We start from the raw sequence: 42,950 nt of genomic DNA, 5'->3' as shown, positions 1-42,950 counted from the left end.
TATCGGCTCACTCAGTTATATGCTTAATCCAAGTTACTCCACAACTTTTAGACTTGATCCAAAATAATTAAGGTCTTTCGTCGTCAATTTCGTGGGGTTCGGAATTTGGAATTCTTCCTGTATCGGCTAACCCAGGTATATACTTAATCCAATATACTCCATAACTTTATGAATTGGTCCTATTTCAGGTATAGGCGCGTAGCATGACCTTAGTAGCTTATTAGTAGTGCCTGATTCGCTACTGAAAGACAATCAGAAAATTTACGTGTACGTGAATACGTATTGCACAGATTATCGCCTTTACGGTAGCGTAGGATTGCGCCATTCTGCACTAACCGTTTCCAGCGGGGGCAAAAGAAATAGAGAAGTATTTGAATTGTTACGTTAAGGCTTAGAAGGGATAACAAATACCATTAGAATAAGTAGCGGTATAAAATCGCTGGTATAACTCACAGACTTGCTGCTTCAAATAGGCGGAATTAGTAGGGTGGTTCTGCTCAACATGGAAATTAGTAAACACCAGGGACTGTCTGCCCCGGTCCACTACCCAGGTCAGGATGAGTGATGAGGCCCCTATTGGTACGGGCATGTACAAGCCCAACGTTAACAAGCCCACTCCAGCTCCTTTTAGACTCTGTTGCCTGTAATTAGTTTTTGTTCGATAAAAGCCTTGTTGGTAGGAAATAATCAACTGATCAACGCCATTTACTTGCATCAGTGAATCCAGGCTCCTTGAAATGCGGCACGAATCTACGATTTGCTGTCGCCTAGGCTTCGACTTCGTACTATTCAGTTTGGTATTGATAGCAAAAATCTCCTGATATATCTTTCGATACGTAGCGGTATCAGTCGTAACTTCTTTGGCCGCAAGATGATGACTCAGGGCCTCTTGAGTCGACTCGAGTAATTTTTTCTTGGCTTTTTGGGAAGTCAGTGAGTCGAAAGTCACTTTATTAGCTTCTTTAATAACCCCGATATAGCAGTTAGGCGTGAGTATACCAATGGTTAAATTTCTACTCTTCACCCCTGGATCAGGGTATATATAGCGGTAGGATTTACAACTTGACAAGCAAATAAAAATAGCGGTAAACCAATAAATGGGTGAGAAAGGTGTTTTCATGAAGAAGCGTCTATTTCTGCTTATTATTGCAGCTAAACTACTGTAAAAACAGTCCTGGCAAAATTAGTGCATAGCACCCGGCCAGTCTACCTCAGGAGGCTACTAATGTAAATAGGTCAAACACCCGAGCGGAAAAGGTCTATGTGTTGACTACTATTTCTGGAACAAATGACTTTAAAAACAATTCCGTATCTAAACTATGAAACTGATTTGCCACAAGCTGGGCAGCCTGTTTTAGGTCAGCTTCGGGGGCAAAACATAATCGTATATCAGGCATTCAATCCACAGATTGTTGATTACGCTGTTGCTCATCAACGATTTGGAGGGCCAGCTTATTCGTTTTCTCGAATGTCATGGATTAAACCTAACTTCCTTTGGATGATGTATAGGGCAGGTTGGGCCAAGAAGGAGAATCAAGAGAAGGTTGTAGCGATTGAAATCAGCCTGGAGAATTTTGAAACCTTATTGAAGCAAGCTGTCTATTCTTCTTTTCAGCCAGCTATTTACTCTACCCGAGAGCATTGGGAAACTAGTTTGATCGAGTCTGAAGTTAGGTTGCAATGGGATCCAGATCACAATCCGGCAGGCAGGAAATTAGAAAGACGAGCCATTCAATTAGGTCTGAAAGGCGATACGCTAAAGCTATTCGCAACGGATTGGATTATGTCTATTGAGGATATTACCGAATTCGTCCTTGACCAAGGCCGCTTTGTTGAAGAGGGCGTAATGGAAAAATTAACCGTAATAAAAGAACAGGTGATTCCCATTTCAAACCCACATTTGACTGCCAAACTGAAGCTAACTAATTAATTAAATTTGCCGCTAAGAGCTACTCACGCGTACTATCAATCGGGCTAACGATCAGCTATAAACGCATGCAATGCAACTAATTTTCAGTTTTCGCGAGAATCATGGAGAGACCGTGCCTAGTAAAACATCTCCCGTTCTTTATATAGGCGCTGGCCACACAGCTGATTTGTGAGCGATTCGGTAGCTTCATAGGTTGCCTCCATCATCTATTCCTCGCAATCAAACTCCTGCCATTTCTGTCCGATTACGTTAACAAAGCCCTTCATAGTACAAAATGTCAGACAGAAATCTACCAGCTCATGAGTCGTATACATAGTACTGTCCCTTGGAAGTCATATAAGGTGGTTACTCCCCTGTCTGGGCCAGACACGATGTATACTATATAAACAATTCGGTCTTTATAGGTGGCTTGCTGAATAGACAATTTGTGATTCTTGCGGCTACCGCGTCTGCTACAGTTGTCTTTAACCAAGACAGTCTTCTAAGGGCTTGGTTACAGTACAGGAGGGAGGAATATCATCAACCATTGAGGATGGATTTCTGAGGTGGTCCCATTAGCTGGACACTTTACTTATGAGAGTTTATTAGAGATGGTTTGATAAAATCAGTTTTCAAAGTCAATCGGTGACCTATAGCCTAAAAACGACCGGGTGGTGTGTCCCAACCGGACACCGCAAGGGCACGGTCTGCCGTCGGGGCGGGAACAATGCAATCTTACTCAAGCGGACAATTCCGGTCAGAACTGTCCGAAATCGTACAGTCGTCAGTAGCTATAGTGCCTATAGAAAGCACCAGGATGCTTTTTCTGCCGTGGTACAATAGTTGAGCCACTTCAAATCATCTATTCTGGTCAAAGAAAATCCATCCTATTATGTTTTGGAATTTTTTCAAAACCGCCTACCGGAACCTATACCGGAATAAATTCTTCACGATAGTAAACGTCATTGGTTTGGCACTTGGCATGTCCATCAGTTTATTATTCGTGGCCCTGCTTACCTTCCTGTACCGCTATGACAATTTCCATCCTTATAGGGACCGGATTTATCGGGTAACCACCCAGGTATATGATCAGAAAGAGAATCCGCACTATGCTTCAGCGCCGGTTGGCCTTGCCCAACACCTAAAAAGAGAGTTTGCAGGCGTAGAAAAAGTAGTCCGTATTCATAGTTCACTTCAAGGCAATGCAATCTATAGGGAAAAGAAGATTCCACTGAGTGGTTATTTTGCCGACCCAGAGTTTTTGGAGGTGTTCAATTTTCCATTGCTGCAAGGCAATAAGGTGACAGCTCTTACTAAACCGAATACCCTGGTCATTACGAAATCGGAAGCCCTGAAAATTTTTGGCAGTACCGATGCCATGGGTAAATTAATCCGAATGGAGCCGTATGGCGATTTTGTTATTACCGGTATTTTAAAAGAGCTGCCACTGAACTCCCACATGCAGTTTGGCGCAATTGCTTCCTATCCTACCTTATTATCGTATAAAGGGGCTGCTTTCCTGGAGAATAAAGAAGATTGGCAATCGTTTGCCAACTCTTACATCTATATTCGTCTTTTCCAGGACTATCAACCCGCCCCTGTTGAACAGTACCTGAATGAACTAGCCAAACAGCGATACACCCAACGAGCAAGTAAAGCCACCTTTAGGCTACAGCCTTTACTTAAAATTGTACCGGGCCCTCAGCTCTATGATTCCTTAGGGACAACGTATGATTACCTGTTGCTTTTTCTGGTTGGCTCGATGTCGCTGATGATTCTGATACCTGCCTGTTCAAACTATGCCAATCTTTCGATTTCACAATCCCTGGAGCGCATGAAGGAAATAGGGATGAGAAAGGTAATGGGCGGACAAAAGAAGCAGATCTTTTCCCAGTTCATTGTTGAGTCAACCATTATTGTGCTACTGGCGCTTCTGCTGTCCTATGTGATCTTTGACGTGCTACGGCGGGATTATATCTATCAAATGGTTGAAACCGAGCCTGTAGATTTATCCCCTACATTGACCACGTTCATTAGCTTCATTTTATTCGCCCTGCTGGTTGGTTTTGCTGCGGGTATTGTGCCGGCACTTTATTTCTCAAAGCTTACGCCCATTAAGGCTCTGAAAGGGAAAGAAGTAAAGACGAGCAAGCGCTCGTTCTTCCGTAAGCTCGTTTTAACGGCTCAGTTTATTCTGTCTTTGGGCTTTATTATGGCCGTTGTTATTATGCTGCGGCAGTATCAGTATTCGCTAAACTATGATTTGGGGTTCGAACAGCAAAATGCCCTCGATGTTGACTTACAGAACATCGATGCCGAGCGGTTCAAAAACGAATTTGGAAAGTTATCCTCCGTGAAGCGTATGTCTATGTCCTCTCATATTCTGGGTATTGGATCGGCTCCAGAACAATATATCAAAACGTCCTCTCAGTCAGACTCGCTGGGGGCTTCCTCAATGTCAATCGATGAAGCTTTCCTATCAAATATGAACTTAACGTTGCTAGCCGGCAGGAACTTCAGTACAAATGCCGTTGAAAATTCGCGGCTTATTCTAGTCAATGAGGAGTTAGTAAAAAAGTTGAACCTGAAAAATCCGTTTGCTGCCATTGGGCAATCCATTGTCTTACCGGGTGGACGAGAGGTCCGCATTGCTGGTGTCCTGAAAAATTTTCATTATTCAGGCCTTAAAAACCCGATCAGGAGTTTCTTTTTTGAGCATGATCCTGAACGATTTACCTATGCTAATTTGAAACTTGAATCAACTAATCTTGTTGGTGAGCTCACGGCCATGGAAACGCTCTGGAAACAGATCGGCGGGGAAGACAAATTCACGGCCCAGTTTTTCTCCGATGAGCTTAAGGATGCCTATAGCTTTTATACGGTGATTATTAAGCTGTGGGGCTTTTTAGGTTTATTAGCCATTACCGTCTCCTGCCTGGGCTTGTTAGGTACGGTGTCATTCACCATTCAAAAACGGGTTAAAGAAATAAGTATCCGAAAGGTGATGGGTGCCTCTTCGGAAAGTCTTGTGCTGCTCTTATCCAAAGAATTCATCTGGCTGCTGGTCATTGCCAGCCTGATTACGATTCCGGTGATGTACTTACTGTTCAAGTACCTACTGGCTACCCTTCAGCATTATATTATAGACATCGGTTTTATAGAAATACTGGCTAGTTTACTGATTATGCTGTTTTTAGGCCTGACGACCATTCTGTCCCAAACCCTAAAAGCAGCCAATGCGAATCCAGTTGATAATTTGAGTGTGTCGTCCTAAGCCTTAACAACCCGTGCATAATCAAATCATTTATACCATGAACACAACTTCAACAGGTAGAGAACCCAAACAGAAGTGTGCTCTTCCTAAGACTGCCTTTACAATATGTGCTATCGCTGGCCTTCTTTGGGGGCCTATCATGGCTTTTTCGTATCCAAAACCAGAAACAACACCAGCAAAAGCGATTGGAGTAGGCCAGACGGGAATTATTCGCGCTGGAATGCCTGGAGGTATCACAAAGGACGATTACGATAAAGTAATGATCGTTGTTTCCTCTAAGAATCAGGAGGGCTTAAATCAGCTTGTTCAGGCCGGAAAAGCTATCTGGGTAGACAATAACACCAAAGTCAGGGTAATTGCTGTAGGGGTATTCAAAAAACGGGTCCGTTTGCTGTCTGGTAACCACAAAGGAGCCGCGGTATGGGTTCCCAATGACTATGTCGAATCAGAAAAATAATTCCCATTTAGCCGTTATGTAAGTCACAAAAAAAACTTGCAGAGATGTAGCCGGATAAAGCAAGATACTGCTGTAGACTATCTACCAACTTTACCCTATATTAAAGGCATAAAAGGAAAATTGTGCCTTGTTTTATAGGCAACCTATCCATGCTTCATTCTCATGTACTTAGTATAAGCTCGCTATTGAAACGTGTCGCCAGGGAAATCTTGCTCCTCTTTTTACTTGGCGTATGCCTTCAGGTCCAGGCACAAAAAATTGATTCATTACAAAAACAACTCGCACGAACACGTCTGGATACGCATCGTGTACACACCTTATATGAACTGAGCTATGCATACTGGCTTGGCGGTGATGATTCGCTAGCCATCTTCTACGGTATACAATCGGCTCGACTAGCTAAACGTCTTGGCTTTTTACAGGGCGAGGGAAAAGCCCGGTTACGTCTTGTCCGTATTGAGGCCGACCGATTAGTTGATGTGCAGGGAGCATTTGCCCAACTGGATACAATACGGCTGATTTCTATTAAACTGAAAGACAGACACATGGAGGCCGAGTCTTATATTCGAAAAGCACAGCTTCTGGAAGGCAACCTAACGAGGCAAAAAGAAATTATGCCCCTTTTAGACAAAGCCAATGCTATATTTATTGATCTGAATGATAAACCATGGCAGGGGACAGTCTTTAATGAAAAGGCTCAGATTTTTGCCCGTAGCGGACAATTCAGCAAGTCAGTTGAACTGTATTTAAAAGCCCGGCAGCTTCAGGAGGAAGCAAATGACTTGGCAGGACTACGTTCCACTCTTCCAAATCTTGGTGTAGTTTATTCTGCGTTGGGTTTGTATACCGAAGCATTAAAAATATTTGATGAGGCCGCTATTGTAGCCAAAAAACGTAACGATAAACTACTTGAGGCATTTTTGCTAAATCAGCGGGCGGATATTTTCGAAAAAGAGGGTAAGTACAGCGCTGCCTTAACGGCATTGTCCGAGGCCGAAACGATCAACAAAGCCATTCATGCAGTCTATAGCCTACCAAAGGTATACGCACGTATGGGTAAGGTATATATTAAGCGTAAAGACTACGAAAACGCGCTAAAATTCACCCAACTGGGTGATAAACTGTATCGGGATGCTGTCGATCTGGGTGATTTTGTGGACCACATGGTTCAGCTGAACTACGGAAAAATTTATCTGGCAAAAAAACAATACAATCGGGTGCTATCATACGCAGCAAAAGGATTGGCATTTGCGGAAGAATCAGATCCGCCCTTGCTGGCCGAAGCCGCAGAATATCATTGGTTACTAGCCCAATCGTATGAGGCTACTAACCGCACCGATAAGGCATTGTTCCATTATAAAAAATTCAAAATGGCTTCGGATTCACTACTTAATAAAGAATCCCTGCAAAAAGCCACAGCCTCCGCAATGAATTATGAATTCGATAAGCAACGGCAACAGACTAAATTAAGCCTACAAACGCTCAAGAACGATAAGCTTACTCAGGCGCGTAATTTTCTGGTTGGCTTATCGGCACTGGCCATTTTACTCGCGGGAATAATTTTCTGGTCCAATCGGAAGCTAACGGCAAAAAATCATGAACTGACTGTCAAAAATCGGGAAATTGAGGAGGCTCTTTTTAAAGGTCAGTCTATAGAACGAAAACGGGTTGCCTCAGAACTGCACGATAATCTGAATACCAAACTGGCGGCATTACGCTGGCGCATGGAAGCTTGGGATGTATCAGACTATAACGAGGAAGACCGTAAATTCTACGCCGGTTTAATTCAGATGCTCGAAGATGTGTATTCGGATGTTCGACAGATTTCCCATAACCTGCTACCCACAGAATTGCAAACACAGGGATTGGCTTCTGCTTTACAAACCTTAACGGATAAACTCAATTTTAACCCACACATGCAATTCAGTCTGGACAAAAGTGGCTTAAAAAAGCGCCCGGACTCTAAAATAGAATTTGAGTTATACCATGTAGTGTTGGAATTGATTAATAATAGTATCAAACATTCTCAGGCAGACCAGGTAGTGCTAAGTCTGACTCAAAATGCAAGAAAAATCCTTTTGTCGGTGAGTGATAATGGGGTAGGATTTACAATTGACCCGCAAGCCAACGGAATAGGCATGCGGAATATCCTTGCCCGAGTCGATACACTTGAGGGTACATGCAGGATCGAAAGTTCGCCCGGACATGGAACCCGGGTTGAGATTGAAGTCCCAGCCTAAATCCAGCGAATAAGCCTACTCCATCCTCCCCAGTGTAGGTAGTTTACGACGAGTCGACATGGACAGGATAAAGGCGAAACGCTAGTTCAATACACTACGTTAACCTACAAACTTCGGTTGTCCACTATCCAATTCAGGTTTTTCACAACATTTAGCACACCCACTTCCGGCAGCACTGTACCTTGCAGTGGAATTATCCAACCTACCTCTTTTTTAAAGGCAAAAGCCCCAACCAAATCAGGAAGGGGCTTTTTGCATAAGTTGGGTAAGTACTCTTACGCATTAAGATGGGAACACCATTTCTTAGATGAAAGAGCCTTACTAAGGTCGAAAAAAAACGCCGAGTCCATCAGAATCAGTGTTTTTATATTTCCATCCACTTAAGTTATCTACAGTATGAAGCGGTTAGCTGCTGCACAACTTCAACATAACTTTGATCCAGCTCAGGTTCTCTATTTAATTGGTGATGTCAATTACTCTATGGTTCACCTGGTTAGTGGTAAGGCTATTTTATCCAGCAGAACACTAAAGTGGTATAGTGATCGGTGGCCTCATTTTATTCGTATTCACAAAGCCCACCTTATCAATCCCGATCAGGTTCATAGCTGTGTGGTGATTTCTTCAACGATAGCGCACCTAATTATGAACGACGGCGCTCGTCTTCCAATTGGTCGACGTCGAATTAGAGAGGTTATTGATCAATTAAGCAGTGATCATCCAAAAAATTCCATAGTTGGCTACTACGCTGAATAAGCCTGACCAATTAGACAGATTCAGAGTAATAGGCAGGCCCTTTTAGCTGATCAATTTATTTAATGGGTAGCTGAATCATTGTTGACGTACCACTCCCAAGCTGAGTAGTAGGCAGTTGGCCGTTCCACTTCTTTATCCACTCCTGTTGAACCAGCAAAGGCGTTAACGTCTTTTGTTTCAGTTCATTGGCTCTGGCTTCCGCTTCTGCTTCAATAATTTTTGCGCGGGCAATCCCACTCGCTTTTGTCACGGCTATTTCGGCGCTTGCTTTTTCTGCTGCCACCTGGTTATTCAAACGCAGGGCATTTTGTACAGCCGTGTTCTTGGCATCAATCATAGCCTGTAATGATTCAGGCGGGGTCAGGTTTGAGGTAATGTTCTCGAATGAGAATCCATCGTCGGTCAATGATTTACGGAGTTTAGCCTCGACCTGTTCTTCAAAACCAACCCGGTTATTGACTAATGAATCGGGAGTAAATGTATTAGCTACATCACGGTAGGAGTTATATACAATTGTCCGCAGGATATTATTTTCAATGTCGGGAAGCTCCTTTCGATACTTTCGATATACGTTAGCACCTTGACCTTTAACCAGATGATAGTTTAATGTGGGGTCAATTTTGAACAGGGTACCTCCTTTGGCGCTAACAGTAAATGGGTCAAAATCTTTGGTCTGGGTAAACGTAGGATATTGTTCGATGAATGAAGTAAGCGGATTATAAAATATCCAGCCTGTTACATTTTCAATATCAGATGCCCCCCGGTCGGAGCCTATTTTGCTGACTTTAATACCTTCGTGACTGGCATCCACAGTGGTGCAACTTTTACTTAGTAAGAGTACTGCCAACAGGGCCACAACAGAATAGATTACAATCCGTAGTTTGCTCATTTTACGTTAAATGGATTTTTAGTGAATGCTCTTGTCTTTAGAGAGACTACGATTACCCCAACCAGGAAGAAAAGTCCGGCAATATTGAGGTACGTGTTTTTCTGGTTAAGTAATGTAAAGCCAGCATCAACAGCGAGCATGAACAGTACTGCCCAGGCCAGAATAAGGAAAACTCGTTGAATACTCATCGATTAAGTGAATTGATTTTCTGCTGGCTAAGGTAATTACGGCCGTAGTTGTCAGGTAATTATTTTGTTTAAATGGACAAAATGGGCGTTTTTACCACCTTTTGTCTGTATAGGCTAATTAGTGTGGCAGTAATGATCCTTGTTCGTACACATCTATTTATTGTCAAACAGGCTCTCAACAAGGGGATTTGACACGATATGGACAGGTCATTTCGTCAACCCATTCGATCCATCTACATCGGTGGATTTGTCTGCAATTTTTCTAACATTTTCCGGCGATACAATTTTGACCATACCACTACCGTCCAGCTTAACTTTAAGCCTACCGCTGGAGGTCCAGTGAATTACGGTGGCTATGTAAAGACCCCGAAAGAATCCTTTCACGGTCTTTTCGACACTAACGCGGTCACCTGGGGAAATGACAGAATTCATAGGTGGTGGAGTTTTTGAATAGATCGCTCAATCAGACTCCTCAGTAAACACTTTACGAATCTGGTATACGCAGGCCATAAAGAGCATGATATTGATAAACAGGCCGAAATAATGACTTTTCGGATCATCTCGATACGTGGTCACTACATAGCAAATTGCCATCATACAGCCTACCCAAAAAATCACCTGAGCCCACTTCCATAAAGTCATTGTAATGTATCGATTAGTTGTTGAACATCGGGTTCCCCTGCTTTCTACTAAAGGCAGTACACAGAACTGTTTAATTACTGGCTAGTTCAGCGGATATCGCCTATTCCAGGCACTTTTGCAGGTGTCCTGCTCATACATCAAGGCGCACAAACTATCAGCAGGGCATTTTTTCTCTAGTACTAGTAAGGCCAACAAAGTAGTATGTGCCTTCACTTTCTAAATTCTCCAAAGGAAACTATTATCATTTCCCTGTCGTGCATTGCAGGCAAAAAATAGCTGATTCATCAGAAAAAATTACACGCAGCTCTTTTAGCTATATCCTCATAATGAATACCTTACATTAATAATCTTGCAAATAAGACATAAAACTTTAATTTATCAGGGAGGTTCTGGGGTGGCTTTTGTTATGTTTGAAAAGATAATTTATTCATATCTAGTTACTCCCAGTCTATGACATTGCCATCTCTACCTAAGAGCCTCTCGGATAAGTTAGTGTATTTGGTAGACGATGACGAGGAAGATGCTTTCCTCTTTGAGATGGCTATCCACGAAGTTATACCCTATTGCCGATTACGTATTTTCTATAATGGCCTAATTATGCTGGAAGTTATGGCCGACCCAGCCGCTAAACCTAATCTCATTTTTCTGGATATACAAATGCCTTATCCTGATGGATTAGAAGTATTGATGAATCTAAAGATCAATCGACAATGGGCTGATATTCCAGTTATTATGCTAACCGGAATTGAAGATGATGATAAAATCTCATTAGCCTATCAGCTCGGAGCACAATCAGTTATTAATAAGCCCGAGACTCACAGTCAACTTCTGGATATTGTCATAAATATCCGGGAATATTGGTTTAAGACCGTGCGCCTTCCTGGTCAGGCATAAACGGAATTACATGTTGTTCTAAATGCTGAAGTGATTGTAAATAGTCCTTAAGATCTTGTTCTGTTGCGAAGAGCTTAGGTTCTTTGATCGGTAATGTCAGCTTCAATGGCATTTTAACCAAATCACTATAAATTCCTATTGGCTTTAGCTCATAAACAGTAGTGGCTACTTTTAATTCGTAAGTGTCCAATGGTTGATCAATCACGCTCATTTCCTCCAATCGACCATCAAAGAAGATACGTTCTATTTGAGCCTGAAAGTAAGGATAGGTAGGCCCTTTTTTATTTGCAAGGCGTTGGCCATGCTCTTGATTGACAAAAACAATATCCCCTACCTTGAATGGCAATTCAATAGGTGTAAACGTAATAGTCATAGTGGTAAGTTTTAGACAATAATACTGAGGAAATCCCTTGCTTACAACGCCCTGGCCTTAGTTTAACACAAGTGCTCTTTCAGGAAGGGAATCCTGCGTTTTACGCATCAACTCTGATAGCCCTACCTATTTTAATGCCACAAAGGGGATATGGACTGCGTAGTAGATAGTAGCGATTGCGGGCTCTGAATGGAGTCTACATTTGGTGTGGATAGAGTAGAAAGGCTGGCTCTACTAGAGTCAGCCTTTTTTTGTGTTACCTTCTGTAGCTTATACGTCCTATAGACTAAGCAAACGCTCTACCGATTAACCCGGTACTTGTTTGTGTTCGTGTAGTTCATTGAACCTGCCAGGCAGGCTCGTGAACCACATATATGGGTATATGGGAAACGCTGACTCTTCTGGAGTCAGCGTTTTTTTGTGGCTATGTAACTTTTGGTAAAATTCTGAGTCTCAAGGATACATTACCCGTACACCCATATATACATTTGTAGCCCCTTCGTAATTGAGGGGGCTACTTGTTTTCGGTCCTATATACATCCAGGGGAATCTTAATTAAATCAGCTCTATAAGCATATTTGCTAACGCATTCTACAAAGAGGTGAGTTAAAAGTCGGTTCCATCAGCAATACTATCTGATTGTCCACTGCCTGCAACGTTATCTGTTAGTACATTGTAAGCTGGCATGGGCAATGATCAATGACACACACAGACCCATAAGTATTATACTACACAGCCCACATTTCATCAATTCGTATAAGCAACAAAGCCCGATGGTGGTCGGGCTTTGTTGCTTAATTTAACCTTTCGGCTCTTACTGCATGGCAATCGTACGGCTGGTCTGTTGAACAGGCGTCGACAGATTTACTTGTTTCCGAATGCTGCCTTCACTCGATTTTACTTCCAGCTCATACTCTCCGTCGGCCAGTTGGTCAACTTTCATCTTCATAGCATACCTGGCTTCTTTCTTGCCAATAGTTTGCTGATACAGCACCTCATTGTTTTTGTCGCGAAGCAATACTACGACTGGCGTTTCGGTTGATTTTTGGACAGCCACCCGGATTTCATGGTTGATCGTCACATACGCACTGGCATCGAACGAAAGCGTTTTAGGGGTTGTAGGGTTAATCAGGGAAGAAGCACTCAATAAAATAGAGGCTGCTAGTTTGCTCATTGGTAGTAACATGGTAGTAATGCGTTAACTGTTTTAAGATGTTGTTTACTGAGTTGATTTAGTAAGTCCAAAGCTCGTGCCAATTCAGTCTATATACTGACAAACAGCAGGTTACCTCCTGTACTGATTTTTAGTAGTGTCCAGAACTGGACAAGCCTTGTTCACTTGCGGACAAAATTAGGGCAAGGCATTGCGAACAGAAATCCATATTTGGCCAGATGTTGAAATCAGACAATAAAGTGTATAAAAGGGGAGATAAATGGTAAAACCCGTGAAGCACCAGGCACAGGTTATTGCCGTCGGGAAACCAAACGATCAATGTGCTTATCCCCTATCAATGCCACCGAAGTGCATTGATGTTGTGGCCAATATTCGTACCTTCTGCCAGACCTACTTCATTATCATGCCGGGTATGAATACCGCCCATCAGCCGAGAATCAGCACATTCCAGCGCAGCCGCCCCAAATGAGGTGTAGTGCCGGGCTTCATAGGTTATTGAATACAATCTATAATTCGGAAAATACTGAGCATTATTCGCAGGACTTGGATTAGCAGGCAGCTCAACTTTTACATAGATTCCACAACGATTCGCGAGGGTATTATCCGTGAATTAAAAACCAGGGCTATATAACACTCGCTGTAGCAGCCGATTGAACCGCATGGCCTGAATAAAACGAATAAAGGCATCGGCTACGGCCATACCCACACGGGCGTAGGCTTCAGCCGCTTTTACTAAATTGACATGGCTATTGCGGATGGCAATCGTAGCCAGATTATAGGAGTGCCCAGGGGGCGAACAGGTTTCCGTTGAATCATCTCCCCATCACATGACAGTGGCCCGGTCGGTTTCAGTGAGGGTGTGTTTCCGGTCGAATACTTCTTTATACATACTAATTACTGGTTGTATCAGTCAAGTAGACCAAAGGTTTTGGCAATGGCAGTTGACTATTACGCGCTGAGAATGTTCGGTTCTTTCCCCAGGTTGGATGCATCGGAATTTTTGTGTTCGATTGCCCAATCAGAGGGGGTACCCATAAGCCAGTACCTACCGGCCGTACATAATCTATGGGGAAATTCCGCTTATATCCCTGATGTCCGCCATCGTTTTTCGACCATTCAAAAATTTTCGCAGCTATAGCTTTACCAAATTGCTCAGAGCGCTCCACAACCTCGGGGCTATTTCGAGCTGCATAATAGGTATGTATTGCTCCTGCCAGAGAATCAACAGGATGCGTTTTTTCGGTATAGGCATAGAGCGCTTTAAGCATATACGCCTGTCCGGCATTTAGAGCTAGTTCCCAGCAATACGTCTTCTTAAGGTCAGGTTTGGGTAACGAAAGGGTATCAGACAGCTTACAAATGACTGACCGATAGGTAGGAGAAGCAAACACAACGGTTTCGTACATGGTCAGCCCCAGATAGACAATGGCGCGGGAACCATAGGTAGGCGTATTCTTCGGGGCTTTTGTCATAACCCGAACGGTCATATCTGCCCAGCTAGTAGCAACTGGCTCAATGACTAAAGCAGAGGTACTAAACTGAGCATATGCTGAATTGCTACAAACACAGAACAAAAATACGTTAACTATACAAATTTCAGTTAAATAGTTCACTAAACTATGAGACCGTTTTAAATACAGGAATTACTTAACAAAAAGTTTGCCTGTTACTAGTAATAATCTACTACCAACAGGTACTCTGTAAAACCAAATGAATTTATTGACATTCCAAGCAATCCCTCCTAACTTGGTAACTAGTCAAACCATTTTTTAAGATGCACCCAACTAAAGAATACGATGCCGAAGGCGATTATTAAGGAGTGATTTACAGGGGTAGCCTGATTAAGCCTATTCTGGGAATTATGCTGGCTGTAGGCATCTGGTGGTTCCTGAGGAGACGTAGATAAACAAATTTTCTTTACTCACAGAATCTCTGGAGGAAATGTTTTTTTTCTTTATTATTGATTTAGTGGTCTTTATGACAATTTTTAGCTACTAAATTCATCATGAGTTTGCTTTATAGAGTTTTAGTTGTTTATTTAACTTTTAGACCGTTTCGTACTATTTAAATCCTTATTGGTTCAAATAATCCGTTTTAGGTAAATCCAACTAAACAATATCTACGTATAGTGACTTTTATGAATATGTACTATTAGATTGGTTGGAATTCAGGTCAGTCATACAATTAATAAAACTCAACCACCATGATCACACAAACAAATGTCAGACTTCTAAAAGAGTACATTAAGACACTGGTTGCCACAGACGTAGAATTCCCTGGAATCTCTCCGCGTAGCTGGGGTAATGAGTTTAGTCGAACAGAACTGACAGCCATTTATTTCACCCTCAAATTTGTCATCAAGTCGGCAAATCCCAAAACACAGGTCCCCCTAATGCTGGCTTTCAAAAACGTACACCACCCTGGCATGAACATGCACTGGTTCTTGTGTGATTTCAGTCCGGAAATTATCCCCCTATTGACTAAACATAACGCATCCGAAATTCAGTATCCATCAACAAAAACTCCCAAAACACCTCAGGGTTTAGATCTGGCTCTGTTAACTTTGGTCAATGAAGCCGCTTAATGCATCAAACTAGTCAACTAGTTAGTAGACGCACTAACAGTATTGAAAAACAAAACTACCCGAGTATTTAAATACAAGTACGACTTATAAACTAACATAAAGCAGCCCCTTCTAGTACGATGGGGCTGCTTTGGTGTTTTAGTGGCTTTCGGGAGAAAGTTCTACTGTTCCGGATAGATAGCGAAAAGCATTTTCGGGAACAATATAGATACATATATCAACAAATGAAAACATGGTAATTGCTAGAATAGCTGTTAATAAAAAAACGCCGACCCCACTGAAGTCCGCGTTTCCGATTCTATCCACACCAGCCAAACACCCGCAGGCGAATGGCACTCAATTCGTTAATTATAGCAGTACAATTACCCAGACAGTTGTGGCAACCAAGACAATGAGTGTGCAAAGTATATAGTTTAAAATGGCTGAATGGTAATTACGGGTATTCATGATATACAAGTTACGGGGGTACGGTTTATTCATTAGATACAGATTGTCAGAATAGGCACAAAATATCTATTAAAAGGTAGTTTATTCAGATTTCTAGAGAAGCGGTTTGCGTCAGAGCGATTGGACAAAATTTCAACTTCGTTAAACCCGCTCAGGAAAAACTAACTCAAACTGCTTCTCAAGGCCATTTATTAAGAATATAGCAGTACGATAAATTAAAAAAAATCAATTTTAAACCCATTTTTGTTACCAAATAATAAATATCGACAATAACTTAAAAATGAATCCGGTACTTTAAAATCCCGTATACTTAGCTTGTGAAATTTATGTTTTCTCCTCCTAATGAGAGTAAGCGATTAGAAGCGTTACAGCGTTACCAGATTCTGGACACCTTGCCTGATAAAGCATTTGACAGGCTAACAGAACTGGCATCGTTGATTTGTGAAGTACCCATTTCGTTGGTAACGTTGCTCGACGACCAGCGGCAATGGTTCAAGTCTAAGGTAGGAATTGATGTAGATGAAACCAGCCGTGATGTTGCCTTTTGCCGGTATGCAATTTTGGATAGCACCCACTTTGAGGTAGAAGATGCTACACAGGACACTCGCTTCAAGGAAAACCCATTCGTCACATCCGATCCTCACGTCCGATTTTACGCTGGTTATCCCCTGACTGATCCCGATGGTTATGCGTTAGGTACGCTTTGTGTACTTGATAGCTCCCCCAGAAAACTTACCGAAAGCCAGCAAAAAGCGTTACAACTACTGGCCGACATGGCCATTGCCCTTATTGTTGAACACCGACAAAAACAAGAGCTTATTTACTTTGAGAATCTTTTTACGCTCTCGAATGATTTGATCTTTGTAGCTGGTGCCGACGGTTATTTAAAAAAAATAAACCCAGCCTTTCAGCAGGTACTGGGCTGGGATGAATCCTTTTTAGTAACAACTCCTTTTTTCGATCTGGTACACCCAGATGAACGGCTGGCTACTGAACAGGAAATCAGCCAATTGATTACAGGTAACCTGACCATCAATTTCACCCATCGGTTCCGTTGCAAAAATGGAACATACCGCCATCTCCAATGGGTAGCTACGCCCGAGCCTGCCACGGGCTATCTGTTTGCCATTGCCCGGGATGTTACTGACGAAAAACAGAGGGAGTTTCAACTGTATCAGTCTGAAAATAGATTCCGCTCTTTCTTCGAAAATTCGCAGGGACTCATGTGTATACATGACCTGGAGGGTACACTTATAACTGTGAACGCAGCTGGCGCTCAGGCACTAGGCTATCTGCCCGAAGAACTGATTGGCCGTCGTTTGAGAGATATAGTTCCCCAGGAGCAACATGCAGGGTTCGACGCTTATCTGGAAACCATTCGTAAAACCGGTAGAGCCAGCGGGATTATGCATACGCTCCATAAAAATGGCTCACTTCATATCTGGCTCTTTACCAATATTCTGGAAAATGATCTGAATGGCGATCCATTCATTATCGGAAATGCCATTGATATTACTCGGCGGCATCAATTGGAAGCCGATTTGAAGTGGACTAAGCAAATGTTGGAGCAAACCAACGAGGTAGCCAGAATCGGTACATGGGAAGCAGACTTTATCAAAGAAACCATGTACTGGTCGACTGTTACGAAACTGATTCATGAAGTACCCAATGACTTTACGCCACAGCTGGATACAGGCCACACCTTCTTTAGAGGAAAAAACTATGACCTAATTGTCGAGTCTGTTAATCGGGCAATCACTGAAGGGATTCCATTTGATATTGAATTGCAGATCGTTACGGCGGCAGAGCGGGAAGTCTGGGTTCGTGTGCTCGGTACACCTGAATTAAAGGAGGGAGCTTACAAACGGTTGTATGGTACGTTCCAGGATATTGATGAGAAGAAAAAAGCGGAACAGGCCTTAGTCAACGAAAAACTACGACTGGCCGCTTTTGTCGAGCATGCCCCGGCAGCTGTAGCCATGTTTGACCGGAACGTTACCTATCTGGCCGTAAGTAATCGCTGGATGGAGGATTATCATTTAGCAGGGAGTGTTATTGGCTTATCGCATTTTGATGTATTTCCAAATCTATCCGATACCTGGAAAGCCGTCTTTGACCGTTGCATTAACGGAGCCGTAGAGAAAAACGATGAATACGTTAGGCGGCCCGAAGGGTGGGATCACGATCAATACATATGCTGGGAAATCAGACCCTGGTACCAGTTCGATGGGTCGATTGGAGGTATTATGATGTTTACTCAGGATATTACAGAATCCTGTCTGCAACGGGAAGAATTGAAAAAAGCAAAGTTACAGGCGGAACAAGCCAGTGTTGCCAAATCTGAATTTCTGGCTAATATGAGTCATGAAATCAGAACCCCGCTCAATGGGGTAATTGGCTTTACCGACCTGGTTCTTAAAACATCCCTGAATGAAACCCAGCATCAATATCTGTCCATTGTCGATCAATCGGCGAATGCACTGTTAAGCATTATCAATGATATTCTGGACTTTTCTAAAATTGAAGCGGGTAAACTGGAGCTGGCCATTGAGAAAGTAGATGTATACGAGATCAGTAGCCAGGCGGCAGGCATTATTACCTATCAAGCCCAGAATAAAGGACTTGAGATGTTGCTTAATCTACCTGCCGATCTGCCGCGCTTTATTTATATAGATTCCGTTCGCTTAAAACAGATTCTGGTTAACCTGCTTGGGAACGCAGTCAAATTCACCGAGAAAGGAGAAATTGAGCTAAAAATAAAACCACTAACCGACCCTGAACAGGACTACGTTACCTACCGCTTTGAGGTGAGAGATACCGGGATAGGTATTAAACCGGAGATGCAGGAGCGCATTTTTGACGCTTTTTCTCAGGAAGATGCCTCAACAACGAAAAAGTATGGGGGAACCGGCCTCGGACTAACCATCTCCAACAAATTACTTGGTTTGATGGGCAGCCGTCTGGAGTTAGTCAGTAAGCCAGGAGAAGGTAGCTGTTTTTCATTCGATGTACAACTTAAAACGGAAGCAGGCGACCCCATTAACTGGCAGGATATCAGTCTGATCAAAAACGTATTGATTGTGGATGACAATGAAAACAACCGTCTGATTTTGCGGCAAATGTTTTTATTAAAACAGATTATTGTTGATGAAGCCCGCAATGGATTTGAAGCTCTCCAGTTATTAGCCCAGAATAAGCAATACGATGTGATTATAATGGATTACCACATGCCGTATATGGATGGCTTGGAAACAATTGAGAAAATCAGAGCTAACTTCTCCTCGCCTACCGATACGCAAGCCATTATTCTTCTGCATAGTTCGTCGGATGATGAACGGCTCATCAAAGCGAGTGAGTCATTGTCAATCAACCAGCGCTTGGTGAAGCCGGTTAAAATGACTGAATTGTTCCGCGCCTTATCCCGCCTGGGTCAACAGAACGACCAACCGGTACTCGTGGAGGCAGCTAGTCAGCAGGTCGACGTTGGCAACCAGCCCGTTAAATTGTTGCTGGTTGAGGATAATAAAGTGAATCAGTTGCTGGCTAGAACGTATGTAGGCAAACTAATTCCGAATGCCCAGATTATGGAAGCTTACAATGGTCAGGAAGCAATAGACATGTATAAGCAGTTGCTTCCTGACTTGATCCTGATGGATATTCAAATGCCTGTTATGAATGGGTATGAAGCCACGCAACGTATCCGGGAGCTGGAACAGGGCCGCCGTATTCCAATCATTGCCTTAACGGCAGGTACGGTGAAAGGGGAGCGAGAAAAGTGCCTGGCCGCCGGTATGGATGATTTTGTCACGAAACCCATTGTGGAAGCATCTATGGCTGCGCTGTTTCAGAAATGGCTGGGAACGCTAGCTACTGACACACCCGCTCCTCTTAAAACGCAGGAAGTTCAGGATCACTTTAACCTTGATGTGTTAAAAAATATTGCAGGACAGGATATTGACTTTATCAGCAGTCTAATGGAAGCCGCTGAAAGTGAGTTAACAAATTCATTGTCTGTTCTGGCAAAAGAGGCAGAAGCCAGCCATCTGGCCGGCTTACAGGCTGCTGGGCACAAGCTTCGTGGAACCGCATTGAGCGCTGGTATGCCTACATTAGCCCAACTGGCCCATAAATTGGAACACCTGGACCATTTTGAGGCTGGTTTAGTGCGTGAATTACTGGATCATACTCAATCGGAAATTAAACTTGTCATTTCTCTGATGGCTGATACGTTGAAAGCGACCGCGGCCATGTAGGTAAATTAAGCAGTATACTATATGACTTCTTCAGAGTCACATGTTTATAGAAAGACCATAGTTGCTATAAACATCTGCCCTTGAAGAAGTCATACAGGTCGGCGCAGCTTCAATACGTAAACATCCGATCACTGTCAGTAGCCAACCGTACCAATATAGTAGGCATAGCAAATTCAGCTGGTTTTCCAGTAATATCGGCATCAGTCAGGCCTCGTGCTTTTGACGACATCCCCGACATATAAAATCGGCCGCCCGCTTTTGAAATGGCGTCAAAGTGGTCGCGGAGTTTACCCGTACCCAAGCCAACCACCTTGTCTAACTCACTGTCTTTAAGTAGTGTAACGGCGTCACCGGCCAAAAACAGCGCGACGGTATGTCCTTCCTCTAAGGCAGTTTTTGCTACCAGAAAACCCAAAGCAGCCTTCGTAGGATTATCTGGACCGCACGTGATATGAATTAAGAATTTCATCTTTTTAGCTGCTGTAGTTGTTGATAGTTGCGCATGGGTTGTTGCACTCATACATACGACCCAGAAAAAGGTGAGCAGAAGGCGTTTCGTTAGCATTGTCTGATTGGTGAACTGATTAAGCCGCTTCATGAATCAATGGTTTAATCTGCTCCGCCATTTCTGGTGTAACCAACACCTGATGGACTTCCTGTGCATGTTGCGCAGCTAATTGAAGAACTTCGGTTTCACTTTCGGCCTGAATAATGCCTGGGCAGTCGAACCCAACGTCTTTGCAGCGTAATTCTTTCATAGTAATAGGAGTTTTAGCGAATTGGTACCTTAAAGGTATTACGGCCAAAACAGCTCGAAGAAAAGACTATGTGTACGACGAGGATTGCTTTATATGCGGTGGCTTTGGTCCTATAAGTGGCATACGCAGTGGCAGTTTATTGATGCCAAACCGCCTTCCGAAGCCCAAGGTATCCCCCAACTGTATTGGTATATAGTTGCCCAACATCAGCAGCAACAGATGCGGTAAGGGCCATTCCTCCCAGCCAGGGTAGCGGAACGCCGATCTGGACGATCGATGAAAACTGCCTGGGTGAACCCGGAAAAGAAGCTGTAAATGAACCCATATTTCGGCTGTACGACACTTTGGCTATCAAGCTCATCCGACGCGCGACCGTTGCCCGCATACCTACGTGTGCCATCTGGACGCGATTGTTGTTGACTGTCAAACCAGAAATAGGCTGGTATTCAGGCTTAACATCCTGATTTAACGTAAGGAAGGGCGTACCCAGAATATGACTTTTATACGCCCAGCCCTCCTGGTATTGTCCATTATTAAAATAATTATCATTTCCCGAGAGGCCATTCCAGGGTTCAAAGATTGAGCCGCTCTGGTTCAACGTCGATAGAAATTCAAGCAACAAATCATCGATATGAAAACCAGATGAACCATGCCTCAGCGGCCGGATTTGCAGACCAGTGAGGCCATCGGGTGTATTCTTAAAAAACATACCCGACGCATCGTCATAACTATGCTGGTGATAGAGCATTAGCGTAGCCGATGGTAGTCTTACTTCAAATCCAAAATCAATACTACCAACATGATTGCCATATAGATTGGTATAATCAAAGGATGTGATGCGCGGGTTGTTAAGGCCATCTGTCCGAATGGCAAAGAATACATTTGGGAAATCCCGCAATTGTCCGGGAAGTTGCCCATCAACGGCGTAGTGATAATCCAGATAATCGGAATGGCCACCCCATTGAACATTGTGATTAATACCTGCGTAGACTCGCACGGTAGATGCTGGTTTACCAACACGGAATATGACCGATTTCTGGTGCAGAAATGAATGCTGCATGTAATCGGTATTCGCAAACCAGCCGTGGGCAATAAATGCGTTAATAGCCAACCACTGCCTGCGCCCCAACGGAGCAAATCCTTTTGTACCGAATTGAACTTTAGGAATTGGCAACGCATTCCCCGACCAGGAATAAGAGCCGGACGTAAGGGTTGTATCGACCAGACCGATAACTTCCCTTCTTCGACCAATCACAAGCTGAATTTGTCGATGGGCTAGTTTTACATAGTATTCCGGGACAAGTAGTTGATTTTCTTTCCCCCCGTTACCCACGGCCTCGGCCGCATAACTCAGTACCCAGGCTCGGGCCGGCGTCTTTCGTGCTTTGGGACCAGTAGTATCCGTTAGTGATACGGAGCCTGTGACACCAACTCGTAGGCTCCCAATCGGCGAAACGTACGGAACGGTGCCAAATTGATTGGCGCGCAGCCAGAACGGCGTACGTTCTGTAGTAGATACCATACCTGCCACTTCGACATAGGCCTGATAAACACTCCTCTGTTGGGCGTATAAGGGAATACAAACAATACGAATTAGCAGGGCAACTAAGGATAACTGTTTCATAGGCAGGAGAATGGCAGGACAACGTAGTCAAATATCTGCTTTTATGATTACATGTTATATCATCACTGATCAGAATAGGCCTTATTCTCTCTTACTAGTTAAACCTTTTTAGTAAACGGCAACTCAAGCCCTATAAATTGAACGTCTACAAGGGCCTACCCTTATCTGATGTCGCAGAACCCTTCCTTAGTGTACCAGATGAGGATGCTACATAGCTCTGTTCTGCCACTCGCCCGAAAGCGTAGCGCGTGGCGGCCATTAAAATGTTAAATAACTGTAATTCAACCCCTTATTAACATTTCTTAACAGAATACCCAGCACGAGAAAACGTGTTCTACCTGTAGTTTTGGCGCGTTCTTACACAAATACATATCGCTAAAATCTATACGTCTATGTTGTCATTTCAACGACTCAACAACCTGGTTGGCTGGCTCATTTTTGCCGTTGCCCTCCTCACCTACGCCACAACCGTGGAACGAACAGCCAGTTTCTGGGACTGTGGTGAATTTATTGCTTCTTCATTCAAACTCCAGATTCCTCACCCACCCGGCGCACCCTTATTCCTGTTACTGGGTCGAATCTTCTCGATGTCATCACTAGGCGACCTGACGCGCGTAGCCTATTGGGTCAATATGGGATCTGTACTGGCCAGCGCCTTCACCATTCTTTTCCTGTTCTGGACGATTACCTTACTGACCCGAAAGTTGTTGATTAATCGAACTGCCCGCCAATCCGAACAGGCATATACGCTCTCAGATAGTATACTTATTATAGGTACAGGTGCCGTTGGTGCGCTGGCCTATACATTCTCAGACACCTTCTGGTTTTCGGCCGTTGAAGCAGAAGTATACGGTATGTCGTCGTTCTTCACGGCAATTGTGTTGTGGGCGGCCTTTAAATGGGAGCGTATTACGGATGATGCAGCCGCAAACAGATGGCTTATTTTAATCGCTTATCTAATTGGTCTGTCCATCGGCGTTCACTTACTTAATCTGGTCATTGTACCTGTACTGGCGCTTATTTACTACGTTAAAAAGTACCCTCAACCAACTTTTTGGGGTGGTACTGCTGCCCTGGGCATTGGCCTGGTCATACTAGGTGTAATCAATGCGTCGATACCGGGTTTGCCAGGTATGGCTTTCTTTGTTGAACGGCTGTTTGTCAATTCACTCGGGCTTCCCTTTAATTCAGGTGTGATTTTCTTTACAGTGGTTCTTCTGGGAGCACTCGCCTATGGCATCATCTGGTCAATCCGCAACCAGCGAAGCCAGCTCAATACGTCTTTACTCGCTCTGGCGTTTCTGCTCATTGGCTACGCTTCCTATATGCAGGTACTCGTCCGGGCTAACTTTAATCCGCCTATTAATGAAAACAACCCTGATGATGTACTGAACTTTCGGTCTTATCAAAATAGGGAACAATACGGAAGCCGCTCACTGCTCTTTGGCCCGGTGTTTACGGCACGGCCCATTGATCAGAAAAGGGGAGCACCCATGTGGAAAAAACAGGGTGATAAGTACGTCATCTTCGACTATCAACCTGACTATATCTACGCACCCGGTGATGAAATGCTATTTCCGCGCCTATATAGTAGTCAACTTAATCACCCTCAGTTGTACCGCCAGATGCTGGGACTGGCAGAAGGCCAGAAACCAACCATGGGCGATAACCTCCGGTTTTTGTTTACCTATCAGCTGAATCATATGTGGTGGCGCTACCTGATGTGGAATTTTGCCGGACGAGACAGTGATGAAGAGGGGGCCGGTTATCTGTTACCCTGGTCTGATAATCAGGCTATGCCTGACTTATTAAAAGCCAATAAAGCGCACGACAACTTTTATATGCTCCCTTTCCTGCTCGGGCTTTTGGGTATGCTCTTTCAATATATGCGCCGTAGTCACGACTTTCTGATCATCGGCTTGTTATTTCTGATAACCGGTATTGGCCTGCAAGTTTTCCTCAACTCCCCTCCCTCCGAGCCGCGTGAACGTGATTATATATACGTCGGATCGTTCTACTTCTTTGCCATCTGGCTTGGCCTGGGCGTGCTTGGTCTTGTCGAAGCCTTGAGAGCTTTCTTTATCAAGTTTAAATCGGTTACGTTCCGTACAGAATTTGTTCTTGGCGCATGCCTCCTGGTGCCGGTCATGATGTGCGTTAAAAGCTGGGACAATCATAACCGGGATCACCGCTTTCACTCGGTCGACTTTGCAAAGAACATGCTCAATTCGTGCGCACCAAATGCCATCCTTTTTACCGAAGGCGATAACGATACGTTCCCACTCTGGTATGTCCAGGAAGTGGAAAGCTTTCGGCGCGATGTTCGCGTTTGTAATCTGAGTCTGCTCGGTACAGAATGGTACATTCAGCAGATGAAACGCAAGACCTATGAGTCGGATGCGGTCCCGATGTCGTTGGAATTCGATCAGTTCAACCGGGGTAAAAACGATATCATACCTTTTTACGAGGTAGATGGGGTTAAGAATGGGATTGATCTAGAACAGTATATCAGTCTGATTAAGACGAGCAACCCAGCCATTCAGGTGCCCCTCACCACAGGAGAGATGACGAATATTTTACCATCCTCTGTTGTGTTTCTACCCATAGATAAAAAAGCGGTGGATCAGGCCAACTTTGTTCCGCCTTCGCTCCGGCCACTCCTGAAAGATACCTTACAGTGGACGCTTGGCAAGAAGGATCTCTTTAAACCTGATCTGATCATGCTCGACATGATTGCCACCAACAACTGGCAACGGCCAATCTATTTTTCGAGTACGCTGGCCAATGATCATTACCTCAACCTGAAAAATTATATGCAACTGGAAGGGTATAGTTACCGCCTGATGCCGGTGGCAATACCAGGCGCCACGGATGGGTACGTCAACACGGAAATTATGTATACCAACATGATGAAGAAAACGTTCTGGCGGGAGTTTGACAACCCAGAGGTCTACTACGACGATACCTATAAAGGCCCTCCTGTTATATCGGCTCGACTAGCCTTTTTCCGGCTAGCCGATCAACTGGTTCGGGAAGGGAAAACCGACAAAGCCAGGCAGGTGCTCGATTACTCCCTTAAGGTCATGCCGGATAAGAGCATCCCCTACGACCAGATCTCGTCCAACTACGTCCGGTTTCTGTTTGCGGTGAACGAGTCAAAAAAGGCGCTAACCATTGCCGATACGATGGTCACACGTGCCGACCAGAACCTAAATTTTGCCCGGACTAGTCCGGGGCGATTTGGCAGCCCGAATGCAGACCTTTATGTACTGCAAACCATCGTGGAAGCCTGTAAGGAAGCCAACCAACCAGCAGCAGCGGCCCGCTATGAGGCCATTTTCCAGAAGCATCTAACTACTTTTGGCTGATACGGCTCGCCCCAACACCTACACCAAGTAGGTACAAAAAAGCAGCCCCGACAATTACGACGGGGCTGCTTGCATAGGTTGGTTAGAAAAGGATATGCTACATATCCAATCAACCACAGTACGTAGCTAATCATCAAACCGTTGCGTCATACCAACGAATGAACACTGGCTGACATCGATCGGCGGAATCTACCGTTTATTTTTTATAGCCGGACGAAGTCGATTTTCCAACTGTTGGATGCGTCGGTTTTGTCGATCGAGTTGTTCAGTCTTTTGCCGATCTGCCTTTTTCAGATCAAGCAGATACAGCGTCAGCTCCTCCACTTTCTCCAGTAACGAACCCGCTAATGTACCCATATCCATGCCGTCACGAACAACCTCATCTGCCGATGGAATACCGGGTAAATGGCCATGCTGCCGAATGTAGGTAGCTACTGATTCCAGTGGTCGTAACGAATAATCAGCAACAAAAACTTTATCACTCCATTCATTAGCATTGTTGATGCGCAGTTTATACCGGGCTTTAATCACATCTCCCTGCTCATTAACGGTCAGGAACTGATCAGTTGTGTAGGCGGTAGGGCTACTGGCTGTTAGCTGGGTTAATCGAACCCCACTAGCATCTGGTGTTTCGCCAACAACTTCCAGACGAGCCATTGGCGATGACGTACCAATACCTACGTTGGCGTTGTTACCCAATACCACCGCATTACTTACCCCTACCCTGGCCCCTGATCCAATAGCCGTAGCATGGGTTAAATTCTGAGCCAATACATCGGCCCCCGTACCTAAGAGCATATTGTGCGACCCTTTGTCGAGCAGGCCGGAATTATATCCAAGGTAGACATTGTCATTACCATCCGAACTCGCAGGTCCAGCTCCATTCCCAATGATCGTGTTGTGGCTACCGGTAGCATTACTACGTCCTGACCCAACACCCATGAATGTATTGCCTTTTCCAGTTGTGGTTGTAGACCCTGCCTGGTAACCAACAAATGTATTGGAATCTGCTACGGCATTATAACCAGCCTGGTAGCCTAAATAAGTACTTTTTTGCCCGGTAAGGTTGGCAAATCCTGCTTTTGAACCCAGCATGACATTGGCATCACTATTGGTATTGAAACCAGCACTATCGCCAATAATAACATTCTTATTGGCCGTTATAATTTTACTGGCCGCCCGAAGCCCAACCGATACATTGCTCGATCCTGTTGTGTTTCTAAGACCATTGGAGGTACCAATAAACGTGTTTCCCGAACCCGTTGTGTTAAATGAGCCTGTATTACCCCCCAAAAAGGCATTACTGCTTCCGGTTGTGTTCTCATAACCTGCAGAGCTGCCAATAAATGTGTTCGTTGAACCCATTGTGTTAGTATAACCAGCGTTGCTGCCAATAAATGCGTTTTGAGCACCCGTACTATTAGCCTGACCCGCATACGACCCGATAAAGGCATTAAAGCTCCCCGTATTATTTGCCTGACCCGCATTAACACCAACCAGTGTATTCCCAGAGCCTGTCGTGTTTGCATAGCCAGCATTGCTTCCCAAAAACGTACTTCCCGCCCCTGTGGTATTCGCATACCCAGCTGCGTTGCCGACAAACGTATTGGTTGCTCCAGTTGTGTTACTGTAGCCCGCGTTATACCCTAAAAATGCATTCTGATAACCGGTCGTTGTATTATTCCCCGCAAAAGTACCAATGAAGGCATTTTGATAGCCTGTTGAATTCAGGATTCCGGCACTCCCTCCCACAAATGTATTATTGGCCCCGGTAGTAGTTGCTTGTCCGGCTAAACTACCCATAAAGGTATTTCCAGATCCCGTTGTACTGTTATAACCAGCCCGGTACCCTACATACGCATTACTTGAACCAGCCGCGTTAGAATAGCCAGCTTCGCTCCCAATAAAGGTATTATAGTAGCCCGTATTGTTTAAGTAACCCGCATTGTTCCCAATGAAGGCGTTGTTATAGCCAATCGTGTTCGATCGGCCGGCTCCATTGCCAATAAACGCGTTGAAACTAGCTGTAGTGGTCGAAAATCCTGACTCAAACCCAATAAACGTATTCCGATTACCGGTGGTTACTCCCTGCCCAGACAACGAACCCAGGAAGGTATTGTAATTACCTGTAATGCCGGATATACCCGCGTGATGCCCTATAAATGTGTTATCCACCCCCATGGTATTAAACTTACCGGCTCCCTTCCCCAGAAAGGTATTCTCATAACCAGAGCTGTTTGATAACCCCGCCTGAAAGCCATAAAAAGAGTTGAAATAGCCAGTTAGTGTACCATTTCCGGCAGAGGGCCCAACAATTGTATTATACGTTCCCGGCGATGATGCATTCGGGGAACTGGTCACGTAATTTGTTTGGGCCAGTAGCAGTTTAGTTGTGCTGAAAAACAGCGCTATGAGTACGATTATACGCATACAAAAAAGATAAAGCTTGCTGAGTAGATATAATTTTAGCTGGGCAAAGAGTTAATAGATATAAACACATCATGTTACCTCAATAAGACAATAGCAAACATCTAGCCAAAATATGTTTTATATTTTCCCGAATATGAATAAATAGAAGTCCATTTAGATGATAATATTAACAAATAGCCAAACCAGGCCGTACCCCAGTAAGCATACTGGGCAATTTAGACGACTTACCGAAAAATTCCTGGTGAGGCTAAAGCGGCCGAAGAAGTAAACTGGTGTAGTAATATGCGGACAGTACGACTACGGTCACAAATATTTTGTGCACTATACTACCAAAAAATCAACTTAGGCAGGCTTTTTGTGCATATAATTTCAAATTGGTTGCCTTGCGCAAAAACATACCACCGTCTATTCACCATTTAACACAAAAAGCATAGTTAATCCATGAATCCACCGCTATAGACGTACTTATTTAGTAAACCACTTTATGTCTTATGCCATACGACACCTACGCAACAGCCTCGAATGCTGATTTTACGCTCAATCCAGCAGTTCCACCCGAGACCTACGCAACAGCTTCAAATGCTGATTTTACGCCTAACCCAAATGTAAGTGTACAGATGGTTGTAGCGAATCCTCAATTATTTACCCCAGCTGTAGAGTGGAATAATGGCAAAGCCCGTATTGTGAATACTGTACAGCTAAACATTGGAGGTGGTGAATCAGCCTATTACTTCATTGGTGGAATGCCAGCCCTAACCAGTTTGCCGACTACTTATGATTTTAATCCTGGGGATAGCATATCTATTATATTGGCAATTGCGCAAACGCCGAATGGGCCTTATCACTGGAATAGGAAAGCGTTTGTACAGCTTATGCTGGGTACAGACCCTTTGCCTACGTATCAGCCAGCCCTTCCTTATAGAGTAACTCGCCCACCCTGGCTTGCACCCACCGATATTTGGGTAGCAAGGGGCATGAAAGATGCCCCAACGATGTCATTACCGGATAACCGGATTTTTACCATTGTCAAGAAAAGAACAGATATAACCTCTGAAAGCGTCGTTACACTTAGGCGAGGGGGCGTCCTGGCCGTAATGGATAATGACTCCCCAGCTAATCAGCGCATTAACTGGTCGCATAGTCGGGATCTTGCCGTACCTGGCGCTCCCCCTGCCAATACAGGTGATGGATATGGAGGCCAAAATTTGACAAATAATGACATTATCAAGGCCAGCAATGTAATTCCATGCGCCTTGTTTGAAGCCAATGAGTTTCAGGAGGGCCTTTATGGGGTACCTGACTTTTCTCCTCAGTATTTTCAGTGGTACGCAGCACGTCTGAAAAAATATGCCGACCCCCTGGGAAATCCGTTGGGTTTGCCCTTTCGGGATTTTGGAACCTATGGTGGGAATGGCAACTACAACGGCGACCCCTGGAATTATCAGGTAGAGGGTGGAGGCAATAAAATGCCGAATGATCCGGTATTTAAAACCAAGATCAGTTCTGTTGATGCGGCACGTCAGACCTGTAGTTATTTTTTTCCACTGGCTGGGCTTGAGGCAATGGGCGTAGGTGCTATTATAAAGCACTATTCCGATCAGCCCGATTATGCCAGCCGATATTATAATAAAGCCTTTGCCGCCGAAGTAATGGCCAAAGGTATAAACGACACGCCTGCTGGTATTGCCCCCGCCCAATTAGCGTATTTAGACTGGGGGAAAGTTGAAGGACTGGGTACCGAAAATGGCAGCTTACACAATGGCTACTACTTCACGCGTAACGTAGGCAATCTGGGCACGCTTAAGACTGACAAGCACCCGCAGGTTGATTATGACTGGCAGGTAGGTAATATCTTTGGTATTGCCTTTTGCCGTACCATTGGCTATATCGTTTTTGATGAGCGAAGCCAGTACGATCAGTTTGGAACCAATCCCAATGAAGTGAAGGCCCGAGATCCGGACACGAGCCCGTCTTCATGGCAATGGCAACCAAATGGGGCTGGCGTTCCAGCTCCAATAACGTCAGCAGGCTATCCAACGGAACCCTGTCGCTGGCATGATGCTGGTTTTGAAGCAGCCTATTATTACTCTCAGTGTGGCCGAACGGAGGGTGCGCCCTGGCAATATTGTCGATACCAATTCAAACAATCAGGAATTTGGGTAGAGCCCCAAACCGACGGCACCACTATTCTGGAACATGCATCGGCATTTGACGGACCCTATGCAACTGATCCTACTTCCCGACGTGGTCGCCCTGATGCTATGTTCCGAATAAAAGACAATGCGGTGGATGTTTGGGCATTTGATCCTAGCCGAGGCAAAAACAGCTATGAAACCATTATTCTTAACCCAGTACCTAATGTCCAGATTGAAGTAAACCTACAAGGCAGCAAACTGGCCTTATTTAATACAGTTCAGTTTTTCTTCTGAAAGGGCATTTTTCTGGAATACCCACTAACCAAGTTGACTTTACAAGTAACAGTCAATATGAACCTGTTTAAACTTTATTTTTTATATCTCCAATGAGCTTTAGTTTAACCGCAGAGAGCGCTGAGACAAAGTCGCAAAGAACGCTGAGTTTGCTGACTGAATTTCGTTGCGGTCTTTGCGCTTTGCCTTAGCGTTCTTTGCGGTTAATTTGAAAAGTTTAAACAGCTTCTATGTCAATCGAAAATTCATCAAACGGTAGTCAAAAACAATTTAGAGTTCATAACCTCTTTCAGGGTACAAAATCATATCCAGTATGGCACTAGGTACACAGCTTATTAAAATTTATCGCACCAGCGATGGACAGCCGCTTTACCAGGCAACAACCGTTCGAAACACAGAGGTTTATCCCCTGAACAGTGCGGGGCAGGCAGCTTTTGAGGCAGCAGTCAATGCAGGAAGTTTTACGCTAACCGTAGATAACGGGGCCATTATACCAGCAGGAACGCCCCCTCCTTTGCTTAAGCCGGGTGCAGTAAACAGTGTTGCTTTTTCGCAAAAAATACAGGCAGAAGATGCCAACGGAACAGGAATCTCGCCTGGAGCATCAGGAGACAATATTTTACGCGGCCCTTACCGCACAAACAGCGAATATTTACTTTACAACATCACAGGGGCTCCAACTACAGCATCTAATTATAATCTGGCCATACGCTATCAGACAAACACACAGTCATCAGGCGTAGCCAGCATTATCATCAACGGAGGTACGCCGGTCGATTTTTCGTTTGAAGGAACTGATGGCGGCAAACGCACCTACAATGCCGTTATTTCACTGAACGCAGGCAACAATACCATTCGGATCCAGGGGAAGACGGGTACGCCCTTATTTCAGGATTATATTATTGTTTCCCGCCCTGCGAGCTAACAACATAGCTCAACTAAGAAGGTTTTAGTATACATGGGTAGGATGCCTGGTCTTTTGGCTGAGTTCATGCTGTCTACCAGAATCATCAGGGCTATAGTTGGCTTTGAACTTTTAGCAGTTTCCGACTTAAATCTATTAACTGATAAATTTATCAGTTAATAGATACCCTTCTAGCCTTCTTATTTGTTTACGTTGACACTGGTCTAGTATAAATGATATCATTCATTTTAAGGTGGGCTGTCAACCTATTACATGAACGTTTTGAATTCGTTTCATTTTCAAGATTCTGCTCTAGTCTCAGCCCTGCTCAGTTTGTCTAAAAATGGCATTCTGGTACTGGAATACGTTCAGACGCCTGCTCCAACTTTTTTGATTAAACAGGCGAATGAAGTTGTTCAGCAATTGGTGGAGGGGTCTACTGCTTCCCTTACGGGTGCCTACCTGGAGCAACTCCCAGCGCCGTTTAATTCACCCTATCTATTACAGCAACTACAGGCAATAGTAACTGCACCCGACGCAACTGCCAATTTCCAGTTGACGAATCCAATAACGCCAACGGGTTTATTTCCTATTTATGATTGCCAATTAATACGTATCGATCCGCAGGTACTGGTGCTTTCAATTGAGGTAACCAACTATTCGCCTGACGACATTCATTTCCAGGAGCAGATACTGGAAACCTTACCTACAGGTCTGATTATTTTTCAGGCTGTGCGGGATGACACAGGGGCCATTGCTGATTTTCAGGCTACGTATTGCAATCAGATTGGAGCCACCATTACCCGTCAGAACCGGGCAGATATACTGACTCGCCCGATTAGTAAGCGCTATCAAGACATGCAGGCTTACGAACTCTATCACCAGTATGCAAACGTTGTTACGACAGGTAATCCGCATCATCAGATTCAATATTTACCAAATCACGATATCTGGCTGGATATCAGCGTCGTAAAGTTCGCTGATGGCTTGCTGGTTTCATTTCAGGACGTCAGTCTGGGACAGAAAACAGCTTCGCTGCTCGAAAGTATACTCATCAGTTCGCCAGCCGCTATTCGTTATTACGAATCCATTCGTGATGAATCCGGCCAGATTATCGACTTCCTCAGCAGCACAGGCAATGAGTTAGCTACGTATAGTTCACTCCGGCCCTTCCAGTCTACAACCGGCAGGCGGTTACTGGATTTGTATCCTTACCTTAAAGAAAACGGGCTTTTTCAACGTTACGTGACCGTGGTAGAAACCGGCGAATCCGACCACTTCGAAACCGCTTATTACATCAATCAATCTACCGTTTGGCTTGACTGTACGGCTGTCCGCCATGGCGCTGGATTCGTACTTACTACGTTAAATATCACCGATCGAAAACAGGCTCAATTATCTCAACAGCGGCAGGCTGATCTGTTAACGGGTGTTCTTAATAGTTCGCCAAATAGCATTCTTGTACTAGAGGCTATTGAGGATCAGCAGGGAAATATTAATGACTTTCGGATTGCGCTGACTAATCCGGCTACCCTGCACATGCTCCCGGTATTACTGAGTAAAAATTTAACCCACGAAGACCTTATAAGCCATACGATTCGGGAGTTTCTGCCAATTTTGCCAGCCAGCAGAAAACCAGAACCGTTTACTATTCTGGTCGATGTCGTTAAAACCCGGCAACCAATCCGTCGTCAGGTAGATTATCCTGATCGGGGTATATCGTATGAGTATGAGATTACGCCCTTTCAAAACGGCGTCTTGTTGGTTACCACCGATATTACCACCTTACGGGCGTATCAAAAAAAGCTAGAAGAAAACAACGCCGTATTAAGTCGTTCTAACGAGCATCTTCAGCAGTTTGCCTACATTGCCAGCCACGACTTACAGGAACCCCTGCGTAAAATTCAGTCCTTCGGCAATTTACTCCAAAGTCAATATGCCGCTCAGTTAGGCGACGGAAGCACTTACCTGGAACGGATGCAGGTAGCCGCCAGCCGAATGTCTACCCTTATCCGTGACTTGCTGCTATTTTCCCGACTCACAACAAAGCCGGATACGCTGGCACCCGTATCGCTTAACCAGGTTATCATCGCAACCCTGACAGATCTGGAATTAGTCATTCAGGAAACCGGAGCCGTGGTGGATGTACAATCATTACCCACTATTCTGGGAGATCGGACACAGCTGGAACAGTTATTCCAAAACTTATTGAGCAATGCACTGAAGTTTCGCCGGACAGATTTATCCGGGACACCGGCTACGCCCCTGATTCAGATCCGTTCACAAGTCATAGCCGCCACAGCACTTCCTCCGTCCGTTCAACCCACCGAACTGGCCGTAGCGTATCACCGCGTGGATGTATCAGACAACGGGATTGGGTTTGATGATAAGTATGTAGACCGCATCTTTCAGGTTTTCCAGCGGCTCCATGGCCGAAACGAATTTGATGGCACAGGCATTGGACTCGCCATCTGCGAAAAAGTAATTGTCAATCATGGCGGAGCTATTACCGCCAGTAGTAAACCCGGCCAGGGCGCTACATTTCATGTGTATTTACCTACCTCAACTACAAATTGGCGATCCACAGCCAATGATTGATGCCTCTGTGTGCTAAGACATGTTTGTGGGGCTTAAGCAACCGGTTATAGTTGTATACAATGACGATGCATCTTATATAAAGAAAAGGGGGGCAATCAGGCTCTAGTGGATACATGCAATCGCTTTTAGAAGCTTGACAAGCAAATTCCCTCCCTAGTATAACTATTTCCGGAGGCAGCCTTGTTGCCGTAGATAATACGAAATGGTCGGTGACCAGTGCGACAGATCAGCAAGTTTCGCTAAAGATTAACAGTGATCACTTCATTAGCGCTACCGGTCTGTCTATTCTGGGATTTACCATTACGCGCACGACTGCAAACGCAGGCAGCAACTCGAACATCACCGTTAATGTGAATGATGATGCATCTAAAACATACGACAGTAATATCGTGAATAACATTTACGCCAGAATCATTACCAGTCTGTAGGATACCCTCTGGATTGACATTCAGTTTATGCTTACCGCGGTTAGCGAACTTAGTTTATAAACCTACCCAAAGGGTCAGCCGCAATGATACGGCTGACCCTTTGGGTAGGTTTATAAACTAGTCGAGCAGATTCTTTTAATCGCTTACTGCGCACCTACAGCTAGTGGGGTGGTATTGGTAGATGATCTCAAGCGGGCTACACGAATGCCAGAAAGTCGCTTGTGCCACTGCACATAATCGCTGATGGGGTAAGGTGTAATCACGACTGCCCCCTGATCGGAAGATGCGTGCAGGAGATGCATTCGCCCATTGGGTTGACGAACGGCCAGGCCTACATGCTTCATATCCAGACCGGGTCGAGCGGCTGTCAGCATCACAATATCACCTTCGCGAAGTTGGTCCTCAGCCTGCCGGATATTCTTCTTTGGAATGAAGGAAAAGGGTTTCTGACTCAGTGATGCTTCGGTTTGGGCCATCTGCTTGAATACAGCAGGGTCATTCAGGTGCGGATACTTGTAGGTTGACGTAGTCATGTACGAAACAGCCTTAGCCACCGACAAACTCCCCGCAAACTCTCGGGTGACGTCCGTTACAAGCCCTTTTCGTTCATTATCACGAAGCCAGTCCGAGAAGTAGTGTAGCCGACTGGCATAGCCATCAATACGACCGTCCCGGTAGCGCAGTTTAGTTAGATACTTTTTGAACGTTTGCTCAAAAAGCACCTGATTCTGTTTGTCGGCCACATCCTGCCAGGCTAACGAAAGCGCCAGAACCGTTTCTAAATAGGTTGTGCAATCAAGCTCAAGCATATTGACTACCAACTGTTCTGTCGGATTTATATCAAGCGTATGCGGAACATAGGGCCTGCCCATGAACTGCTTTCCAATATTAATGGTCGTTTCAGTAGAGGTTTTACCACCAACAATGGTCAATGAGTGTAAGCTGGTCGACAAAACAAGCTCCTGGGCCTGCCCAGCCAGGGATATCAGCAATAGGGATAATCCAGTAAACAGTCTCAGCATAGGTGGGTATTGGTTTCCGGCTATAGCGTATTGACGGTACTAAGGCCAAAAAGTACCATAAATCTACGATTTAATTTCCAGCACTTGTACGGCTCGGGGCGGCAGATAAACGGATACGCCTGCCAGGCCGACGGTTTCAAGCTGGGTATCACGTATAAAAATATCACTGAATTGGTAGGTACCGGCGGGGTCCAGCCCCATCGCGCCAAAAGCAGGGTTCGGAATACTAACGGTTGTTTCGTAGGTTGTAGAATTCGAGAAATTACAGACGATCAGTAGTTTCTGGCGTTCGGTATACCGCAGGTAGCTATAAATCTGGTGGGCATCGTAGCCCGCGCTTTGGCCATTATCATTGGCGTATTGCAAATCGTAGAAATACCCATTCTGAATCGCATCGGAGCCACTGATCAGATAGTTCAACTGCTGGTAAAACAACCGCAACCGTCGTTGATCATCGGTAAGTCCACCGCCATCATAACGCCCCTCATTCACATAGCCTTGCCAGTCGGTCAGGCCCCAGTAATCGAATATGGTTGTGCGCCCATCATCACCGCTGAATCCTTCAACGCCTTCAGCCCGCACCCCTATTTCCTGCCCGAAATACAGTAACATAGGGCCTGTATGCATTGTTGCCAGCAGCGTCATACCCGGAATTGCTGCCCACGGATCATTTGTAAAGAAACGGGAAGCGATCCGCTGTTCGTCATGAGTTTCCAGAAACCGGAGCATATGCTGAGCAAAGTCACCAGACTCCTGTTGCCACACACGTGTAAGCTCATAGCAGGAGCCATGCCCTTCCATCAACCGCCGAACGGAGTCATATAATCCAACTTTATCGTACAGATAATCGAATCCTCCCCCGAAAATAAAGGATCGATACAAGCCTGGATCATAGATTTCAGCAATAAAAATCAGGCGCGGGTAGCGCTGCTTAACCTGGCGGATCGCCCATTGCCAGAACTCCACCGGAATTAAATGGGCCATGTCGCATCGGAAGCCGTCAACGCCTTTATCAGACCAGAACAACAGAATATCGAGCATCTGATGCCAGGTTGCCGGAATTGGATCGAACTGGCAGCTTCCATCAAACACATTAAAGCCGTAATTAAGCTTTATCGTTTCGTACCAGTCATTTATATCGGGGGTGGCTGTAATAGACCCGCTACCGGTAACCTTAGCCGGAAACTCATGCAGCTTAGGCTCCTGGCTATTTAAATGGTCTTGCGGACCAACAAAGGTTTGTCCCGGCAGGTAATAGAAATTATTCCTCGACGAAAATCCTACTGTTGTATCGTCATTCTGACCCAGATCCACCACATCAACCGGTTTTACATCGGACTGGTATTGCCGGGCAACATGGTTGGGTACAAAGTCGATGATCACCTTCAGACCGTTAGCGTGCGTACGCTGCACCAGCGCTTCGAATTCGGCCATCCGATCGGGCACACTAACGGCCAGGTCGGGGTTTACATCGTAATAGTCTTTCACGGCGTAGGGAGAGCCAGCGCGACCTTTCACCACCGCCGGATCATCGGGACGAATGCCGTTGGCCGAGTAATCCGTTTGGGTAGCATGTTCAATAATACCGGTATACCAAATGTGCGATGCTCCAAACTGCCGAATTGATTTCAGAGCCGCGTCATTGATGTCGTTAAATTTCCCGACCCCATTTTCGTCACGGCTTCCATTGGTCAGATTTGTGGTGTTCTGATTGCCAAATAGGCGCGTAAAAATCTGGTAGATAATCAGTTTGTCCATCACCGGGACAACAGACGCGGTGTACATAGGTCGGCTTAATTCAGGTTCTGGAAACAAGTCAGGTTTACAGACGCAAAACTATGGCCTTTTTCAACCAAAATCTTGGGTTATTTTTACGTTCTTGTTGCATTATTCTTAGTTCTATTACTAACTACCTATGAAACGACGAACGTTACTGTACTTAATTGCCTTGCTATGGATTTTCAGTCCAGCTCTGGCGCAAAATGCCCTCATTCAACGCGTTAACCCTACCAACTGGTGGGTTGGCCTGAAAAACCCAAATCTACAGCTATTGGTGTACGGTCCAAATGCCGGAACACTGGCTTACTCGCTCAACTATCCGGGTGTAAAACTGGTCAAAGCGCATACGGTCGAGAACCCGAACTATGCCTTTCTGGACCTCGTCATCGCTCCCACTGCAAAACCAGGTACGCTTAAACTGATCGGTAAGCGGGGCAATCAGACCTTAACCCAACCGTTTGAGCTGAAAGCCCGTGATACCAGTCCCAAAGGACAGGGCGTTACCTCAGCCGATTTTATTTATCTGGCTATGCCCGATCGCTTTGCCAATGGAGATCAAAGCAACGATAAATTTGCGGATATGGCAGACCCCAATGCCGACCGTGCCAATCCCTTTTACCGGCACGGGGGTGATCTGGCCGGGGCGTCTCAACGTATCAACTACCTGAAAGACCTGGGTGTCACGGCCATCTGGTTTACACCCGTACTCGAAAATAACCAACCCCTCACGAATGAAGGAGGAGTGATGCGCTCGGCTTATCACGGTTATGGCTTCACCGATCACTACGCCATAGACCGCCGATTTGGGGGTAATGACGCCTATAAAGCCTTTGTAAAACAGGCGCATGCCGCAGGGATGAAGGTAGTACAAGATGCTGTGTATAACCACTGCGGCATTAATCACTGGTTTATTAAAGATATGCCCAGCAAAGACTGGCTCCACCAGTGGCCAACCTACACAAATACATCGTACAAGTATCAGCCTATTACCGATCCCCACGGTGCCCAGAGTGACCGTAAAGTAACGCTCGATGGCTGGTTCGTACCGTTTCTACCTGACCTCAACCAGAGCAATCCCTTTGTGGCTAACTTCCTGATTCAACATGCTATTTGGTCGGTCGAGAACTTTGGCGTCGATGCCTGGCGAATTGATACCTATATGTATAACGACCAGCCATTTATGAACCGCTGTAATCAGGCCCTCCTGACAGAATATCCGAAGATCCATATTTTCGGCGAATCCTGGGTGAATAACGTGGTTGATCAGGCGTATTATACCCGAAACAAAATCGACTTTCCATTTAAGTCAAATCAGCCCGGTGGGCTGGATTTTGTAGTCTATGCCGCTATGACTGATGCCCTGAAGCAAAAATTTAGCTGGGATGATGGCGTGAATCGTTTTTATCAGGCGCTGGCACAGGATGCCGTTTATCAGGACCCATCAAAACTAGTAACCTTCCTGGATAATCACGACACAGATCGGTACCTGTCCGTGATTGGTGACAATTTCGACAACTATAAAATTGGGCTGACCTGGCTGCTGACGACACGCGGAATCCCATCGATGTATTACGGCACCGAGATTCTAATGAAAAATTTCAAGGACCCATCCGATGCCGAAGTACGTCGCGACTTTCCCGGTGGCTTTCCGGGCGACAAGGACAATAAATTCGAGACCGCTGGTCGCACGGACCGCGAAAATGAAGCGTTTCGGTTTGTTCGTGCGTTAGCGACCTACCGGCGCGACAATCCGGTGATGCACACGGGTAAACTCATGCAGTTTCTTCCTCAGGAGGGCACCTACGTCTATTTCCGATACGATGGCACCAAAACCGTTATGGTAGCGACCAACACCAATGAAAAGGAAATTTCCCTCGACACGGCCCGCTTTGCGGAACGGCTGAACGGATTTACGTCTGCTCGAAACATTCTGACGAACCAAACGCTTACCGATTTGAAACTACTGACGTTACCTGCCAAAACAGCCCTTGTGCTGGAATTAGGAAAATAAACGGATGAAGGGTGCGGCTTATATCCAGTCCAACGTTTAAACCTTGGACTGGGTCAGCACTCCAGTACCTTACACGTATTGTATGAATCAGTCGAGCGCATCCAGCCCGTTTAATGAAGAACCGATTCAATCACCAGAAGCCATCCGTCTGGCACTTGCAGCGTATGATGCGTCGCTGAACAGCATTATTTCGATGGTAGCCATTCGAGATGCTGACGGAACAGTTGTTGACTTTCTGATGCAAACGGCTAATCAGGCGGTGGAACGGAGCTTGTTTGTGTCGCCCGATAAACTAATCGGGAAGCGCATGCTGGACATATTCCCCGGAAATATTGAATCTGGCCTGTTCGATCTCTATAAACGTGTCCTGGAAACAGGAGTGGCCGAGCAAATTACCCTGTATTACAAAGAGGTTGATGGATTAGCAGCCTGGTTTGATATATCGGCCGTTCGCTCAGCACCGGAGCATGTGGTTGTAACCTTCATGAATATCACGGCCAGTAAGCAAGCCGAACTAGACGTGAAGCGGCAGGCTGAACTGCTACAAACGGTGCTTGATCACACACAAACGGCAATTTCTCAACACGAAGCGATACGCGATCCTACTGGAACGATCATTGATTTTAAAACGGTTCTCGCCAATCAACAGGCGCTCCGCATGTGGGGCGAATTAGCAGAACCGATCCTGACAAAAACTTTTTTCGAGGTAGCCTCGGATGATCAGCAGCGAGATGATTTCCCCAAATATGTGCGCGTTGTGGAAACAGGTGAGTCAGACTTAAGTGAATTCAACATTGGAAACCAGTGGCTGCTCCGGCTGACAGCTAAATCAGGCGATGGCGTTGTTATCTCGAATATCGACATTTCAGAGAACCGACGGTATCGGCAACAGATCGAAGCTACCAATGCCGAGTTAAAGCGCTCCAACGAAAACCTGCAATCCTTTGCCTACATTGCCAGCCATGACTTACAGGAACCCCTTCGTAAAATCATTGCATTTGGCGATATGCTGAGTGAACGCTATGCGCCCATTCTTGGCACAGAAGGCAACGAAATGCTGGGTCGTATGCAATCGGCGGCCGAGCGAATGTCGGTGCTGATCAGAGATTTGCTTGACTATTCCAAGATATCATCGCAACGTGATGCATTCAGGTCCTTTTCGCTAACTAAGCTGATTGAGGATATTATTGAAGACCTGTGGCATCCTATTCAACAGACAAACGCCCGCATTGACATTGGCATGGGTAACCCACTACCCGACCTGATCGGCGACCGGGCTCAGTTGCGGCAGTTATTCCAGAATCTACTATCCAATGCCCTGAAGTTCCACCAAACCGATTCGGCAGGAAATCCCCACCCCCCATTAATACAAGTAGCGGTCCGGAGACTTTCGATCAAAAACCTTACTGACACGATTAACCAGGAGTTGCAACCGGGCCGACGTTCAGCGAATCAGACCTATTGGGCCATTACTATTGCGGATAATGGTATTGGCTTCGACCAAAAATATGCCGACCAGATTTTTCAGGTATTTCAGCGACTGCACAGTCGCAAACACTTTGGTGGAACAGGAATTGGTCTGGCCGTTGTCAAAAAAGTGATTGAGCAACACGATGGAACGATTCGGGTTGATAGTGAACCCGGCAAAGGGACAACCTTTACGGTTTATTTACCCGCCTAAGTCGATTATCATTCTAATCACCAAAGGCTGTTGCCTCATGGCAGTGATTGGCGCTTGTCCATAAGCGCTATCACGTTTTACCAGCTTCCCCTCTCCTAGTTTAGACCTCACCTTGTTTGGGTTTTACGTTCTCGCTAACGATTTAGACATTTGTCCAGTAGGCTCGCCCATACGCCCCCCAACTTTGTATCGTCAATCACAACTCAAAAGACGATATGAACTTGACTGCACTGACATCAGCCACTCATTTCATTAGTCGGGTAATTCATTCATTTATAATCGCGAGTTTACTCATGGAAACAACCGTTTTTACCACTGACCGACGCATCGGCAAGCTATTAATTCTTGGTGCCGTTCTCGTCTTCATTCCGTATACTATTCTGACCATCATTTTCGATTATCCCCTAATTCTTCGTCAGGATACCGGCTCACTATTAACACGTTTTCAGGCGGGCGGTCCAACGCTCATTGCTGTGTGGTGGGCGTTTGCGGTTATGGGGTTGCCGCTGTTGGAAGCCTATGTGCTTATTGGCCAGCGACTGGAAAACAAATTGTATTTTGTTCGATGGGCTACGCTGTTGGGCGTTGCTTCAGGATTGGTACAGATTATAGGTCTATTACGGTGGACATTCGTAGTTCCGGTACTAGCCAATAACTATGTTCACTCAACAGATCCTGCCATTCGGGCGGCTAGTATCGTTGCATTCCAGACAATTCACCAATATGGTGGCGTGGTTTTGGGCGAACATCTGGGTCAGTTGCTGACAATAGCCTGGACAGTCCTGATCGCGTCGGCATTTAATCAGCTAAGCCTATTTCCAAAATGGGTAAGTTGGTTTGGCTATGGGACATCAGCAATTTATATACTGGCACAAGGGGATTTAGTTGCAACAGTTATTCCCGGTTTTCCGGTTTGGGACCTAGCGGGTTTAGCAGGCAGTACGCTCTGGTTACTCTGGCTAATTTGTGTGGGCGTTCAGTTCCTTCAGCTTGGCAAACAAGAAGTAAGCCCAGTGCTTGTGTAATACAACGCTTATGTCCGTTTCAGGGTCTTGCCAAAAACGCCTTGATTTATGACTAAATTCTCCTTACTTCTTGCTCTATTCGTAGTCCTCTCCGCTTGTCAAAAAGAGACGGTTACACCCGATGACGGTACACTACCAGGCCGCTTTCGATTGGAAGCCGATCCTCTGCGCTGTTCGCTCCCGACTACCCAACGATTAACTATTCAATCAACAGGAGCTAGTACCTATCGTTTTGAATATGACCGCTTTGGTTTGGGCTCCTATCAGCGAACGGGGATTATAGCGATAAAAAGCAGCGCCACGAAGTACGAGCTAACGCTGGATGGCGTGTCCATTGGCCAGTATGCCTTTGAGGAACTGCGTACCCTCAGCGGCACCCAGAAACGGTGGGTTTTGATGGTTAGTCACGAAGCTGGCAAAGCGGATGGACTAGAGTTCATGGGGGTGAAAGAATAAGGAACTGATTTTGCAATTTTTGGCCTTAGTTTTTTCTGATACCACCAACCGGCGGTTGAATCGACTACTTTTGTCGTTCGTCAACCTGAAACATCATGTCAATAAAAGCGTTTCTGTTCGACCTCGATGGGGTCATTGTCGATACCGCGATTTATCATTATCAAGCCTGGAAACGACTTGCCAACGAATTAGGCTTCGACATTTCGGAAGAATTTAATGAAGGACTTAAAGGCGTCAGCCGTACAGATTCGCTGGATCTGATATTGGCACACGGCGGCCTGACCTTATCGGACGAGAAAAAGGCCGAACTGGCAACTCAGAAAAACCAATGGTACCTCGAACTCGTCAGCCGAATGACGT

32 protein-coding genes (1 of these 32 running past the window's edge) are annotated in these 42,950 nt (G+C 45.2%); 18 read left to right on the top strand and 14 right to left on the bottom strand.

Translation table 11 applies throughout. The features are described from left to right. Window positions 1-391 precede the first annotated feature (391 nt). On the bottom strand, window positions 392-1,120 hold the full coding sequence (locus ACYVGO_RS24435; protein ID WP_460971514.1) for a hypothetical protein: 729 nt from the start codon (window positions 1,118-1,120) through the stop codon (window positions 392-394). Between the two features lie 168 nt (window positions 1,121-1,288). On the opposite strand from ACYVGO_RS24435, the gene ACYVGO_RS24430 reads away from it, so the two are divergent. The 5 genes from ACYVGO_RS24430 to ACYVGO_RS24410 all read left to right on the top strand — a co-directional run bounded on the left by ACYVGO_RS24430 (window position 1,289) and on the right by ACYVGO_RS24410 (window position 8,633). Further along, a complete protein-coding gene (locus tag ACYVGO_RS24430) occupies window positions 1,289-1,930 on the top strand; it encodes a DUF4291 domain-containing protein (RefSeq protein WP_460971513.1) in 642 nt (213 codons plus the stop codon). Window positions 1,931-2,801: 871 nt separating this feature from the next. Further along, entirely contained in the window at window positions 2,802-5,183 is a 2,382-nt protein-coding gene (locus ACYVGO_RS24425) for an ABC transporter permease (RefSeq protein WP_460971511.1), read from the top strand. A gap of 37 nt (window positions 5,184-5,220) precedes the next feature. Further along, entirely contained in the window at window positions 5,221-5,640 is a 420-nt protein-coding gene (locus ACYVGO_RS24420) for a hypothetical protein (RefSeq protein WP_460971510.1), read from the top strand. A gap of 149 nt (window positions 5,641-5,789) precedes the next feature. Further along, window positions 5,790-7,880 (top strand): tetratricopeptide repeat-containing sensor histidine kinase, encoded by a 2,091-nt coding sequence (locus ACYVGO_RS24415; RefSeq protein WP_460971509.1) that lies wholly within the window; start codon window positions 5,790-5,792, stop codon window positions 7,878-7,880. 396 nt (window positions 7,881-8,276) lie between these two features. Beyond that, window positions 8,277-8,633, top strand: a complete 357-nt coding sequence (locus tag ACYVGO_RS24410; RefSeq protein ID WP_460971508.1) for a LytR/AlgR family response regulator transcription factor — start codon at window positions 8,277-8,279, stop codon at window positions 8,631-8,633. A gap of 55 nt (window positions 8,634-8,688) precedes the next feature. On the opposite strand, the gene ACYVGO_RS24405 is transcribed toward ACYVGO_RS24410, so the two are convergent. The 3 genes from ACYVGO_RS24405 to ACYVGO_RS24395 form a co-directional block, all read right to left on the bottom strand. After that, a complete protein-coding gene (locus ACYVGO_RS24405) occupies window positions 8,689-9,522 on the bottom strand; it encodes an SPFH domain-containing protein (RefSeq protein WP_142773748.1) in 834 nt (277 codons plus the stop codon). Further along, window positions 9,519-9,710 (bottom strand): hypothetical protein, encoded by a 192-nt coding sequence (locus ACYVGO_RS24400; RefSeq protein ID WP_142773749.1) that lies wholly within the window; start codon window positions 9,708-9,710, stop codon window positions 9,519-9,521. The genes ACYVGO_RS24405 and ACYVGO_RS24400 overlap by 4 nt, the downstream gene beginning before the upstream one ends. 207 nt (window positions 9,711-9,917) lie before the next feature. Continuing rightward, window positions 9,918-10,142 carry a hypothetical protein gene (locus tag ACYVGO_RS24395; RefSeq protein WP_460971506.1) on the bottom strand — a complete coding sequence of 75 codons (225 nt, stop codon included), beginning with the start codon at window positions 10,140-10,142 and terminating at the stop codon, window positions 9,918-9,920. Between the two features lie 660 nt (window positions 10,143-10,802). On the opposite strand from ACYVGO_RS24395, the gene ACYVGO_RS24390 reads away from it, so the two are divergent. Next, window positions 10,803-11,246 (top strand): response regulator, encoded by a 444-nt coding sequence (locus ACYVGO_RS24390; RefSeq protein ID WP_168207827.1) that lies wholly within the window; start codon window positions 10,803-10,805, stop codon window positions 11,244-11,246. Here the strand turns inward: ACYVGO_RS24390 and ACYVGO_RS24385 are convergent. From ACYVGO_RS24385 to ACYVGO_RS24370, 4 genes are all read right to left on the bottom strand, one after another. Continuing rightward, window positions 11,215-11,619, bottom strand: coding sequence for a hypothetical protein (locus tag ACYVGO_RS24385; RefSeq protein WP_142773752.1), 405 nt, complete (start codon window positions 11,617-11,619; stop codon window positions 11,215-11,217). The two genes, ACYVGO_RS24390 and ACYVGO_RS24385, sit on opposite strands and share 32 nt — an antisense overlap. Window positions 11,620-12,433: 814 nt before the next feature. Then, a complete protein-coding gene (locus tag ACYVGO_RS24380; RefSeq protein WP_460971505.1) occupies window positions 12,434-12,793 on the bottom strand; it encodes a hypothetical protein in 360 nt (119 codons plus the stop codon). Between the two features lie 334 nt (window positions 12,794-13,127). After that, entirely contained in the window at window positions 13,128-13,298 is a 171-nt protein-coding gene (locus tag ACYVGO_RS24375; RefSeq protein WP_142773754.1) for a hypothetical protein, read from the bottom strand. A gap of 385 nt (window positions 13,299-13,683) precedes the next feature. Further along, complete coding sequence (locus ACYVGO_RS24370; RefSeq protein ID WP_460971504.1) at window positions 13,684-14,265, bottom strand: hypothetical protein; 582 nt, start codon at window positions 14,263-14,265, stop codon at window positions 13,684-13,686. A 731-nt stretch (window positions 14,266-14,996) separates the two neighbouring features. On the opposite strand from ACYVGO_RS24370, the gene ACYVGO_RS24365 reads away from it, so the two are divergent. Further along, window positions 14,997-15,377, top strand: coding sequence for a hypothetical protein (locus tag ACYVGO_RS24365; RefSeq protein WP_210422390.1), 381 nt, complete (start codon window positions 14,997-14,999; stop codon window positions 15,375-15,377). Between the two features lie 773 nt (window positions 15,378-16,150). Continuing rightward, on the top strand, window positions 16,151-20,077 hold the full coding sequence (locus ACYVGO_RS24360; protein WP_460971503.1) for a PAS domain S-box protein: 3,927 nt from the start codon (window positions 16,151-16,153) through the stop codon (window positions 20,075-20,077). 109 nt (window positions 20,078-20,186) lie between these two features. Here ACYVGO_RS24360 and ACYVGO_RS24355 read toward each other — a convergent pair whose 3' ends face one another. The 3 genes from ACYVGO_RS24355 to ACYVGO_RS24345 all read right to left on the bottom strand — a co-directional run bounded on the left by ACYVGO_RS24355 (window position 20,187) and on the right by ACYVGO_RS24345 (window position 22,459). Beyond that, on the bottom strand, window positions 20,187-20,675 hold the full coding sequence (locus ACYVGO_RS24355) for a DsrE family protein (RefSeq protein ID WP_460971502.1): 489 nt from the start codon (window positions 20,673-20,675) through the stop codon (window positions 20,187-20,189). Continuing rightward, window positions 20,662-20,835 (bottom strand): DUF1059 domain-containing protein, encoded by a 174-nt coding sequence (locus ACYVGO_RS24350; protein ID WP_142773757.1) that lies wholly within the window; start codon window positions 20,833-20,835, stop codon window positions 20,662-20,664. The genes ACYVGO_RS24355 and ACYVGO_RS24350 overlap by 14 nt, the downstream gene beginning before the upstream one ends. A gap of 136 nt (window positions 20,836-20,971) precedes the next feature. Then, window positions 20,972-22,459 (bottom strand): capsule assembly Wzi family protein, encoded by a 1,488-nt coding sequence (locus tag ACYVGO_RS24345; protein WP_460971501.1) that lies wholly within the window; start codon window positions 22,457-22,459, stop codon window positions 20,972-20,974. A gap of 392 nt (window positions 22,460-22,851) precedes the next feature. Between ACYVGO_RS24345 and ACYVGO_RS24340 the strand changes: the two genes are divergently transcribed. Next, the gene (locus ACYVGO_RS24340; RefSeq protein ID WP_460971500.1) at window positions 22,852-25,827 is read left to right on the top strand and encodes a glycosyltransferase family 117 protein; all 2,976 of its coding nucleotides are present in this window, start codon (window positions 22,852-22,854) and stop codon (window positions 25,825-25,827) included. Window positions 25,828-26,016: 189 nt separating this feature from the next. On the opposite strand, the gene ACYVGO_RS24335 is transcribed toward ACYVGO_RS24340, so the two are convergent. Further along, window positions 26,017-28,257 (bottom strand): beta strand repeat-containing protein, encoded by a 2,241-nt coding sequence (locus tag ACYVGO_RS24335; protein ID WP_460971499.1) that lies wholly within the window; start codon window positions 28,255-28,257, stop codon window positions 26,017-26,019. Window positions 28,258-28,748: 491 nt separating this feature from the next. On the opposite strand from ACYVGO_RS24335, the gene ACYVGO_RS24330 reads away from it, so the two are divergent. The 4 genes from ACYVGO_RS24330 to ACYVGO_RS24315 all read left to right on the top strand — a co-directional run bounded on the left by ACYVGO_RS24330 (window position 28,749) and on the right by ACYVGO_RS24315 (window position 34,616). Then, window positions 28,749-30,686 carry a hypothetical protein gene (locus tag ACYVGO_RS24330; protein ID WP_460971498.1) on the top strand — a complete coding sequence of 646 codons (1,938 nt, stop codon included), beginning with the start codon at window positions 28,749-28,751 and terminating at the stop codon, window positions 30,684-30,686. Window positions 30,687-30,999: 313 nt separating this feature from the next. Further along, window positions 31,000-31,611, top strand: coding sequence for a carbohydrate-binding protein (locus ACYVGO_RS24325; RefSeq protein ID WP_460971497.1), 612 nt, complete (start codon window positions 31,000-31,002; stop codon window positions 31,609-31,611). A gap of 252 nt (window positions 31,612-31,863) precedes the next feature. Next, window positions 31,864-34,188, top strand: coding sequence for a sensor histidine kinase (locus tag ACYVGO_RS24320; protein WP_460971496.1), 2,325 nt, complete (start codon window positions 31,864-31,866; stop codon window positions 34,186-34,188). Window positions 34,189-34,397: 209 nt separating this feature from the next. After that, window positions 34,398-34,616: a hypothetical protein gene (locus tag ACYVGO_RS24315; protein ID WP_460971495.1), complete on the top strand. Its 219-nt coding sequence runs from the start codon at window positions 34,398-34,400 to the stop codon at window positions 34,614-34,616. Window positions 34,617-34,759: 143 nt separating this feature from the next. On the opposite strand, the gene ACYVGO_RS24310 is transcribed toward ACYVGO_RS24315, so the two are convergent. Together ACYVGO_RS24310 and ACYVGO_RS24305 are read right to left on the bottom strand one after the other, a co-directional pair. Next, window positions 34,760-35,638 carry an N-acetylmuramoyl-L-alanine amidase-like domain-containing protein gene (locus ACYVGO_RS24310; RefSeq protein ID WP_460971494.1) on the bottom strand — a complete coding sequence of 293 codons (879 nt, stop codon included), beginning with the start codon at window positions 35,636-35,638 and terminating at the stop codon, window positions 34,760-34,762. Between the two features lie 63 nt (window positions 35,639-35,701). Beyond that, complete coding sequence (locus tag ACYVGO_RS24305) at window positions 35,702-37,423, bottom strand: alpha-amylase family glycosyl hydrolase (RefSeq protein WP_460971493.1); 1,722 nt, start codon at window positions 37,421-37,423, stop codon at window positions 35,702-35,704. A gap of 130 nt (window positions 37,424-37,553) precedes the next feature. On the opposite strand from ACYVGO_RS24305, the gene ACYVGO_RS24300 reads away from it, so the two are divergent. From ACYVGO_RS24300 to pgmB, 5 genes are all read left to right on the top strand, one after another. Next, window positions 37,554-39,428 carry a glycoside hydrolase family 13 protein gene (locus ACYVGO_RS24300; RefSeq protein ID WP_460971492.1) on the top strand — a complete coding sequence of 625 codons (1,875 nt, stop codon included), beginning with the start codon at window positions 37,554-37,556 and terminating at the stop codon, window positions 39,426-39,428. Window positions 39,429-39,510: 82 nt separating this feature from the next. Then, window positions 39,511-41,109, top strand: a complete 1,599-nt coding sequence (locus tag ACYVGO_RS24295; protein ID WP_460971491.1) for a sensor histidine kinase — start codon at window positions 39,511-39,513, stop codon at window positions 41,107-41,109. A gap of 215 nt (window positions 41,110-41,324) precedes the next feature. After that, window positions 41,325-42,134 (top strand): DUF4386 domain-containing protein, encoded by an 810-nt coding sequence (locus ACYVGO_RS24290; RefSeq protein WP_460971490.1) that lies wholly within the window; start codon window positions 41,325-41,327, stop codon window positions 42,132-42,134. Between the two features lie 48 nt (window positions 42,135-42,182). Then, window positions 42,183-42,590, top strand: a complete 408-nt coding sequence (locus ACYVGO_RS24285; RefSeq protein ID WP_460971489.1) for a hypothetical protein — start codon at window positions 42,183-42,185, stop codon at window positions 42,588-42,590. 95 nt (window positions 42,591-42,685) lie between these two features. Beyond that, window positions 42,686-42,950, top strand: partial view of a beta-phosphoglucomutase gene (gene pgmB / locus ACYVGO_RS24280; protein ID WP_142773770.1) — the beginning only. Its footprint extends 392 nt past the window's final position; the window shows 265 of its 657 coding nt (coding positions 1-265); its start codon is at window positions 42,686-42,688; its stop codon lies off the right edge, out of view.

The sequence above is a fragment of the Spirosoma migulaei genome, from assembly GCF_054776855.1.
Note: the sequence above shows the minus strand (reverse complement) of the source record. Positions and strands in the feature narration are given on the sequence as shown.

Excerpts from the sequence above, each read along its gene's own strand:
- ACYVGO_RS24435 (WP_460971514.1), bottom strand. The coding sequence starts at position 1,120 with ATGAAAACACCTTTCTCACCCATTTATTGGTTTACCGCTATTTTTATT.
- ACYVGO_RS24430 (WP_460971513.1), top strand. The coding sequence starts at position 1,289 with ATGACTTTAAAAACAATTCCGTATCTAAACTATGAAACTGATTTGCCA.
- ACYVGO_RS24425 (WP_460971511.1), top strand. The coding sequence starts at position 2,802 with ATGTTTTGGAATTTTTTCAAAACCGCCTACCGGAACCTATACCGGAAT.
- ACYVGO_RS24420 (WP_460971510.1), top strand. The coding sequence starts at position 5,221 with ATGAACACAACTTCAACAGGTAGAGAACCCAAACAGAAGTGTGCTCTT.
- ACYVGO_RS24415 (WP_460971509.1), top strand. The coding sequence starts at position 5,790 with ATGCTTCATTCTCATGTACTTAGTATAAGCTCGCTATTGAAACGTGTC.
- ACYVGO_RS24410 (WP_460971508.1), top strand. The coding sequence starts at position 8,277 with ATGAAGCGGTTAGCTGCTGCACAACTTCAACATAACTTTGATCCAGCT.
- ACYVGO_RS24405 (WP_142773748.1), bottom strand. The coding sequence starts at position 9,522 with ATGAGCAAACTACGGATTGTAATCTATTCTGTTGTGGCCCTGTTGGCA.
- ACYVGO_RS24400 (WP_142773749.1), bottom strand. The coding sequence starts at position 9,710 with ATGAGTATTCAACGAGTTTTCCTTATTCTGGCCTGGGCAGTACTGTTC.
- ACYVGO_RS24395 (WP_460971506.1), bottom strand. The coding sequence starts at position 10,142 with ATGAATTCTGTCATTTCCCCAGGTGACCGCGTTAGTGTCGAAAAGACC.
- ACYVGO_RS24390 (WP_168207827.1), top strand. The coding sequence starts at position 10,803 with ATGACATTGCCATCTCTACCTAAGAGCCTCTCGGATAAGTTAGTGTAT.
- ACYVGO_RS24385 (WP_142773752.1), bottom strand. The coding sequence starts at position 11,619 with ATGACTATTACGTTTACACCTATTGAATTGCCATTCAAGGTAGGGGAT.
- ACYVGO_RS24380 (WP_460971505.1), bottom strand. The coding sequence starts at position 12,793 with ATGAGCAAACTAGCAGCCTCTATTTTATTGAGTGCTTCTTCCCTGATT.
- ACYVGO_RS24370 (WP_460971504.1), bottom strand. The coding sequence starts at position 14,265 with ATGACAAAAGCCCCGAAGAATACGCCTACCTATGGTTCCCGCGCCATT.
- ACYVGO_RS24365 (WP_210422390.1), top strand. The coding sequence starts at position 14,997 with ATGATCACACAAACAAATGTCAGACTTCTAAAAGAGTACATTAAGACA.
- ACYVGO_RS24360 (WP_460971503.1), top strand. The coding sequence starts at position 16,151 with ATGTTTTCTCCTCCTAATGAGAGTAAGCGATTAGAAGCGTTACAGCGT.
- ACYVGO_RS24355 (WP_460971502.1), bottom strand. The coding sequence starts at position 20,675 with ATGAAGCGGCTTAATCAGTTCACCAATCAGACAATGCTAACGAAACGC.
- ACYVGO_RS24350 (WP_142773757.1), bottom strand. The coding sequence starts at position 20,835 with ATGAAAGAATTACGCTGCAAAGACGTTGGGTTCGACTGCCCAGGCATT.
- ACYVGO_RS24345 (WP_460971501.1), bottom strand. The coding sequence starts at position 22,459 with ATGAAACAGTTATCCTTAGTTGCCCTGCTAATTCGTATTGTTTGTATT.
- ACYVGO_RS24340 (WP_460971500.1), top strand. The coding sequence starts at position 22,852 with ATGTTGTCATTTCAACGACTCAACAACCTGGTTGGCTGGCTCATTTTT.
- ACYVGO_RS24335 (WP_460971499.1), bottom strand. The coding sequence starts at position 28,257 with ATGCGTATAATCGTACTCATAGCGCTGTTTTTCAGCACAACTAAACTG.
- ACYVGO_RS24330 (WP_460971498.1), top strand. The coding sequence starts at position 28,749 with ATGCCATACGACACCTACGCAACAGCCTCGAATGCTGATTTTACGCTC.
- ACYVGO_RS24325 (WP_460971497.1), top strand. The coding sequence starts at position 31,000 with ATGGCACTAGGTACACAGCTTATTAAAATTTATCGCACCAGCGATGGA.
- ACYVGO_RS24320 (WP_460971496.1), top strand. The coding sequence starts at position 31,864 with ATGAACGTTTTGAATTCGTTTCATTTTCAAGATTCTGCTCTAGTCTCA.
- ACYVGO_RS24310 (WP_460971494.1), bottom strand. The coding sequence starts at position 35,638 with ATGCTGAGACTGTTTACTGGATTATCCCTATTGCTGATATCCCTGGCT.
- ACYVGO_RS24305 (WP_460971493.1), bottom strand. The coding sequence starts at position 37,423 with ATGTACACCGCGTCTGTTGTCCCGGTGATGGACAAACTGATTATCTAC.
- ACYVGO_RS24300 (WP_460971492.1), top strand. The coding sequence starts at position 37,554 with ATGAAACGACGAACGTTACTGTACTTAATTGCCTTGCTATGGATTTTC.
- ACYVGO_RS24295 (WP_460971491.1), top strand. The coding sequence starts at position 39,511 with ATGAATCAGTCGAGCGCATCCAGCCCGTTTAATGAAGAACCGATTCAA.
- ACYVGO_RS24290 (WP_460971490.1), top strand. The coding sequence starts at position 41,325 with ATGAACTTGACTGCACTGACATCAGCCACTCATTTCATTAGTCGGGTA.
- ACYVGO_RS24285 (WP_460971489.1), top strand. The coding sequence starts at position 42,183 with ATGACTAAATTCTCCTTACTTCTTGCTCTATTCGTAGTCCTCTCCGCT.